This is a genomic window from Longimicrobium sp., from assembly GCA_036377595.1.
GTDB lineage: Bacteria > Gemmatimonadota > Gemmatimonadetes > Longimicrobiales > Longimicrobiaceae > Longimicrobium.
In genome coordinates this window covers 1-48,516 of sequence record DASUYB010000053.1, presented here as the reverse complement: position 1 = coordinate 48,516, position 48,516 = coordinate 1, and the positions used below count along the sequence as shown (strand labels likewise).

The 48,516-nt window shown below is 71.3% G+C and carries 50 protein-coding genes; 22 read left to right on the top strand and 28 right to left on the bottom strand.

What is annotated here, in order from left to right:
• From VF092_07535 to VF092_07505, 7 genes are all read left to right on the top strand, one after another.
• A partial coding sequence (locus tag VF092_07535; GenBank protein ID HEX6747136.1) for an ABC transporter permease occupies positions 1 to 403 on the top strand: 403 nt, incomplete at its 5' end.
• A gap of 6 nt (positions 404 to 409) precedes the next feature.
• Complete coding sequence (gene opp4C, locus VF092_07530; GenBank protein ID HEX6747135.1) at positions 410 to 1,624, top strand: oligopeptide ABC transporter permease; 1,215 nt, start codon at positions 410 to 412, stop codon at positions 1,622 to 1,624.
• Between the two features lie 2 nt (positions 1,625 to 1,626).
• The gene (locus VF092_07525; GenBank protein ID HEX6747134.1) at positions 1,627 to 2,241 is read left to right on the top strand and encodes a Uma2 family endonuclease; all 615 of its coding nucleotides are present in this window, start codon (positions 1,627 to 1,629) and stop codon (positions 2,239 to 2,241) included.
• A gap of 28 nt (positions 2,242 to 2,269) precedes the next feature.
• Positions 2,270 to 2,875 carry a Uma2 family endonuclease gene (locus VF092_07520; GenBank protein HEX6747133.1) on the top strand — a complete coding sequence of 202 codons (606 nt, stop codon included), beginning with the start codon at positions 2,270 to 2,272 and terminating at the stop codon, positions 2,873 to 2,875.
• Positions 2,872 to 4,023 carry an ABC transporter ATP-binding protein gene (locus tag VF092_07515; GenBank protein ID HEX6747132.1) on the top strand — a complete coding sequence of 384 codons (1,152 nt, stop codon included), beginning with the start codon at positions 2,872 to 2,874 and terminating at the stop codon, positions 4,021 to 4,023. The genes VF092_07520 and VF092_07515 overlap by 4 nt, the downstream gene beginning before the upstream one ends.
• Positions 4,020 to 5,312 (top strand): dipeptide ABC transporter ATP-binding protein, encoded by a 1,293-nt coding sequence (locus VF092_07510; protein HEX6747131.1) that lies wholly within the window; start codon positions 4,020 to 4,022, stop codon positions 5,310 to 5,312. Before VF092_07515 ends, VF092_07510 begins: the two co-directional genes overlap by 4 nt.
• A 173-nt stretch (positions 5,313 to 5,485) precedes the next feature.
• Positions 5,486 to 5,797, top strand: a complete 312-nt coding sequence (locus VF092_07505) for a hypothetical protein (protein HEX6747130.1) — start codon at positions 5,486 to 5,488, stop codon at positions 5,795 to 5,797.
• On the opposite strand, the gene VF092_07500 is transcribed toward VF092_07505, so the two are convergent.
• Positions 5,798 to 6,037, bottom strand: coding sequence for a hypothetical protein (locus VF092_07500; protein ID HEX6747129.1), 240 nt, complete (start codon positions 6,035 to 6,037; stop codon positions 5,798 to 5,800).
• Positions 6,038 to 6,289: 252 nt separating this feature from the next.
• On the opposite strand from VF092_07500, the gene VF092_07495 reads away from it, so the two are divergent.
• The 4 genes from VF092_07495 (at position 6,290) to VF092_07480 (ending at position 9,620) form a co-directional block, all read left to right on the top strand.
• Positions 6,290 to 6,970, top strand: coding sequence for a glycogen-binding domain-containing protein (locus tag VF092_07495; protein HEX6747128.1), 681 nt, complete (start codon positions 6,290 to 6,292; stop codon positions 6,968 to 6,970).
• Entirely contained in the window at positions 6,967 to 8,079 is a 1,113-nt protein-coding gene (locus VF092_07490) for a glycogen-binding domain-containing protein (GenBank protein ID HEX6747127.1), read from the top strand. Before VF092_07495 ends, VF092_07490 begins: the two co-directional genes overlap by 4 nt.
• An 86-nt stretch (positions 8,080 to 8,165) precedes the next feature.
• Positions 8,166 to 8,810: a hypothetical protein gene (locus VF092_07485; GenBank protein HEX6747126.1), complete on the top strand. Its 645-nt coding sequence runs from the start codon at positions 8,166 to 8,168 to the stop codon at positions 8,808 to 8,810.
• 204 nt (positions 8,811 to 9,014) lie between these two features.
• Entirely contained in the window at positions 9,015 to 9,620 is a 606-nt protein-coding gene (locus VF092_07480) for a NifU family protein (GenBank protein HEX6747125.1), read from the top strand.
• 80 nt (positions 9,621 to 9,700) lie between these two features.
• Here VF092_07480 and VF092_07475 read toward each other — a convergent pair whose 3' ends face one another.
• From VF092_07475 to pckA, 3 genes are all read right to left on the bottom strand, one after another.
• Positions 9,701 to 10,075 carry a DUF2335 domain-containing protein gene (locus VF092_07475; protein HEX6747124.1) on the bottom strand — a complete coding sequence of 125 codons (375 nt, stop codon included), beginning with the start codon at positions 10,073 to 10,075 and terminating at the stop codon, positions 9,701 to 9,703.
• 73 nt (positions 10,076 to 10,148) lie between these two features.
• Positions 10,149 to 10,346 (bottom strand): hypothetical protein, encoded by a 198-nt coding sequence (locus tag VF092_07470; protein HEX6747123.1) that lies wholly within the window; start codon positions 10,344 to 10,346, stop codon positions 10,149 to 10,151.
• Positions 10,347 to 10,580: 234 nt separating this feature from the next.
• The gene (gene pckA, locus VF092_07465) at positions 10,581 to 12,215 is read right to left on the bottom strand and encodes a phosphoenolpyruvate carboxykinase (ATP) (GenBank protein HEX6747122.1); all 1,635 of its coding nucleotides are present in this window, start codon (positions 12,213 to 12,215) and stop codon (positions 10,581 to 10,583) included.
• 384 nt (positions 12,216 to 12,599) lie between these two features.
• Between pckA and VF092_07460 the strand changes: the two genes are divergently transcribed.
• A complete protein-coding gene (locus VF092_07460; protein HEX6747121.1) occupies positions 12,600 to 14,042 on the top strand; it encodes an ATP-binding protein in 1,443 nt (480 codons plus the stop codon).
• Between the two features lie 66 nt (positions 14,043 to 14,108).
• Here the strand turns inward: VF092_07460 and VF092_07455 are convergent, their stop codons facing one another.
• From VF092_07455 to VF092_07440, 4 genes are all read right to left on the bottom strand, one after another.
• Positions 14,109 to 14,813, bottom strand: coding sequence for an HAD family acid phosphatase (locus tag VF092_07455; GenBank protein ID HEX6747120.1), 705 nt, complete (start codon positions 14,811 to 14,813; stop codon positions 14,109 to 14,111).
• 85 nt (positions 14,814 to 14,898) lie between these two features.
• Positions 14,899 to 15,456 (bottom strand): GNAT family N-acetyltransferase, encoded by a 558-nt coding sequence (locus VF092_07450; GenBank protein ID HEX6747119.1) that lies wholly within the window; start codon positions 15,454 to 15,456, stop codon positions 14,899 to 14,901.
• Positions 15,453 to 16,175 (bottom strand): SDR family oxidoreductase, encoded by a 723-nt coding sequence (locus tag VF092_07445; protein ID HEX6747118.1) that lies wholly within the window; start codon positions 16,173 to 16,175, stop codon positions 15,453 to 15,455. Before VF092_07445 ends, VF092_07450 begins: the two co-directional genes overlap by 4 nt.
• A 144-nt stretch (positions 16,176 to 16,319) precedes the next feature.
• Positions 16,320 to 16,484: a hypothetical protein gene (locus VF092_07440; protein ID HEX6747117.1), complete on the bottom strand. Its 165-nt coding sequence runs from the start codon at positions 16,482 to 16,484 to the stop codon at positions 16,320 to 16,322.
• Positions 16,485 to 16,611: 127 nt separating this feature from the next.
• On the opposite strand from VF092_07440, the gene VF092_07435 reads away from it, so the two are divergent.
• Together VF092_07435 and VF092_07430 are read left to right on the top strand one after the other, a co-directional pair.
• Positions 16,612 to 17,529, top strand: coding sequence for a serine hydrolase (locus VF092_07435; protein ID HEX6747116.1), 918 nt, complete (start codon positions 16,612 to 16,614; stop codon positions 17,527 to 17,529).
• 382 nt (positions 17,530 to 17,911) lie between these two features.
• Positions 17,912 to 18,688, top strand: coding sequence for a carboxypeptidase regulatory-like domain-containing protein (locus VF092_07430; GenBank protein ID HEX6747115.1), 777 nt, complete (start codon positions 17,912 to 17,914; stop codon positions 18,686 to 18,688).
• A 238-nt stretch (positions 18,689 to 18,926) separates the two neighbouring features.
• Here VF092_07430 and VF092_07425 read toward each other — a convergent pair whose 3' ends face one another.
• The 3 genes from VF092_07425 to VF092_07415 all read right to left on the bottom strand — a co-directional run bounded on the left by VF092_07425 (position 18,927) and on the right by VF092_07415 (position 21,297).
• Positions 18,927 to 20,090, bottom strand: coding sequence for a class I SAM-dependent RNA methyltransferase (locus tag VF092_07425; protein ID HEX6747114.1), 1,164 nt, complete (start codon positions 20,088 to 20,090; stop codon positions 18,927 to 18,929).
• Positions 20,091 to 20,434: 344 nt separating this feature from the next.
• Positions 20,435 to 20,764, bottom strand: coding sequence for a DUF5335 family protein (locus VF092_07420; GenBank protein ID HEX6747113.1), 330 nt, complete (start codon positions 20,762 to 20,764; stop codon positions 20,435 to 20,437).
• Between the two features lie 17 nt (positions 20,765 to 20,781).
• The gene (locus VF092_07415; GenBank protein ID HEX6747112.1) at positions 20,782 to 21,297 is read right to left on the bottom strand and encodes a hypothetical protein; all 516 of its coding nucleotides are present in this window, start codon (positions 21,295 to 21,297) and stop codon (positions 20,782 to 20,784) included.
• A gap of 380 nt (positions 21,298 to 21,677) precedes the next feature.
• On the opposite strand from VF092_07415, the gene VF092_07410 reads away from it, so the two are divergent.
• The 4 genes from VF092_07410 (at position 21,678) to VF092_07395 (ending at position 27,464) form a co-directional block, all read left to right on the top strand.
• Positions 21,678 to 22,430 carry an ABC transporter ATP-binding protein gene (locus VF092_07410; GenBank protein ID HEX6747111.1) on the top strand — a complete coding sequence of 251 codons (753 nt, stop codon included), beginning with the start codon at positions 21,678 to 21,680 and terminating at the stop codon, positions 22,428 to 22,430.
• Between the two features lie 231 nt (positions 22,431 to 22,661).
• Entirely contained in the window at positions 22,662 to 25,025 is a 2,364-nt protein-coding gene (locus VF092_07405; GenBank protein HEX6747110.1) for an FtsX-like permease family protein, read from the top strand.
• A 15-nt stretch (positions 25,026 to 25,040) separates the two neighbouring features.
• Complete coding sequence (locus tag VF092_07400; protein HEX6747109.1) at positions 25,041 to 26,321, top strand: efflux RND transporter periplasmic adaptor subunit; 1,281 nt, start codon at positions 25,041 to 25,043, stop codon at positions 26,319 to 26,321.
• A gap of 705 nt (positions 26,322 to 27,026) precedes the next feature.
• Positions 27,027 to 27,464, top strand: coding sequence for a glycosyltransferase (locus tag VF092_07395; protein HEX6747108.1), 438 nt, complete (start codon positions 27,027 to 27,029; stop codon positions 27,462 to 27,464).
• Positions 27,465 to 27,553: 89 nt separating this feature from the next.
• Here VF092_07395 and msrB read toward each other — a convergent pair whose 3' ends face one another.
• Complete coding sequence (msrB, locus tag VF092_07390; protein ID HEX6747107.1) at positions 27,554 to 28,093, bottom strand: peptide-methionine (R)-S-oxide reductase MsrB; 540 nt, start codon at positions 28,091 to 28,093, stop codon at positions 27,554 to 27,556.
• 13 nt (positions 28,094 to 28,106) lie between these two features.
• Positions 28,107 to 28,730, bottom strand: coding sequence for a peptide-methionine (S)-S-oxide reductase MsrA (gene msrA / locus VF092_07385; GenBank protein ID HEX6747106.1), 624 nt, complete (start codon positions 28,728 to 28,730; stop codon positions 28,107 to 28,109).
• Positions 28,731 to 29,391: 661 nt separating this feature from the next.
• On the opposite strand from msrA, the gene VF092_07380 reads away from it, so the two are divergent.
• Complete coding sequence (locus tag VF092_07380) at positions 29,392 to 29,997, top strand: TMEM175 family protein (protein HEX6747105.1); 606 nt, start codon at positions 29,392 to 29,394, stop codon at positions 29,995 to 29,997.
• Between the two features lie 6 nt (positions 29,998 to 30,003).
• On the opposite strand, the gene VF092_07375 is transcribed toward VF092_07380, so the two are convergent.
• From VF092_07375 to VF092_07315, 13 genes are all read right to left on the bottom strand, one after another.
• Positions 30,004 to 30,717, bottom strand: coding sequence for a hypothetical protein (locus tag VF092_07375; protein HEX6747104.1), 714 nt, complete (start codon positions 30,715 to 30,717; stop codon positions 30,004 to 30,006).
• Positions 30,718 to 30,837: 120 nt separating this feature from the next.
• On the bottom strand, positions 30,838 to 31,485 hold the full coding sequence (locus VF092_07370) for a hypothetical protein (protein ID HEX6747103.1): 648 nt from the start codon (positions 31,483 to 31,485) through the stop codon (positions 30,838 to 30,840).
• Between the two features lie 40 nt (positions 31,486 to 31,525).
• On the bottom strand, positions 31,526 to 32,329 hold the full coding sequence (locus VF092_07365) for a toll/interleukin-1 receptor domain-containing protein (GenBank protein HEX6747102.1): 804 nt from the start codon (positions 32,327 to 32,329) through the stop codon (positions 31,526 to 31,528).
• A gap of 122 nt (positions 32,330 to 32,451) precedes the next feature.
• A complete protein-coding gene (locus tag VF092_07360; protein ID HEX6747101.1) occupies positions 32,452 to 33,525 on the bottom strand; it encodes a glycosyltransferase in 1,074 nt (357 codons plus the stop codon).
• Positions 33,522 to 34,604: a glycosyltransferase gene (locus VF092_07355; protein HEX6747100.1), complete on the bottom strand. Its 1,083-nt coding sequence runs from the start codon at positions 34,602 to 34,604 to the stop codon at positions 33,522 to 33,524. The genes VF092_07360 and VF092_07355 overlap by 4 nt, the downstream gene beginning before the upstream one ends.
• 244 nt (positions 34,605 to 34,848) lie before the next feature.
• A complete protein-coding gene (locus VF092_07350) occupies positions 34,849 to 36,018 on the bottom strand; it encodes a glycosyltransferase (protein ID HEX6747099.1) in 1,170 nt (389 codons plus the stop codon).
• Positions 36,019 to 37,113, bottom strand: a complete 1,095-nt coding sequence (locus tag VF092_07345; protein ID HEX6747098.1) for a glycosyltransferase family 4 protein — start codon at positions 37,111 to 37,113, stop codon at positions 36,019 to 36,021. It lies immediately after the preceding gene.
• Positions 37,110 to 38,153 (bottom strand): Gfo/Idh/MocA family oxidoreductase, encoded by a 1,044-nt coding sequence (locus VF092_07340; protein ID HEX6747097.1) that lies wholly within the window; start codon positions 38,151 to 38,153, stop codon positions 37,110 to 37,112. Before VF092_07340 ends, VF092_07345 begins: the two co-directional genes overlap by 4 nt.
• 126 nt (positions 38,154 to 38,279) lie before the next feature.
• On the bottom strand, positions 38,280 to 39,254 hold the full coding sequence (locus tag VF092_07335; protein HEX6747096.1) for a zinc-binding dehydrogenase: 975 nt from the start codon (positions 39,252 to 39,254) through the stop codon (positions 38,280 to 38,282).
• Between the two features lie 44 nt (positions 39,255 to 39,298).
• A complete protein-coding gene (locus tag VF092_07330) occupies positions 39,299 to 40,390 on the bottom strand; it encodes an SDR family NAD(P)-dependent oxidoreductase (GenBank protein HEX6747095.1) in 1,092 nt (363 codons plus the stop codon).
• A gap of 14 nt (positions 40,391 to 40,404) precedes the next feature.
• Positions 40,405 to 41,529: an NAD-dependent epimerase/dehydratase family protein gene (locus tag VF092_07325; protein HEX6747094.1), complete on the bottom strand. Its 1,125-nt coding sequence runs from the start codon at positions 41,527 to 41,529 to the stop codon at positions 40,405 to 40,407.
• A 319-nt stretch (positions 41,530 to 41,848) separates the two neighbouring features.
• Positions 41,849 to 42,139 carry a hypothetical protein gene (locus VF092_07320; GenBank protein ID HEX6747093.1) on the bottom strand — a complete coding sequence of 97 codons (291 nt, stop codon included), beginning with the start codon at positions 42,137 to 42,139 and terminating at the stop codon, positions 41,849 to 41,851.
• Positions 42,140 to 42,553: 414 nt separating this feature from the next.
• Positions 42,554 to 43,597 (bottom strand): META domain-containing protein, encoded by a 1,044-nt coding sequence (locus tag VF092_07315; protein HEX6747092.1) that lies wholly within the window; start codon positions 43,595 to 43,597, stop codon positions 42,554 to 42,556.
• Between the two features lie 398 nt (positions 43,598 to 43,995).
• Here VF092_07315 and VF092_07310 point away from each other — a divergent pair, with 398 nt between their 5' ends.
• Positions 43,996 to 44,685, top strand: a complete 690-nt coding sequence (locus VF092_07310; GenBank protein HEX6747091.1) for a hypothetical protein — start codon at positions 43,996 to 43,998, stop codon at positions 44,683 to 44,685.
• Positions 44,676 to 44,972, top strand: coding sequence for a hypothetical protein (locus tag VF092_07305; protein ID HEX6747090.1), 297 nt, complete (start codon positions 44,676 to 44,678; stop codon positions 44,970 to 44,972). Before VF092_07310 ends, VF092_07305 begins: the two co-directional genes overlap by 10 nt.
• Positions 44,973 to 45,066: 94 nt before the next feature.
• Here VF092_07305 and VF092_07300 read toward each other — a convergent pair whose 3' ends face one another.
• On the bottom strand, positions 45,067 to 45,903 hold the full coding sequence (locus tag VF092_07300) for a menaquinone biosynthesis protein (protein ID HEX6747089.1): 837 nt from the start codon (positions 45,901 to 45,903) through the stop codon (positions 45,067 to 45,069).
• A gap of 107 nt (positions 45,904 to 46,010) precedes the next feature.
• Positions 46,011 to 46,988 carry a hypothetical protein gene (locus VF092_07295; GenBank protein ID HEX6747088.1) on the bottom strand — a complete coding sequence of 326 codons (978 nt, stop codon included), beginning with the start codon at positions 46,986 to 46,988 and terminating at the stop codon, positions 46,011 to 46,013.
• A 205-nt stretch (positions 46,989 to 47,193) separates the two neighbouring features.
• On the opposite strand from VF092_07295, the gene VF092_07290 reads away from it, so the two are divergent.
• On the top strand, positions 47,194 to 48,504 hold the full coding sequence (locus tag VF092_07290) for an ISNCY family transposase (GenBank protein ID HEX6747087.1): 1,311 nt from the start codon (positions 47,194 to 47,196) through the stop codon (positions 48,502 to 48,504).
• Positions 48,505 to 48,516: the final 12 nt, after the last annotated feature.

The window sequence follows — 48,516 nt, the reverse complement described above, 5'->3', positions numbered from 1 at the left end:
GTTCCTCCCCGCGGTGGCGCTGGGGATCGGGAACGCGGCCGGGGTCGCGCGCTACATGCGCGGGTCGATGCTGGAGGTGATCCACCAGGACTTCATCCGCACCGCGCGGGCGAAGGGGCTCTCGGAGCGGAAGGTGGTCTTCAAGCACGCGCTCCGGAACGCGCTGATCCCCATCATCACCCTGCTGGGGCTCTACCTCCCCTTCCTCTTCTCCGGCGCGGTGCTGGTGGAGACGATCTTCGGGTGGCCGGGGATGGGGCGCGCCATCGTCGACGCCATCCTCCAGCGCGACTACCCGATGGTGATGGCCACGAGCTTCGTGATCGCGGCGATGGTGGTGATCGGCAACCTGATCTCCGACGTCCTGTACGCGGTGGTCGACCCCCGCATCCGCGCGGAGTGACGAGCGATGCCCGCCACCGTCACCCCCGAGCAGATGCCGCCCGAGCCCATCGCGCAGACGGCCACCCCCGCCGCCGGGCTCCCCGGGCGCGCCCCCGCCACCCCCGCGCAGGTGGCGATGTCCGTCGTCCCCGGCCTGGGCCACTTCGCGCGCGGCGAGTGGATCCCCGGGATGGCGCTGTTCTTCGCGTGGGGATTCACGCTGAGCGTCGCGTTCCTGACCCGCGCGAAGATCGGCGCCGTGTTCACCGGCCGCCGCGTTCCCATCGACGGCGTCGTGGCCGTCATCACGCTGGTGGGGATGGCAGCGGCGATCTGGGGATGGGCGTTCTACGACCTGGCCGCGCGGTCGAAGCGGCCGCGGCGGCTGCACGGCGACAGCCAGTGGTCCATCGCGGTGCGCCACTTCAGGCGCAACAAGCTGGCGATGGCGGGCCTGGCGGTGATGATCCTGCTCTACGTGATCACCCTGGTCACCCCGCTGATCGCACCGTACGACCCGGCCGAGCAGGGGAACATCATCCTGTCGCGGTACCTGGCGCCGTCGCTCGAGCACCTGATGGGCACCGACAAGTTCGGGCGCGACATCTTTTCCCGCGTGCTGTACGGGGCGCGCATCTCGCTGTCGATCGGCTTCATCGCGGTGGCGATCTCCATCACCCTGGGCACGCTGATCGGCGCGTTCGCGGGGTACTTCGGGGGGATCGTGGACAGCATCCTCATGCGCTTCACCGACATGATGCTGTCGTTCCCGCGCCTGGTGCTGCTGATCGTGGTGATCGCGCTGTTCGAACCCAACATCTACCTGGTGGTGACGGTGCTGGGCCTGACCGGGTGGATGGGCACCGCGCGCCTGGTCCGCGGCGAGGTACTGAGTCTCCGCGAGCGAGAGTTCGTGCAGGCGGCGAGAGCGCTGGGGATGGGCGACTGGCGGATCATCTTCCGGCACGTGATCCCCAACACCATGGCGCCGGTGATCGTGTCGGCCACGCTGGGGATCGGGCAGACGATCCTGACCGAGGCGTCGCTGTCGTTCCTGGGCCTCGGCGTACAGCCGCCCACGCCCAGCTGGGGGAACATGGTCAGCGACGGGCGTGACGCGCTGATCAACGCCTGGTGGATCGCCACCTTCCCCGGCATCGCCATCGTTGTGACGGTGGTGGCCTTCAACCTCCTGGGCGACGGCCTCCGCGACGCGCTGGATCCCAGGCTGAGGACGTGAGCATGGCAACGCAGGCGATTCCCGAAGCTTTGCCGGACACGATCTCGTTCGAGGAATTCCTGACGAGCTTTGACGGGGTGCACGCGGAATGGGTGGATGGGAGGGTCTACGTCATGAGCCCGAACACGGACCGGCATTCACAGGTCGCCAGGTTCCTGATCACCCTGCTCCAGACGTACGCGGAGGAGAAGGGCTTGGGCGAGGTGTTCGTGCCGGCCTTCGCGATGCGTCTTTCGCCCAAGCCGTCCGGCCGCGAGCCCGACCTGTTCTTCGTCTCGCGCGAGCACCTGGACCGCAACCGGGGCTCGCACCTGGACGGGCCGGCGGATCTCGTGATCGAGGTGATCAGCGCTTCGACCCGCGTGGTCGACCGGGGAGAGAAGTTCTTCGAATACGAGCAGGCAGGGGTGCCGGAGTACTGGCTGATCGATCCCGAGCGGAAGAAGGTGGAAGCGTACCGACTGGGGGAGGACGGGACGTATGAGCCCGTCCAGACGGGCGATCCGCCGGTACTGCGCAGCCACTCGCTTCCCGGGATGTGGATTGCCGTGGAGTGGCTGTGGCAGCAGCCAATGCCTCGCGTTACGTCGGTTCAACGCGAGTGGGGACTGATTTGAGCTCGACACGCACGAACAGGAGGCGGCCATGAGCCTGCCTGCGCTGCAGTACCCGAACGGCATCTCGTACGAGGAGTTCCTCGCAACGGTCGATGAGGGCACCTATGCGGAGTGGGTGGATGGCGAGGTGGTGCCGGTGACACCCCCGTCTGACGAGCACGCGCAGATCACCCTTTTCTTCGCGGAGATCCTGGACGGCTTCGTTCGCCGGACGCGGATCGGCGGGCAGGTCCGCCACTCCCCGTTCCAGATGAAGCTGCCTTCGAGTGCGCGGCAGCCCGACGTGCTGTGGGCTGCGGCGGACAAGGCCGACCGGTTCAAGCGGCTCGGCCTGGAAGGTCCGGCGGACCTCGTGGTCGAGGTCGTAAGCCCTGAAAGCCGCACGCGGGATCGCCGCGAGAAGTTCCGCGAGTACGCACAGGTAGGAGTCGCGGAGTACTGGATCGTGGATCCCATGCAGCGCACCTGCGAGGTCTTCCGTCTGTCGGGAGCGGGCACGTATCTCCCGCTCGCGCCGGGAGACCCGGCGCGGGTGGCGAGCAGCGTGGTCACGGGGTTCTGGATCGATCCAGCGTGGTTGTGGGCGGAGAGCCGCGATATGTGGAGGGCGTTCGAAGCGTGGGGGCTGATTTGACGCAGATCGACGAGGCGCGCGCGGCGCGGCCGGTCGCCGCGGCGGGGACGGGACCGATCCTGCAGGTGGAGAACCTGCGGACCTGGTTCAGGACCGACGCCGGGCTGGCGCGGGCGGTGGACGGGGTGAGCTTCCACGTGAACCCCGGCGAGACGCTGGGGATCGTGGGCGAGAGCGGGAGCGGCAAATCCGTGACCTCGCTGTCGGTGATGCGCCTGATCCCCCAGCCGCCGGGCGAGATCCATCCCGGCTCGAAGATCCTCTTCCGCAACGAGGCGGGCGAGATGGAGGACCTGGTGCTGGCGCCGGAGAAGCGGATGCGGCAGATCCGCGGCAACGACATCGCCATGATCTTCCAGGAGCCCATGACCTCGCTCAACCCGGTGTTCAAGGTGGGCGAGCAGATCGTGGAGTCGCTGCGCCTGCACCAGAACCTGGGGAAGAAGGAGGCGCGCGAGCGGGCCATCGACATGCTGCAGCTGGTGGGGATCCCCATCCCGCACCAGCGCGTGGACGAGTACCCGCACCAGCTCTCCGGCGGGATGCGCCAGCGCGTGATGATCGCGATGGCGCTGGCGTGCAACCCCAAGCTGCTGATCGCCGACGAGCCGACGACCGCGCTCGACGTGACCATCCAGGCGCAGATCCTGGAGCTGCTCAACCGGCTGCAGGAAGAGCTGGGGATGAGCATCATCCTGATCACCCACGACCTGGGCGTCGTCGCGGAGACGTGCGACCGGGTGATCGTGATGTACGCCGGGCAGGTGTTCGAGGAGGGCCCGGTCGACGACGTCTTCCACGATCCCCAGAACCCCTATACCGAGGGGCTGCTGCGCTCCATGCCCAAGCTGGGCGAGGAGGTGGAGCGGCTGGCGGTGATCCCCGGCGTGGTTCCCTCGCCGACGAACTGGCCGGCGGGGTGCCGCTTCCGCGACCGCTGCCCGTACGGGTGGGAGAAGACGGAGCGCGAGGAGCCGCCGCTGTTCGAGATCGGCCCCGGCCGCCGCAACAAGTGCTGGCTGGTGAAGTATCCCGAGCGGCGCGAGGAGGTGCGGCGCGCGGGCGGCGGCTTCACCCCCGCCGGTGTGGCGACGGGAACCGGCGCGGACACGCCCGTCGCGGGCGAGCCGGGGGAGGTGGGCTCGTGAGCACGCCAGACGCACGCACCCCCGCGGGCGGCCGCGGCGCCGCGGACGGCCACCTGGGCCACGGCGGCGAGTCTCCCGTCGGCCGCCCCCCGGCCGAAGGGCTGGTGGGCGAGGGGGTGACGCATCCCCCGGTCGCCGAGCCGTTCACGCGCGAGGGGGGCGAGATCGACCGCATTCCCGAGCGCCCCGAGCGGCGCGAGCTGCCGCCGGCCAAGGGCGACAGCGAGCTCGGCGGCCAGACGCCCGAGGACATGGAGGTGCCGGATGACTCGCTCCTGGTCGTGCGCCGGCTGCGGAAGTGGTTCCCCATCCGCAAAGGGCTGTTCAACCGCCACGTGGGCGACGTGAAGGCGGTGGACGGCGTCTCCTTCTTCCTGCGAAAGGGCGAGACGCTGGGGATGGTGGGCGAGTCTGGCTGCGGGAAGAGCACCACCGGGCGCACCATCCTCAAGCTGATCGAGCCGACGGAGGGCGAGGCGCTGTTCGGCGGGCGCAACATCTACCGGATGGACAAGGGCGAGTTGCGGGCGATGCGGCGCAAGGCGCAGATCGTCTTCCAGGACCCGTACAGCTCGCTGAACCCGCGGATGACGGTGGGCGACATGATCCGCGAGGTGCTGGCCATCCACGGGCTGGCGAAGGGGCAGAAGGCGCAGGACCGGGTGGCCGAGCTGCTCTCGGTGGTCGGCCTGCGGCCGGAGCACGCGGTGCGCTATCCGCACGAGTTCTCGGGCGGGCAGCGGCAGCGGCTGGGGATCGCGCGGGCGCTGGCGGTGGAGCCGGAGCTGATCGTGTGTGACGAGCCGGTCTCGGCGCTGGACGTCTCCGTGCAGGCGCAGGTGATCAACCTGCTGCAGGACCTGCAGAACCAGTTCGGCCTCAGCTACCTGTTCATCGCCCACGACCTGAGCGTGGTGGAGCACATCTCCGACCGCGTGGCGGTGATGTACCTGGGGCGGATCGTGGAGCTGTCGGACAGCGACGAGCTGTACCGCAACCCGCTGATGCCGTACACGCAGGCGCTCCTCTCCGCCGTCCCGATCCCCGACCCGCGGGCGAAGCGCAGCCGGATCGTGCTGGAGGGCGACGTGCCCTCGCCGGCCAACCCGCCGAGCGGGTGCCCGTTCCACCCGCGCTGCCAGCATCCGCTCAAGGACCAGGACTGCGCCGAGATCGTCCCGCCGCTGGCGGACAAGGGCGGCGGCCACTTCGTCGCCTGCATCAAGGTGCCGCTCGGCGCTGGCCAGGCGGGCGGCGGCAACGGGAAGGCGCTGCCGGTGATGCAGTAACGTCGACGTCGGCGCGGAAACTCGACGGGCGCGCTTCCTTTTCGGGGATGCGCGCCTGTTTTTCTGATGCATTCGATGCGGACGCGAAATTCCTTGCGTCCCGCCGAGCCTCGATTTACGGTGATTCTCCCCGCTCCCGCGATGCGAACCCTCATCAATCCCCGAGGTGGAGCATGCGCCGAATCTCCCTCGCCGCCGCGTTGTTCCTGGCCGGCTGCGCGACCGTGGCCCGACACGAGCCCGGGAAGGTCAACCTGCTCGTGCACAATCCCTCGTTCAACGCGGTGAACGTGCAGGTGTGCGCCCCCGTGTCGTGCACGCCCTACGTGACGGTGGCAGGACGGGCCAGCTCGCGCTTCAGCTTCGTTGCCGCGGGTGGCACGCGCGCAGTCGTAACCGCGAAGAAGGGCGATCGCATCGTGGCGCGGCACCCGATCGACTACGAGGCGGGCGACTTCTACCGGATCGAGCTGGACGTGTGGTGATCAGCCGCTCGGGCGCGGCGGGCGGATGAGTGCCGGCAGCGACATCAGCGTCCACGCGCCCTCGATCAACACGAAGCCCCATCGGCCGTCCACCAGCGCCACCCAGCAGAGCAGGCCGGCACCGAGCGTGTTGAGCAGCGAATAGAGCCGCTGCTCCTTCCCGAGCCACCCGCGCTGGTAGCCGAAGTACGCGCCGAGCACCATCAGCGCGCCGAGAACGGAGATCACCTGCAGGAACATCGCGTCCGTCGGTCCTTGAGAGAGGAAGAAACCGGCTCGCCGGGAAGGTACGCGGGCGATGCGTCAGCGGCGACGCGCTGGTGGCGTCCGCGACACGATGTGGGTAGATTCGAAGCACCCCCCGCGCCAGCGCAGTCGTGTCCGCGATGCAACGCGAGACGGGAGAATGCCTTGTGACGCGGCGGGCCGGCGGATCGTCAGGTTTCGTGACGGAAACGACGCATCTCGCCGATCGAGCGGCTTCGCAGTGATATGAACGAACGCATCCACGCCTGCCTGGACGGCGACCTGCCGCTGGAGGCGCTCACCCCCGATGAGCGCGCGGAAGCCGCGCGGCTGTCATCCGCCATGGACGCGGCCACGCAGCACCTGCGCGCCGTTTCCGCCCCGGCGGACCTGACGGCGCGGATCATGGCGGCCATCCCCGCGGCCCCGCCGAAGCCCGCGGCCGCCGAGCCTCGCCGCGCGCGGTCGCCGCTGTCCGCACTGCTCGCCTGGCTCTGGTCGCCGCGCCCGGTGCGGGTGACGATGCGGCCCGCGTACGGCTTCGCGGCCGCCGGGGTGGCGATGCTGGCGCTGGCGCTGAACCCGCCGGGCCGCCCGCCCGCCGCGGTGGTGCGGACGCCGCTGCCGGCCGCGCTCGCCGCCGCGCCGAAGGCTGGTAAGGTGTACGTGCAGTTCCGCATCCACGTCCCCGACGCGCGCTCGGTGGCCGTCGCCGGCACCTTCACCAACTGGAAGCCCGAGGTGGTGCTGACGGAGACCGCGCCGGGCGAATGGAGCGCGCTGGTGCCGCTGCGCCCCGGCGTGCACGACTACGCCTTCGTGGTCGACGGCCAGCGCTGGATGCCCGATCCCAACGCGCCGCAGGTGGACGACAGCTTCGGCGGAACCAACAGCCGCATCTCGCTCCCGCCGCTCGGAGCTTCGTGAGCGTCCGTTCTTCCATCTCCACTACAATCCTGATCTTCCTCACGCTTCCCTGCGCGCTGGCCGCGCAGGGATGGCGCGTGGAAGCCGCCGCCGGGCGTGCAGTGAGCGACCCGGTGTCCGCGCGCGTGTCCAGCAGCGTGGGCTCCCTCGGCGTGGAGTACGGCGACAGCGCCACCGCGCGCTGGCTGTACCTGCAGGCGGGGACGGCGCTTGCGGGCGACGGCCCCGCGTGGGGGGCCGGCGGCGCGGGCACCTGGCTGGGCGTGGAGCGGGGGGATTTCACCCTGGGCGCCTCGCTGGGCGCGCACGTCTACGGCTACGGGGCCACGGACAGCGTCTCGTCCGGCGGCGGCGCCACGCTCGAGGGTCTCCCCACCGCCACGTACACGCGCGGTGCGTGGCGCGGCGAGCTGGGGAGCGGCGTGGTCTACAGCACGGACGTGGCGGTGGACAGCGGATCGGGCGGGCGCGCCGTGAGCGAGTCGTTCGCCCGGCTGATCACCGCGGCGGCGCCGGGGGTGCAGCTCTCCGCCGAGGGACGGTTCCTGCATGCATCGGACGGCGACTGGCCGTACGTGGGCGCGGCGGTGCAGGTGGACCGCGGGCGCTACGGCGGTTGGGCCTACGTGGGACAGTGGGGCGGGACGGACGTTCCCGCGCCGCGGCTGGCCTTCGGCGTCGGCGCCAGCCTGCGCTACCGCGGGGCGGAGCTCGAGGCCGGGGTGCGCCAGGAGCCGATGGACCCGGTGTATCTCAGCCTCCCGCGGCGCACCTGGACGGTGCAGCTCAGCCGCCGGATCGGCCGCGCGCCGTCGCCCCCCGCGCCTCCCGTGCCGGCGTTCCTCCCGGCGGTGGCCAATGGCGTGGCCGTCTTCCGCCTGTCGCGGGAAGACTACCCCCGCGCGCCGGTGCTGGTGGGCGACTTCAGCGGCTGGCGCCCGGTGGCGATGACGGCGGACGGGGACGACTGGATGGCCAGCGTGCGTCTCGGCCCCGGCGCGCACCACTACGGGTTCAGGACCGCGGAGGGGACCTTCGTCACTCCACCGGGCGTACCGGTGGTGGACGATGGGTTCGGGGGGAAGAACGCGGTGCTGGTGGTGCCGTGAACGAAGGTAACGTTGTGACGCGGCGACGGTTCCGTTCGTCCTACAGGGCAGCCGGGGGATGTTCCCGGCTTCCTGGAGAATGGAAGATGAGACGTCTGACCCTGACCGCCCTGCTCCTTCTGCTGCCGCTCTCGTGGGCGGGGGCGCAGACGCCCGCGCAGCGGATGCAGGCGGCGCGCCAGCGGGCGTCGCAAGTCGGGATCCCGGTGGCCCTGCTGGAGTCGAAGATCGCCGAGGGGCGCGCCAAGGGCGTGGCCGAGGACCGCATCGCCGCCGCGGTGGAGCGGCGCCTGGCCTCGCTGCAGCGCGCCCGCGGCGCCATGGCCGGGCAGCCGCCGGTGGCGCTGACCGGGGCGGACCTGAACGTGGGCGCCGACGCCATCGAGGCGGGGGTGGAGCCCGGCGTGCTGGGCCGCCTGGCCCGCGCCGCGGCGCCGGACCGCCGCGCCGTGGCCATCGCCGTGCTGACCGAGCTGGTGCAGCAGGGGCTGGCCTCCGAGGTGGCCCTGCAGCGGGTGACGACCGCGCTCGCCCGCGGGCCCGAGGCGCTCCGCCGCCTTCCCGGCGAGCAGGGCGCGGCGCACGGCCAGGCGCAGGCCCCGCACGGGCCGCCCGACGTGCGCGGGCGCGCCAACGCGACGGCCCACGGCGGGCAGGCCAACGGTGGCGGCCCGCCCGCGTCCGTTCCCGGCGCGGGGCGGGGACGCGGCCACGGCCGCGGCAAGCCCTGACGGAATCCAGTCATCCGGCATCAATCCACGCGCGCCGCTCCCGTCCGGGGGCGGCGCGCGCTATCTTGCGGCCACCGCCGAACCGCTCATCGCACTCGGTGTATGCCGCAGAACGCTTTGCGGCAGAGTCCTGTCCGAAATCACGCAGTCCGCTTCGAGCGGCCGGAGAGGTGGATCACCCGGCCGCGGGGAAGGCATGGAGATATGATCGAGCTCACCGACACCGCGCGCGCCAAGATCCAGTCTCTGGTGGACGCGGAGCTGGTGCGCGACCCCGCGCTCCGCATCGCGCTGGCGGCCGAGGAGGACGCGCCGCGCAGCCCGTGGGACCGCGAGTACGCGATCTCGCTGGTGGAGCGCGAGGACAAGCAGAAGACGGAGATCGCCATCAACCTCGACGGCATCCGCGTGCTGCTGAACCTGGACACCAGCAACCTGCTGAGCGGCGCCACCATCGACTGGAGCGACGACGCGGGCGGCTTCAGCGTGGACACGCCGCGTCCCAAGCGCCCCCCCTCCCCCGCGTACTCGAGCAACCCCGGCGTGAACGGCCCGCTCGCCGACCGCGTGCAGATGGTGCTGGACACGCTGGTGAACCCGCGCATCGCGATGCACGGTGGCGCGGTGGAGCTGGTGGACGCCAGCGACGACACCATCTGGGTGCGGATGAGCGGCGGCTGCCAGGGATGCAGCGCCAGCGCGCAGACGCTGCGCCTGGGGGTCGAGCGGATGGTGAAGGAGGAGGTGCCGGAGATCCGCGAGGTGATCGACGTCACCGAGCACGAGGCGGGCCTCAACCCGTACTACTGATCCCCAGTTCGTCGAAGGCGAAGATGCGCGGCGCGCGGGAGATACGGATCTCCTGCGCGCCGTGTCTTTTCGCGCTCGGATCACGCCTGCGGACTCGCCGCAGGCTGGGCAGACTGCGTGCGTCGCTGGGTGATGAAGACGCCCACGAGCGCCGCCAGCGCGGTGAGTGCCACGCCCGCCCCGGCGATGTCAGCGCCGTGCACCACCGCGTAGACGCCGCCCAGCACCCCCGACAACCCCAGCACCAGCCCCGACGCGATCCCCAGCAGGGAGTTCCGCGCCTGGATCCCGACCAGCTGACGCTCGATCAGGTGGCGGTGCTCGGCCTCCTGCTCGGCCATGCGGATGATGCGGTCGGCGGTGCCCTCGAGCGCGTGATCGTAGTCCAGCAGCACGTCCGGCGCGGGGAGCGGCCCGGCGAAGTACGCCTCCACCGCCACCGTCTGCCCGATCACGGGAACGTCATGGACAAATTCCCCCTCCCGGGGTATCCCGGGAGGGGGAGAGATAGCGATGGTGCGGCTGTTCTTACCGCGCGCCATCGCGGGCGGCGCCGCGCACGAGGGTGGCTTCGGCACGCACGCGCTGCATGGCCGTGCGCAGGTCAGCGCCCACCATGCGCCAATCCGCTGAAAGGGCGCGGGCGTCTCGCTGGGCCGGGCTGAGGCCGGAGCGATCGAGCGTGATGGCGGCGCCACCCCCGCTCAGGTCGAGCGCCTGCGCCATGCCGCCGAGGAAGCTCGGGATGGAGAAGCGGGAGCCGAGACTTGGCATATTCACCGTTCGGGCTGAGAGGAACGCGCGCGTCGAACGTGAGGATGAACACAGTAATGGAAGACGGAGTGTTCGTCAAGCGCGTGCGTTTGTCCGCTATTTCCACAGGTGCCATAATGGACATGGGCCGGAGCTTTCGCTCCGGCCCATTCATCTCCAGCCCTATTTATCAGATGGAGAAGAAGATCAGTCCGCGCTCGGTCCCGCGGCCTTCACGGCGTCGGAGACGCGGTCGGCGAAGCGCTTGAAGTTCTCGGCGAAGGCGGCGGCGAGCTTGCGGGCCTGCTCGTCGTACTGCGCCGGGTCGGGCCAGGTGTTGCGCGGCACCAGCAGTTCCGACGGCACGCCGGGCACCTGCGTGGGAACGCGCAGGTTGAAGAACGGCACCGTGGTGGTCTCCACCCCGTCGAGCCGGCCGGCCAGCGCGGCGCGCACCATCGCGCGGGTGTGGCCCAGGTTCATGCGGTGCCCCACTCCGTACGGGCCACCGGTCCACCCGGTGTTCACCAGCCACACGCGCGCGCCGTGCTCCTGCAGCTTCTTCCCCAGCATCTCGGCGTAGACGCCGGGGTGCAGCGGGAGGAAGACCGCGCCGAAGCAGGCCGAGAAGGTCGGCTGCGGCTCCTTCACCCCGCGCTCGGTGCCGGCGACCTTGGCCGTGTATCCCGAGAGGAAGTAGTACATCGCCTGCTCGGGGGTCAGGCTGCTGATGGGCGGCAGCACCCCGTACGCGTCGGCGGTGAGGAACACCACGTTCCTGGGGTGCCCGCCGCGCGCGGCGGCGACGTGGTTCGCGATGTAGTGCAGGGGATAGCTGACCCGCGTGTTCTCGGTGATCGACTGGTCGTCGAAGTCCACGCGGCGCTCGTCGTCGACCACGCAGTTCTCCAGCACGGTGCCGAACATCCGCGTGGTGGCGTAGATCTCCGGCTCGCCCTCCTTCGAGAGCTTGATGGCCTTGGCGTAGCAGCCGCCCTCGAAGTTGAAGATCCCCTCGCCGCTCCAGCCGTGCTCGTCGTCGCCGATCAGCGCGCGCTCGGGGTCGGCGGAGAGCGTGGTCTTCCCCGTCCCCGAGAGGCCGAAGAAGAGCGCGGTGTCGCCCTGCGGGCCCACGTTGGCCGAGCAGTGCATGCTCAGCACGCCGTGCTCGTGCGGGAGAAGGTAGTTCAGCAGCCCGAACACGCTCTTCTTGATCTCGCCCGCGTAGCGGGTGCCGCCGATGAGCACCTCGCGGCGGCCGAAGTGGATGAGGATGAACGTGCTGGTCCGGGTGCCGTGGCGCTCCGGATCGGCCTGGTACTCGGGGGCGTGCAGGATGGTGAAGCCCGGCTGGAACTCGGTGAGCTCCTCATCGGCCGGGCGGCGGAACATGTTGTAGGCGAACAGGTTGTGCCACGCGTTGGGGGTGACGACGCGCACTCCCAGGCGGTACTGCGGGTCGGCGCCGGCCCACATGTCGCGCACGTACAGGTCCTGCCCCTCCAGGTGCTCCATCACGTCCTCGCGCAGCCGGTCGTAGTTGTCCGGCTCGAAGGGGACGTTCACCTTCCCCCAGTCCACGTGCGCCTCGGAGCCGGGCTCGCGGACGACGAAGCGGTCGTTGGGCGAGCGCCCCGTGTGCGGGCTGGTGACGGCGTTGAACGGGCCCCCGTCGACCAGGATCCCCTCGCCGCGGCGGATGGCGTGCTCCACCAGCTCCACCGGGTTCAGGTTCCAGAACACGGTGCCGGGGTTGCGGATGCCGTGGCGGTCCAGACCGAACCGGCTTTCGCGCCCGAACGCGGGAGCGGCGGCCTGGTCGGGGTTCAACGTGGTAGCCATGCTTCTGGGTCTCGTTTTCAGGAACGCAGTCCGTCGCCCGATTTCTGCAGCGTGCCGGCGGCGGGGGTGGAAACCGGTAGGGTAGCACGCCCAACGCCGCGGTGCAAGCCGATCCCGCGCCCGCTGAGCCGCGCTCATTGACCGATCCGGTCCTGGATGGCGAGGGGGAAGGCGCCCCGGGCGTGTCGGAGGAGGCGGGGAACGGATCGCGCGGGTGAAACCCGGGCGGGGGTGGCGGCCTCGAATGTGGCTGGATGTGACCGTGCGTCCCGCGCGGGCGTCACTCTCCACGCCGGGGGAACATCCTTCTCCGGGCGGGGTCGCATACGGTGTCGCGAAACCCGCAAGTGGTTTCGCCCATTGGCAGTTACGCAGGAACGAGCAGTGTCGACGACCGCCGTGCACGTGGCCAGAATTCCCGCCCTGGAGTCGCTCGCCGACGCGTTCTGCACCGTCGGCGAGGACTGGCGCGTGTCGTACTGGAACGCCGCCGCCGAGCGCTGGTTCGGCGCCGCGCGCGAGACCACGCTGGGCGCGCCGCTGTGGGACGCGCTCCCCGGAGCGGCCGAGCCGTCGATGCGCGCGCGCCTGGCTGCGGTGCTGGCCACCGGCGCGCCGCTGCGCGTCGCCTTCGCCGTGCCGGGCGACGGCTCGGCGCTGACGCTGGACGCGTCGCCGCTGGACGGGGGCGGGCTGGCGCTGCACTTCCGCGACGCCACCGACCACGCGCGGGTGGCGGAGCGCTACTCGCGGCTGCTGGCCAGCCTGCGCGACGGGTTCCTGGCGGTGGACGCGGAGTGGCGGGTGGTCTACGTGAACCCCGCGGCCGAGGCGCTGCTGCACGTGCGGCTGCACAAGGCGGTCGGCGCGCGGCTGCTGGACCATCTTCCCGCCGAGCCGCGGGAGCTGGGCGAGTCGCTGCGGGCCACGATGGAGGACGGCCGGCCGCGCCGCCTCGTGGCCGTGCGGCCGGCGGCGGAGTGGCTGCGCGGGCGCTGGTTCGACCTCTCGGTGGATCCGCTGGTCGGCGGCGGGATCTCGCTGCTCTTCCAGGACGTGACGGAGCGGCAGCAGCGCGAGGCGGAGCTGGCGCGGCTGGCGGCCGAGGCGGAGGAGGCCAGCCGCGCCAAGAGCCGCTTCTTCGCCGCCGTGAGCCACGAGCTGCGGACGCCGCTGCACGCCATCGTGGGGTACACGCACCTGCTGTCCACCGACTCGTACGGCGACCTGCCGCAGCAGGCGTCGCGCGCGGCGGAGCGGGCCAGCGTGTGCGCCGAGCACCTGTCGCGGCTGATCGACGACGTACTGCTGCTGACCACGGCGGAGATCGACCGGCTGCCCACCTATCCCGCCGCGCTGAGGCTGTCCCAATACCTCCCCGAGGTGCTGGAGCCGCTCCGCCGCCAGGCCGAGGCGAAGAGCCTGCGCTTCTCGCTCGACGTGCCGGCGGGGCTCCCGGTGGTCCACGCCGACCCCGAGCGGCTGCGGCAGGTGCTGTACGCGCTGGTGGCCAACGCGATCAAGTTCACCGCGCGCGGCGACGTGCGCGTCTCCGTCCGCGCGGACGGCGGCGAGGTGGTGGTGCGGGTCGAGGACTCGGGACCGGGGATCGCGGCGGAGGACCGGTCGCGCGTGTTCGAGGCGTTCGAGCAGGTGTGCGCCGACGACGCGCGCACCGACTCGCTCCACCGCGGTGCCGGGCTGGGGCTGACCATCGCGCGGCGGCTGGCGGAGCGGCTGGGTGGCTCGCTCGCGCTGGACGACGCCGTCCCTGAGGGTGCCGCGTTCGTCCTCCGCGTTCCGGTCGGCACGGCGCCGGCCTCATGATCCCGTTCACGGATCACCGATCTTTTTTTCTCACGCAGAGTTAGCAGGGTCAGCAGAAACTGCGGTTCAACTGCTGACCCTGCTAACTCTGCGTGAGACCTTCTGTTTTCCGGATCGCGGCGGGGACGGCTTGCGCGATGCGGTGGAGGGGCGGCCCTTCGTCCCCGTGCGGCGGGCGCGGGCGGCCTGGGCGCTGGCCTTGGGGGTGGTGCGCGGGCGGGACGCGGCTGGACGGCGCTCCTCCTTCTCCTGCTTGCGCTCGACGAGCGACTCCTGGTCGGCGTCGAGCACCTCCAGCGCCTCCGCGGCGGCCTCGGCGCCGGCGCCGTAGAGGAACACGGGGACGCCCGCGTTGCGCAGCGCGTCGGCGACGTCGATGCGGTCCTCGAAGGCGCAGACCAGCTCGAACTGCCGCCGCAGCCGGGCGATCTCGTCCACCTTGAACGCGCCGGAGGTGCGGAAGTCGCGCGGCGGGCGCATCACCAGCCGGTCGTACTCGGTGAGGCCGTTGGCCTTGAGCCAGCGCTCGGTGGTGCGGCGGGTGTGCTCCGGGCGGCCAGTGAGGAAGACGATGCGGCATCCCGCGGCGTGCATCGCGCGCAGCACCTCCATCGACGCGGCGATGGGCGGGTCCTCGCCGATGGCGTCGAAGTACGACTTCCAGTCGCGCTTCCTCCCCTTCTCCACCTCCACGAAGTGGGCGCGCGCCCGGTCGTCGCTGAGCGTGCCGTCCAGGTCCCAGATCACGGCTTTCGGCAGGTGCTTCGGCATCTCCATCTCCCTGTCGTTTCGACACTTGGGGATGGAGATGCTGGAAGATGCTTGCCACTGGGATGGAACGGGATTGGATCTTGGCCTACCCGCTCGTAGATGGGTTCTCGAGGCGCCGGGCGAGCGCGTCGAGATCGTCCCAGCCGTAGGCGACGTCGGGGTAGCGCTCGCCGCCGATGACGACCTCCGCCGCGCCGACCAGGCGGCCGCCGAGCGCCTCGTAGAACGCGCGCGCGGGGTTCGTCTCCAGCACCCATACGATCATCGAGGCGTGCCCCTGCGCCCGCAGCGCGTCGACGAACGCGCGGACGAGGCGCTTGCCGATCCCCGCGCGCTGGTGCGTGGGGAGGAGGTAGATGGCGTTCAGCTCGCCGGTGAACGCGCCGAACGGCGGCTCGCCGGCGCGGTTGGGGCCGCCGTCCGCGAACCCGACCACCTCGCCGTCCACCTCCGCGACGACGGCGACGTGATAGGGCTGCGCCATGGCCTCGCTCCACGCGTCCGTCCGCCGCCCCTCGTCCAGCGCGTCGAGCGTGGCGTCCGCGATCAGCCCGCGGTAGGCCGATCGCCAGCTCGCCACCTGCACGTGGGCGATCTCGGCGGCGTCGTCCGGCGTGGCGGGGCGGACGCGGACCTCGCTCACCGCCTGGGCGGGCGCGAGGGGCGCATCTCGACGCGCGAAACGAGCGAGTTCGGCGGGAGCGCGAGGAGGTCCATCACCACCTGCCCGATGTCCTCGGGCTGGATCTTCCAGGCGCCTTCCTGGCCCGGCTCGTTGGCGTTGAAATAGGTGTCGACGCTGCCGGGCATGATGTAGCTGACGCGGATGTGCTGGCGCACGTCCATCATCAGCGCCTCGCTGAAGCCGACCAGCCCGAACTTGCTGGCGTTGTAGGCCGCGCCGCCGGGGAACGGGTTCTTCCCCGCCAGCGACGCGATGTTGATGATCCATCCGTCGCTGCTCTGCCTGAGGTGCGGGATGGCCTCGTGGCAGCAGTAGAACACGCCGGACAGGTTGGTGGCGATCAGCCGGTCCCACGTCTCCGGGTCGAGCTCGCCGACGGGCGCGAAGGCGCCGAAGCCGGCGTTGTTGACCAGGATGTCGAGCCCGCCCAGCCGCTCCACCGTTTCGCCGATCAGGCGCCGCACGTCTTCCAGTTTGCCGACGTCGCAGGGGATGCCGAGCACCTTTCCCGATCCCGCGCCCTCCAGCCGCCGCGCCGCTTCGGTGACCTCCGCGCCGTTGCGCGCGGAGACGACCACGTTGGCGTTCGCGCGCGCCAGCGCCTCGGCGATCGAGTAGCCGATCCCCTTGCTGCTTCCCGTGACCACCGCCGTGCGCCCCTGCAGGTCCACCGCCATCCCGCCCTCCCCCGGTTCACGTTGCAACCTCCACCTGGAAGGGGTGATTTGGGGCGATCGAGGGGATGGCGCAAGCGGAGGGAAGCGGGTCGGGACGGGATCGCGAGATGGCTGGCCCGGATCGATTTCAGGAGCGCGAGAGCTTCAGTCGCGGGCGGTCTTTACGCGCGCGAGGGTGACCAGCGACGCGGCGACGGCGGCGCGCGCGCGGATCACCGCCCTGCTGGCGCCACGCACGAGCGCGGCGGCCACCAGGCAGTTCACGCGGGCTTTCCGCACCGCTTGGGCGATGCGCTCGTGATCGGTCATCGGCCGCGGAGTGCACAAGATGTTCATCCCCCGGCGCTGCAACCCTCGCGCCGCGCCATCCGCGGCTTGGCGGCGAGGTGCGCGCGCGATACAATCTCCATCATCCATCCCCATCCCCAATCTCCCGATGATCCGAGCCATCCTTTCCGCCGTGATGGCGATCCTGATCGCCGCGTGCACGCCGCCACCCGCCGCCGGGCCGGCGCCGCGGCTCGCCTCGCTGGAGGCGGAGGTGCGGGCGATCATCCGGCGGCACGCGGGCGACACGGCGGAGGTGTCGGTGGCCTTCCGCGACCTGGCGACGGGGGATTCGCTGCTGGTGGACGCACATCGTTCACTGCACGCCGCCAGCACGATGAAGGTGCCGGTGATGCTGGAGCTCTTCCGCCGCGCCGACGCCGGCGAGATCTCGCTGGGCGATTCAGTGACGGTGCGCAACGAGTTCCGCAGCATCGCTGACGGCAGCACGTACGCGCTGGACAGGGCGGACGACAGCGACAGCTCGCTTTACGCGCGCGTCGGCCAGCGCGTGGCGATCCGCGAGCTGGTGGGGCTGATGATCGCGCGCTCCAGCAACCTGGCCACCAACGTGCTGATCGACCTGGCCGACCCGCGGCGCATCGCGCGGACGATGGAGGGGATCGGGGCGGGGGAGATGCACGTGCTGCGCGGCGTGGAAGACGGCCCCGCCTTCCGCGCCGGGATGAACAACACGACGAGCGCCTACGCGCTGATGCGGGTGATGGAGGCCGTTGCCGGCGGCCGCGCGGCGTCTCCGTCCGCGAGCCGGGAGATGGTGGAGATCCTGGGGCGGCAGGAGTTCACCGACATGATCCCTGCCGGGCTGCCGCCGGGGACGCGCACCGCCAACAAGACGGGGTGGATCACCGGGATCGCGCACGACGCGGCCATCGTCTTCCCCTCAAACCGCCCGCCATATGTGCTGGTGGTGATGACACACGGCTACCGCAGGACGAAGGACGCCGCCCCCGTCGCGCGCGAGATCTCCGCCGCGGTGTGGCGCCACGTTACCGGCGCGCGGTGAGATCGCGGCGGCGCGACCCGATGTCATCCTGAGGGCGCGGGCGCTGAACTCTCGTATCGACAAGTGCTTGCCGCGCCCGAAGGATCTTGCGTGCCCCGTCTCGAGATCCGCGTGAAGGGCAGACATCCCCGCGGGGTCGAGTAGATCCTTCGGTCGGCGCCGGATGTCGGCGCAGTCGTGAATTCGCGCGGCGCCTCCCTCAGGATGACATTTGGGTCGCGATGATGCTCGGGATGGCATCCACGCTACCGCTCATCGCGACGCGGTGCGATCTTCCATCTCCCTGCGGCATCGCCATCTGCGGGAACCCGCGGCGCGGCTCGGACGTACGAAGGCGCACCGGATCTCCATCTTTCGTTCTCTGCCCAACTCCTCGGGACGTATGAAGTCGAAATGGCTCACATGGGCGCTGACGCTGGCCGCGCTCTTCACGGCCGGCCCGCTGTCGGCGCAGATCATCGGCGGCCGGGTGATGGACCGCACCAGCAACGAGCCGATCAAGGACGTGATCGTCGAGGTGCTGAACGCCGACGGGCGCACCCTGAACCGCGGCCGCACCGACCGCGACGGCTTCTTCGTGTTCGAGCTGCGCTCGCCGGGCGCGTACCGCATCCGCACGCAGCGCATCGGCTACCGCACCAACACCTCGGAGCCGATGGACGTTCAGCTGCGGCAGACGGTGCAGGTGGAGGTCAAGCTCAGCACCGGCGACGTGGAGCTGGAGCCGATACGGGTGACGGCCAAGAGCGAGCCGCCGCACAGCCGCGCGCTGGAGCAGGAGGGGTTCTTCGACCGCGAGCGGATCGGCTTCGGCAAGTTCCTGACGCAGTACGAGATCCAGCAGCGGGCGCCGCTGGAGACGAGCGAGGTGTTCCGCGGGGTGCCGGGGGTGGGGCTGGTGCCGGCGGGGGGGACGCACTACAACATCACCATCACCCGCGGCGGCGACAACTGCAGCCCGCGCATCATCCTGGACAACATGGGCGTGGAGCAGCAGGACCTGGACAACCTGGTGAAGCCGGGCGACATCGCGGGGATCGAGGTGTACCGCGGGCCGAGCGAGATTCCCGGACGGTGGCTGGGCCAGCGCTCCACCTGCGGCCTGATCGTGATCTGGACCCGCCGCGGCGACCCCGCCGAGACCGCGCCGCGCCCGTAGGGTTTGGGGATCTCGGTAGATGATGAAGGGCCGGCGCTCGGGCGAGCGCCGGCCCTTCCAGTGTTGATTCGACCGGAGAAAGCCGGCAAGACGCCGACGCGCCAAGTCGATGATCGATGCGTTGCGCAGGCTGGCGTACAGACGCGGGTTATAGATCCTTCGGCCTGCAACCACTCGAGCAGACGCTGGTTACGGTCTGGCCGGCCTCAGGATGACGTCGGGGGGCGGGGTCATGGTGTCATCCAACCGTTGTCGTCACCAGCCGAACGGGGATGCCGCCGTTGCTGGTGCGGAAGACCTCGGCGAAGGGGAGGCCGACCTGCCCCTCCAGCTTCCGGTCCGCCGAGAGGAGGGCGAGCGTCCAGCCGGGGCACCGGGCGCGGGCGGTGCGGCCGAGCGCGGCGTACAGGCTGCGCAGCGCGTCGCTCTCGCCCACGCGCACGCCGTAGGGCGGGTTGGCGATCAGCAGCCCCGGTCCCGGCGGCGGCTCGATGGCGGAGACGGGGTGCACCGCGAAGCGCACGTCGTCCGCCACGCCCGCGCGCTCCGCGTTTGCCGTCGCCGCGTCGATGGCGCCGGCGTCGCGGTCGGAGCCGTGGATGGGGACGGGGGACGACGGCCGCTCCGCCGCGCGCGCCTCGGCGACGATGCGCTCCCACGCGCCGGCGTGGAACTCCGGCCAGGCGGTAAAGGCGAACGCGCGCGGCTCCCGGCCCGCGCGCGCCAGCCCCGGCGCCACGCCGCGCGCGATCAGCGCCGCCTCGATGGGGATCGTCCCCGAGCCGCACATAGGGTCGACGACGGGTGTGTCGCCGCGCCAGCCGGCGCCGAGCAGCATCGCGGCGGCCAGCGTCTCGCGGAGCGGCGCCTTGGCGAGCGCCCGCCGATAGCCGCGCAGGTGGAGCAGCGCGCCGGACGCGTCGGCGCTGATCGTCACCTCGTCGCGCAGCACGCGGACGACGAAGAGCTGCGCATCCACCGTCTCCGCGGCCTCGTCCTCCGGCCCCTTCTCCGCCGACGCGGTGCCGATCCCGCCCACGCGATCGTCGATGAAGCCCAGCAACCGCTCGGCGATAGCGCCCTCGTGGTACAGCTTCGACTTCTTCGACGTCACCCGCAGCCGCACCGGCCGTCCCTTCGCCACCCAGCGCTCCCACGGGACGCGCTTGGCGTGGCGCTCCAGCTCGATGAAGGTGCGCGCGCGGAAGGTGGCCGCGCGCACCACCACGCGGCTGGCGGTGCGCAGCCAGAGGTTTGCGCGGTAGACGTCGTCCGCCGCGCCCTCCCACGCCACGCCGCCCGGCTCCGCCGCCGCGTCGATTCCCAGCGCCCGCAGCTCCGCCGCGCAGATCGCCTCCAGCCCCGGCGCGGTGATGGCGAAGATGCTGAGCGGCGTTGGCATTCGGCGGCGAAGTGCGTGAGTGCGGAAGTGCGTGAGTGCACTGGAGATCCGGTGCGGCGGGAAGGTACGGATGCGGGCGGCGGGGGACAACGGCGGGGGATGGGGGCGCGCGGGGAGCGGAGGTCGGCGTGGATGCCGGCGCGGAGGCCCTCTCCCCCCGGCCCCCTCCCCCAAAACTGACTGGGGGAGGGGGAGACCTCAGCGCATAACGAGGCGGCGGCTCGTGCAGGATGTTTTTTTTGCAGGTCACCTCTCCCAGTCGGTTTTGGGAGAGGTCGAAAAAACGGGGCGAGGCGTGACAGCAGTACCGTCACGCCTCGTTCCGTTTTTTCGGGTGAGGGCCCTCAGTACACCAGCCGCAGCAGCGTCTGGCCGTCGTCGTGGGCGATGCGGAGGGCGGCGTCGCGGCCGAGCGCGTCCGTCACCAGGTCCACCGACTCGACGTTGGCGATGGAGCGCGTCAGGTGACCCTCGGGGGTGCCCAGGTCGCCCAGCATGATCTCCACGCTGCGACCGTGCGGGTCGTACGCGATCCCCCGTAGCGGCGTGCTGCTTTCCTCTACCTGCGCGCCGAGCTCCGGGCCGTCTTCCTCCAGCCGCGTCAGCCGCCCCGCGTTGCGCGCGGTGAAGTCGCGCAGGAGGGCGGTGCGCACCGCGTCTTCCACCGTCCACATCGTTTCCTCGCTTCCCTCTACGGCGTGCGGCGCTCCGCGTGCCAGGTGCCCGTCACCGGTTCGCCCGTGGTGGAGCCGCGCGTGGTGAAGGTGCCTTCGATCCGGTTCCCCCGCACCGTGCCCTCGAAGCGCGTGAACACCGGGCAGTTGCAGTCCGGGTCGGTGTACGGGTCCATCGTCCCCGAAACCCTGTCGCCCTCGAAGCGCACGAAGCGGATGGTGAGCTCCTGCGGCTGCGGCGCCTGCGGCTGCTGCTGCGGCTGGCCGTCCCACGCCGCGCGGCGCAGCGGCGCGTTGGTCCCGCGCGGCACCATCATCACGTCGCCGTGCGCGCTGTCGACCGTGGCGGTCAGGTGGAAGACCACGCTCCCGCTCCGCCCGGTCGCCGGGCTGGTGTACTCGCCCGTCCACTCGCCGCCCAGCCGCGACAGGTCGGCCGGGCTGATGCTCACCGGCACCCGCGGCTCTGGCGTCGATGCGCACGCCGCCAGCGTCGCCAGCGCCGCGCCCAGCGTCCAGCGAAGTCCCTTCATCGTGCCCTCCCCAGGTGGGTGGTGGGCGGACCTTCCGCCGTGCCCTCGAACAGTGCTCGCGGCGCGCCGGCCGCGCCAGCACTTCGTGCACCGGCCGGCGCGGCGGGGGGGGCGGGCCAGCCCCCCGCGCACTCACCGGGAACATGGCTGTGCGGCGGCGTCCGCCGTGTGGGGCCGGAGCGGGTGGGCGCGTCGTCGGTTGCGCGCGGCCGCGGGTGGGGCGATTCCCCACCGCGCATCTCCGCCGAAGCCATCTCCTTACCGCGGGTCGGGCGCTTTCCGACTGTGCTTGGGGACGGCGGAGAATACGATTGCGGGCGGGGAGATCCGGATCTCCCGATCTCCTGTGTTCCCGTGCGGAGGGTGCGGCGTTGCTGGAGATGCTCGAGCGACCGACAAAGACGGCGGACGCCACGCTCGACGGCGGGCGCGAGGCGGTGTTCCGCGCGCGCGGGGTCACCAAGGTCTACCCCATGGGCGACGTGGACGTGCACGCGCTGCGGCAGGTGGACCTGGACCTGTTCCGCGGCGAGCTGATGGTGCTGCTGGGCGCGTCGGGGAGCGGCAAGTCCACGCTGCTGAACATCCTGGGCGGGCTGGACGTGCCGACCGCGGGGACCGTGTGGTTCGAGGACCACGACCTGACCGCGGCGGACGACGCGGGGCTCACCCGCTTCCGGCGCGAGCACGTGGGGTTCGTCTTCCAGTTCTACAACCTGATCCCCTCGCTGACCGCGCGGGAGAACGTGGCGCTGGTCACCGACATCGCCGAGCGGCCGATGCGGCCCGAGGAGGCGCTGGAGATGGTGGGGCTGGGCGACCGGCTGGACCATTTCCCCGCGCAGATGTCGGGGGGCGAGCAGCAGCGGGTGGCCATCGCGCGGGCCATCGCCAAGCGCCCCGACGTGCTGCTGTGCGACGAGCCGACGGGCGCGCTGGACTTTTCCACCGGCCGGCTGGTGCTGGAGGTGATCGAGCGGGTGAACCGCGAGCTGGGCACGACCACGGTCGTCATCACCCACAACGCCGCCATCGCCGCAATGGCCGACCGCGTGATCCGCATGTCGAGCGGCACCATCAGCGGCGTGGCGCGCAACGCGACGAAGAAGCGGCCGGACGAGCTGGAGTGGTGATGAAGGAGTGAGTGGCGGGGAATGGCGTGGCCACCGGCTCCCCCCCACTCCCGGCCCCTCCCCCACGAGGGGGGAGGGATGGGGGAGGGGAGACCTCAGCGCGGCACGGGCTTCGGCTCTTCGCGCTGAGTTCTCCCCCGCCCCTGCGAAGCGGGGGAGGGGGCCGGGGGGAGGGGGCCGGCGGCGGCCGCGCGGACATCCGGTGTGAAGCGCGAACGGCGAGGTGGGCAGATGCGGGCGATGGAGCGGAGGCTGGTGCGCGAGCTGTGGCGGCTGCGGGGGCAGGTGGTGTCCATCGCCCTGGTGGTGGCGTGCGGGTCCATGTCCGTGGTGACCACCGGCAGCGCGCTGGACTCGCTCGAGGTGTCGCGCGACCGCTTCTACGCCGACTTCCGCTTCGCCGACGTGTGGACCTCGTGCAAGCGCGCGCCCGAGCCGCTGGCCGAGCGCATCCGCCGCATCCCCGGCGTGGCGGCCGTGCAGACGCGCGTGGCGCTCGACGTCACCCTCGACGTGCCGGGGCTCGCCGAAGTGGCCACGGGGCGCGTCCTCTCCATCCCCGAGCGCCGCGTCCCCATCCTCGATGACCTGTACCTGCGCTCGGGGCGATGGGTCGCTCCCGGGCGGCGCGACGAGGCCATCGTCAGCGAGGGGTTCGCCATCGCCAACCACCTGCGCCCCGGCGACCGCATCGGCGCGGTGATCAACGGGCGGTGGGAGCGGCTGCGCATCGCCGGCATCGCCGTCTCTCCCGAGTTCGTCTACGAGGTGCAGGAGGGGCAGGCCTTTCCCGACCGCAGGCGCTTCGGCGTGCTGTGGATGAGCCGCGAGGCGCTGGGGCCCGCGTACGACATGCAGGGCGCCTTCAACTCCGTCTCCCTCCGCCTGGCCCGCGGCGCGAGCCACAGCGAGGTGATCGCGTCCGTCGACCGGCTGCTGGCGCGCTACGGCGGCTTCGGCGCCTACGGCCGGCGCGACCAGGTGAGCGACCGGGTGATCCGCGACGAGATGTCGCAGAACCGCTACACGGGGACCATCATCCCTGCCATCTTCCTGGCCGTGGCCGCCTTCCTCCTGCACATCGTGCTGCTTCGGCTCGTCGGCACGCAGCGCGACGAGATCGCCGTGCTGAAGGCGTTCGGCTACACCAACCGCGACGTGGGGATGCACTATCTCCGCTTCGCCCTCGTCGCCGTCGCGCTCGGCGCGGCGCTGGGGACGGCGGTGGGGATCTGGCTGGGGCGGCAGTACCTGAAGCTGTACGAGGAGTTCTTCCGTTTCCCCGAGTTCGAGTACCGCTTCAGCTGGCCGCTGGTGGCGATCGGGATCGCCGTGGCGGGCGGCGCGGCGGTGGTGGGCGCGCTCTCGGCCGTGCGCCGCGCGGTCTCCCTGCCACCGGCGGAGGCGATGCGGCCGGACGCGCCGGCGCGCTTCCGCCCGGGGGTGATCGAGCGCATCGGCCTCTCCCGCCTGCTCACCCCCGCCGGGCGGATGATCGTCCGCTCCTTCGAGCGCTACCCCGCGCGCTCCGTCCTCTCCGCGCTGGGGGTGGCGATGTCGATCGCCGTCCTGGTGGTCGGCAGCTTCCTGTTCGATTCCGTGCGGGCGATGATGGACCTTCAGTTCCGCGCCGCCCAGCGCGAGGACCTGACCGTGGCCTTCGCCTCCGGCCGCCCCGCCTCCGTCCGCCACGACCTGGCGCACGTTCCCGGCGTGGTGCGGGTGGAGACGTTCCGCGTCGTCCCCGTCCGTCTCCGCCAGGCGAACGCGGCGCGGCAGACGGCGGTGACGGCGCTGCAGCCGGGCTCGGAGCTGCGTCGCGTCCTCGACATGCGCCACCACGCTGCCGTCGTTCCGCCCGGCGGCGTGGTGCTGACGGACGTGCTGGCCGAGGTGCTGGGGGTGCGGCCGGGAGACTCGGTGACGGTGGAGGTGCTGGAGGGGCGCCGCCCGGTGCTGCGCGTTCCCGTCGCCGGCGCGGTGGAGGAGCTGTTCGGGCTGAACGCGTACATGGACCCGCGCGCGCTCGACGCCGCGCTGGGCGACGCGCCCACCGCATCGGGCGCGTACCTGCGCGTGGACCCCGCGCGCTACGAGCAGGTGCACGCGGCGCTGAAGCGGATGCCGCGTGTGGGCGCCGTCCAGTCCCGCGTGGCGATGGTGCAGGGGTTCGAGGAGCACATCGCCCGCAACATGCGCGTGCAGACCACGCTGATGGTGACGTTCGCGGTGGTCATCGCCGTCGGCGTCATCTACAACGGCGCACGCATCGCCCTGTCGGAGCGCGGGCGCGAGCTGGCCAGCCTGCGTGTGCTGGGCTTCACGAAGGGCGAGGTGGCGGTGATGCTGCTGGGCGAGCAGGCCACGGTCACGCTCGCCGGCATCCCCGTGGGGTGCGTCCTGGGCTGGCTGCTGGGGATGATGACGGTGGCCGCGTTCCGGGTGGAGGTGTTCCGCATCCCCCTGGTGATCGACCCTCGCACCTACGTGTTCGCCGCGGCGGTGGTCGCGGGCGCGGCGGGGCTGGCGGGGATGCTGATGCGGCGGCGGATCGGGCGGCTGGACATGATCGCAGTGCTCAAGACGCGCGAGTGAGCGCGGGAGGCTGAGATGTCGACGACGATCGCACCGGAGCGCGCGCCGCTCCGCACCGCGCCGAAGCCGGCGGCGACGATTCCCGCGCCGCCGAGGCCGGGTGGACCCGGCGGGTTGCGCGCGAAGAAGCTGCGTTCGCGCGTTCTCCTGGCCTTCGGCGCGCTGCTGCTGGTGGCGATGGGGGTGATCTGGACGCGTCCCGAGCCGGTGGACGTGGAAGTCGGCACGATCTCCCGCGGCGACCTGCGCGTGACGGTGGACGAGGAGGGGATGACGCGCGTGCACGACCGCTTCGTGGTGGCCGCGCCGGTGGCCGGGCGGCTGCAGCGGATCGCGCTGGAGGAGGGGGACCGCGTCGCGGCGGGCGACGTGGTCGCGAGCATCGCCGCGGCGCCGCTGGACGCGCGGACGGCGCGGCAGGGCGACGCCCGCGTGGCGGCGGCGGAAGCCGCGGTGGCGCAGGCGCGCGCGCGGGCGTCGCAGGCGCAGGCCGCGCACGCGCAGGCCCTGCGCGAGGCCGCACGCGCGCGCACCCTGGCCGGCGCGGGGGCGATAAGCGAGAGCGCGCGCGAGCAGGCGGAGCTCGCCGAGGCCACCGCGCTGCGCGACTGGCAGGCCGCGCGGGCCGCCGTCCGCACCGCCGCGGCCGAGCTCTCCGGCGCCCGCGCCGCGCTGGCGGACGCGAGCCCCGCAACGGTCGGCGTGGCGACGGTGACGGAGGTGCGCTCCCCCGTGGCCGGGCGCGTGCTGCGGGTGCCGGAGCGGAGCGAGCGCGCCGTGGCCCCCGGCGCGCCGCTGGTGGAGCTGGGCGACGCGCGCGCGCTGGAGGTGACGGCGGACGTGCTCTCCACCGACGCCGTCCGCATCCGCCCGGGGATGCCGGTGCTGATCGAGGAGTGGGGCGGCGGACCGGCGCTGCGCGGCCGCGTGCGCACCGTCTCGCCCGCGGCGTTCACGAAGGTGTCCGCGCTGGGCGTGGAGGAGCAGCGCGTGCGCGTCTTCGCCGACCTGGACGCCGCGCCGGCGGCCCTGGGCGACGGCTACCGCGTGGAGGCGCGCATCGTGGTGTGGGAGGGACGGGATGTGGTGAAGGTGCCCGTGAGCGCACTCTTCCGCACCGGCGGCGAGTGGAGCGTGTTCGTGCTGGACGCCCGCCGCGCGCGCCTCCGCTCCGTCCGCATCGGCCAGCGCGGCGAGGCGGAGGCCGAGGTCGCCGGCGGCCTGCGCCCCGGCGAGCGCGTCGTCCTCTACCCGTCGGACAAGGTGAAGGATGGGGTGAAGGTGCGCGTACGGTGACGCGTTGCCGGTGGGTTGAGACCCACCGCTGAACGGCAGGAAGTCCGCCTTCGCGGACTGGATTGACGACGCTGAACAGATGACGTCATCCTGAGGCCGGTCAGGACGAATCTGCGACTGCGCCGTAGGTCGCAGGCCGAAGGATCTATCGCCGCGTCCGGCACATCGTTGGCCTGACGCGGCGATGTTCGTCCGCCGAAAATGCGAACGCGCCGGAGCGGCGATCCGCTCCGGCGCGATGCTGTATTCAGCATATATCACGAGGGGAGACTTGCGGCAAGAACCCGGGGCCCATCCATACTCGTGGCCCAATCATGCCGAATCTCCGGGTCAACTGTGCACTGGAGGAAGGAATCGGCATGTCATTCCGAAGGCGCCGCGCCGTCCTGTCCTCCATGCCGAGCCGTGGCGCCTGAGGAATCTGTGGACGGCTCCCGAGCCACAGGCCGCCTGTCGCTCGGACGCAGGCCACAGATTCCTCGGGCGCCGCCCGGCATCGGCGTGATTGAAGGTTCGGAGCAGCGGCGCCGCTGAATAGAAAATAGATCGCCTAAGTCGTTGTGGTGCAGGTGATTATGACTTTCATCCTCCGTGGTCGCGCGCAGCGCGGTGTACGACTCGGAATGACATCCGGTCGGAATGCACAATCAATCGCGGCAGCCGGTATCAGCCGGTGAACAGCGGCCTTTTCAGGGGAGGATTTCGATGCGCGTGCTGCTGTCGACGATCGGGTCGCGGGGCGACGTCCAGCCGCTGGTGGCGCTGGCGATGGAGCTGCGGGCGCTCGGCCAGGATGTCCGCCTGTGCGTGCCGCCCGACTTCCGCGCGTGGATCGAAGGGCTCAGCTTCCCCGTCACCCCCATCGGCCCCGAGCTGCGCGCGACGGGGAAGGCGAACCCGTCGGCGGCCCCGCCCACGCCCGAGCAGCGGCGGCAGATGATGGAAGGCACGGTCGCCGCGCAGTTCGAGACCATCACGGCGGCCGCCGCGGGGTGCGACCTCATCGTGGGCGCGACCGAGTCGCTGACAAGCGCGCTCGAGCACGCTCTCCACCCCAACGTGGCGGCCCGCGCCCGATCCATCGCCACCGCGATGCGCCGCGACGGTGCACGGGTCGCCGCCCAGCGCCTGGTCACCCAATGAATCTCACGCAGAGTCAACAGGGTCAGCAGCTGAAGTCCTCTGCTGACCCTGCTGACTCTGCGTGAGAATTTCTCTTGTTGTCCTGGATCTTACCGCCGGAAGAGGCGGAGATACTTCCCGTAGCCCGCCGCCTGGAGGCTGTCGACGGGGACGAAGCGCAGCGACGCGGAGTTGATGCAGTAGCGCAGCCCCGTCGGCCGGGGGCCGTCGTCGAACACGTGGCCCAGGTGCGAGTCGGCGTGCGCGGACCGCACCTCGGTGCGCTCGCCGTACGAGTGGTCGGCGCGCGTGCGGATGTTGGCCCGCTCCAGCGGCCGCGTGAAGCTGGGCCACCCGGTGCCCGAGTCGAACTTGTCCGTCGAGCTGAACAGCGGCTCGCCCGACACCACGTCGACGTAGATGCCGGCGCGGTGGTTGTCCCAGAACTCGTTGCGGAACGGCGTCTCGGTGGCCGCGTGCTGCGTGACCTGGTACTGCAGCGGCGTCAGCGTCCGCCGCAGCTGGGCGTCGCTCGGGCGCGTGTACGTGCGTTCGGATGCCGGACGCGGCGCCTGCGCGTGCGTGGGAACGGCGGCCGCGCCGAGCAGCATCACCGCCGCGGCGAGCGCGTGTCTGGTCGTGATCTTCATCTTCATCCCCCGATCAGTTCTGCCCGCCGGCGGCGTCGCCCCACAGCGCGAGGAGGCGCGCGTCGCGGCGGCAGCCAAGGCGATAGGCGTTGTAGTGGCCCGGGTTCTTCTCGGCGAAGTCCTGGTGGTAGTCCTCGGCCGCGTAGAACGGCGTGGCCGCGGCGATCTCCGTGGTCACCGGGCGCGTGAAGTGCGCCTGCACCGTGGTCTTCGACGCCTCGGCCGCGCGCCGCTGCGCCGCGTTGCGGTAGAACACGATGCTGCGGTATTCCGGGCCGTGGTCGCAGAACTGCCCGTTGGTGGAGATGGGGTCGATGTTGTGCCAGTACACGTCCAGCAGCTTCTCGTAGCTGGTGCGCGCGGGATCGAACACCACCTGCACCGACTCGGCGTGCCCCGTGCGCCCCGAGCCCACCTGCTCGTAGGTGGGATTGGCCACGCGCCCGCCCGCGTACCCCGACACGGCCGAGACCACGCCCGGCACGTGCTCGAACGCCTTCTCCATCGACCAGAAGCAGCCGCCGGCGAAGATGGCGGTGTCGCGCGCGAAGGCCGGCCGCATGGGCGCCGCCGTTCCGCTCCCCGCGAACGCCCCCGCCGCCGCCACGAACGCCGCGCCGGCGACGATGCCGGACATCGATCGAACCAGTCGTAGTCTCATCCCCGTCCTCGTCCCGAAGGTTCTAAATCGTATCAGGTGATACGGATACACCGCATCGCCCGGATGCATCCCTGCTCGTGCGGTGACGTGAGATTGGAGACGACAACGATACGCGGAGTTACAGCAGAATGGTAAGGATTTGATGAAGTCGAATCTCCAACGCTGTCATTGCCTACAGCCCAATCACGCGCGGACGCCGGCCACAGATTCCTCGGGCGCCGGAGTTCGGCGCATGCCGACGATCAGGCGCAGCGCCCTCGGAATGACACCAAATTGCGGATCAACTGTGCATTGAAGGAAGGAATAGGCATGTCATTCCGAAGGCGCTGCGTCACCCTTTCCTCCATGCCGAAACCGTGGCGCCTGAGGAATCTGTGGCCGGCTGCCGAGCCACAGGCGGCCGGTCGCTCGGACGCCGGCCACAGATTCCTCGGGCGCCAGAGTTTGGCGCACACCGACGATTAGGCGCAGCGCCCTCGGAATGACAGCATAGAGGCTCGGGAATGACAGCATGGAGGCTCGGGAATGACAGCGTGGAGCTTCGGATGAGAGGATCGTGGGTGATCCTTGCGCGCACCGATACATTGGACGGAGTCGATGCGGCGGCGCGAAGATCCTCAACCTGCGAGGCAGGGCGATGACGAAGGGACGGCTGGAGGCGTTCAGCGACGGCGTGATCGCCATCCTCATCACCATCATGGTGCTGGAGCTGAAGATCCCGCACGGGGCCGACGCCGCGGCGATGCGCACCATGCTGCCGGGATTCCTGGCCTACACGCTGAGCTTCATCTATCTCGGCATCTACTGGGTCAACCATCACCACATGCTGCAGACCACGGAGCACATCAACGGCAAGATCCTGTGGGCCAACCTGCACCTGCTGTTCTGGCTGTCGCTGATCCCGGCCGCCACCGCCTGGCTGGGCGAGAACCACCTCGACGTGCTGCCGACGGCCATCTACGGCGTGGTGATGCTGATGCCGGCCATCGCGTACTACGTGCTGCAGGGCACGATCATCGCGGCGCAGGGGCCGCACTCGCGCCTGCGCGCCGCCATCGGCCGCGACATCAAGGGGAAGATCTCGCCGTTGCTGTACGCCTCGGCCATCGGGCTGGCGTTCGTGCGGCCGTGGATGGCCGATGCGATCTACGTGCTGGTGGCGCTGATCTGGCTCGTCCCCGACCGCCGCATCGAGTCGCACCTCGTCCACCACCCCGAGCACGCGAAGATCGCCGGCGGGTGATCCGCGTCAGCGCTCCACGCGGTCCAGCGTGACCGGGCACTGCCGGATGGGCGACGCGTAGACCCTCTCCACCAGCAGCCGCCCGCGCTCGTCGACGCGCGCGAGGTACTCGTCGTTCGCGCGGGGGCCGCCCTGCCAGTCGTCGGGGGGACCGAGCGACAGGCGGTGGGTGGCCGCGTCGTAGGTGTACCGCCCCCACGCGCCGTAGTCCGACATCGACGGCTGCGTGGTGATGGCGTACCGCCCGTTCCGCCGCAGCAGCAGCGCCAGGATGTGCTCGTGCGGCGTGGATCCGTCGGCGCACTCCTCCTGCTCGCGCAGCACCCACCTCCCGGCGACCGGGTTCGGCGCCGGGTCCACGACGTATGCCGTCTCCGCAGCCGTCTGCCCCGCCGCCGACGCCACCACCTGGAACGTGTCTCCCGGCGCCGCGTCCGGCCGCACGCGGAGGATGCCGTCGCGGCCGATGGTCGCCGCGCCGCCGCGCACCGACCAGCGCACGCGGCAGCCGGCGGGGAGCGGCTTGTTGCCGAAAGGCCCGTCGAGGATCTGCGGCGGCTCCAGCCTGCGTGTTTCCCCCGGCGTCACCTCCAGGTCCTGGCCGGCAACGACGAGCAGTCGCACCTCTCTCGGGCATCCGCCAGCGTCCCGGCGCTCGGCGGGACGCCCCGCGCCCGCGACGAGCGCGGCGGCGACGATCGACACCAGGATTTCGCGCATGCGCGTTCGTGCTCCGGGCGGGAGAGTGCTGTTTCTTAGATGGGAGATCGGGAACAGCTGGCGGGGGGATGATGGTGCGGAGACGAGCCGGACGCCAGTCGTGGGACGGAGACGCCGCGGCTAGTGCCGGAGCGCGCGCAGCGCCTGCTCGGCGTGCGCGGCGGCGGTGGTGCCGGCGTGGCGGGCGCGCATGTGCTCCAGCTCCGCGGCGGCGAGGACGGGCTCGTCCAGCGCGCCCATGTACAGGTCGATCAGCCGGTTCGTGGCCAGGTAGTCGTTGGCCGACGAGGCGCCGGGTACCTCGCGCGCGTGCAGGTACAGCCGCTCCGCCTTCCTGGGATCCCGGGCATCGCGGGCGTACACGTCCGCTACGAACAGGCAGAGCGCCGGGTCGTCGGGACGGCTCGCGAGCCGCGCCTCCAGCGACGCGAGCGCCGCGTCCACCTGCCCGCGCGCGAGCAGCGCCTTCTCGTACGAATAGTCGTCCGCCGACGGTGTGCTGCTGCCTGACGGTGCGACGAACATCGTGGCTCCGCGCGCGGCGCTGTGCGCGAACCACAGCACGGCTGTCGGCACCAAGATCATCGTCGCCGCGATCGCCAGCACGGCGCCGAGGAGCGCCCAGAGCAGACCGACGGAGAGCAACGTCGAAAACGCGAGCGCGCCGAACAGCAGCGCCAGCATCAGCGACGTCGTAAACGCCCTCAGGTTGCGCGGATCCTCGAGGTCGAGCAGCTGCCTGAGGTGGATTTTGACGTTGATCTTCATGGGAGATGTGCGGAGCAGCTGCTAGCGAATGGGCGCTTCATCAGTCGCGTATGGGCCGCCAGATCAGGTTGTCAACGTACCATCTGCCGCTGTCGAGTTTGGCCGAACCGACGAATTCCCTCCCGTTCCAAACGAAATCGTGACTACCCACATCCTCGGGCGAACCTCCACGGGAATACTTGAATCGTCCAGTATATCGGTTCTGGTCCAGGATGCCGACACTTTCCCATGCTTCGGTTCGCTGGGTAGAGCGCACCGTCATCGTTGTTCCTTGAACTTGTACCGCGATCCGCTCATGCGGTGTCTCTCCGTTGTCATCTATTGAGAAAACTTGGAACCTGTGTGTCCCGTCACCAAGCGAAATCGTCTCAACGGTTTCTCCACGAAGGCTGCTGTAGTCAGCATCATCAAATGCTGTTGGAAGCGAGAACCCAAAGGTGGAGTTAATCACAGCCATCATCTTTTCGAGACCATCCGGCATGAGATTGAATCCCTGTAAGATGGCCAAGGGTGGGGGAGCTTTTCCGATATCCACACCGGCTATGCCAACAGGAACGGTCGGAATATCGCGCTGGTGAGCAATCCCTGCCTCGAAAAAAATCCATTGGGAACCCAGTGAGTTCGGGGACAAGAAGGCGAAAAACAGATCCGCCTGATCCAGCGAAGAAAGGATTTTGTTTATCCAGTTACGGCCGAACGGGATGCTTTCATTGTCGCTGGAGCAGAAGAATGCCACAGTCCCGCCTGTTCTATGTACCAGCAGGTCTTTTATCCGCCGAACGACGGCACCGTCCCGTGAACTGTGACTCAGGAAGACGAGGTGTTTCGTTTCGGGAGTTTGCATGGTCGGCTAGAGCGAAGTGAGGAGAGAATCTAGCATAGATTTGCTGCATCTGATTATCCAGATGGTGGAATCAGACGTTCAGCGACGCCGCAAATTATCGGCTCAATCGGACGGGTGCGAGTCTACGCCGCCACCACCTCCGTCACGTACGCCTCCAGCTCCTCGGCGCGGTGCTCGGCGGTGTGGGCGGCCAGGATGCGGGCGCGGGCGGCGGCGCCGATGGCGCGGCGGTCGTCGGGGTGCGTGCTGCGCAGGATATCGACGACGTCTTCCGTCGTTTCGGGGAGCAGGATCTCGGCGCCGGGGGTGAAGAAGTGGTCCAGGCCGTCCCACCGGTCGCTGATCATGGCCGCGCCGCACGCCGCCGCCTCGAACAGCCGCACGCTGGGCGACCACCCCGCCGCCACCATGTCGGCGCGCGTGGCGTTCAGCTGCCAGGCCGCGCTGCTGTAGAACGTCGGGTGCCGCTGGGGCGGCAGGTGGTGGATGTGCCGCACGTTCCCCGGCCACGCCATCTCCGCCGGGTACTGCGGGCCGGCTACGATGAAGCGCCTGCGCGGCAGCCTCTCCGCAACGCGCAGTAGAAATTTTTCTACCACGGGCTGGCGGTCGGCCGCGTAAGTGCCCATGTACGCGAGCTCGCACGCCAGCTCGCGGTCGGGGGTGGTGGGGTGATAGCGCTCTCCATCCACCGAGCAGTACAGCGGCACGGCCTCGCGCGCGCCGAGCTCGCCCTCCACCACCTGGCGCAGGAAGGGGCCGCCGGTGAACGACAGGTAGCGCGTGAACAGCGGCACCTGGTCGCGCCGCAGGTAATCCGTGCCGCCGTTGCGCAGCGCCGCCACCGTTACCGGCGTGTCGATGTCGTAGAAGAACAGCGGCTCCACGCCCGCCCCGGCCAGGTCGTCGATCACCCGCGGGCCGCCGTTCACGTAGCTGCCGACGATGGTCGCGTCCGCCTCGCGCGCCTCGGCGACGGCCTCCGCGCGGATCTCATCCCAATCATCCCACAGCTTCAGGGTGACGTAGCGGGGATTGGGATGATCGCGATTGTCGGCGTACCAGGGCGCGTTCCACTCGTAGAACACGACCTCGTGGCCGCGCGCGGCGAAGGCGCGGAGGAGCGCGCGGTAGGTGGTGGCGTGCCCGTTCCCCCAGCTGGAGGAGATGGAGAGGCCGAAGACGACCAGCTTCATGCGACGCTCCCCACCGCGGCGTGAAGCACGGCGTCCATGCGCTCGGCGCGCTGGGCGTAGGTGTGGTCCGCCAGCGCCCGGCGCCGCCCCGCCTCGCCGATGTGGCGCGCGTCCGCGTCGGTCGTGGCCGCCACGATCTCCGCCACGGCGGCGCCGTCCCCGGCGACGAGGATCTCCTCGCCGGGCGCGAAGAACTCCTCGATCCCCCGCATGTCGTCCGTCACCTGGCAGCTGCCGGCGCCCGCGGCCTCGAACATCCGCGTGGCCGGGCTCCACCCGTTCTCGATCATCGATTCGCGGTGGATGTTGAGGACGAGCCGCGCCGACGCGTTCACCTCGTTGTGGCGATGCGTCGGCACGTGGCCGAGATACGTCACGTTCGCCGGCATCGCCTTGTCGCCCCACCCCTCGCCGCCGAGCACGAATCGCCGGTCGGGAGACAGGGATGCGGCGCGGAAGAAGAACTCGTCCACGCGCGCCTCGCGGTCCGGCAGGCGGTTGCCCATGAAGAGGAGGTCGAACCCGGGGTGCGCGGCCATCTCCAGCGGCCGGTGCTCCTCGGGATCGAGGCCGTTGTAGATGCAGGTGCACCCCTGCGCGCCCCACGCCGTGTACGCCGCGACCACCGGCGGGCCGCCGCCGTAGGTGAACACGTGGTCGTAGCGGGGGATGCAGGCGCGGAACGCGTCCCCCTCGTCCGCGGCGATGCGGGCGAGCGTGGCCGGCGCGTCCACGTCGAGGAACGCGGTGCGCGCGCCGCCGCCGGAGCGCTCGGCCACGGCGGCCTCGAGCTCCGCGTCCCACACGCCCACGCCGCTGCACTTGATCACCCAGTCGCCGGTGGCGAACGCCTGCTCCACCAGCGCGTCGCGCTCCGCCTCGCTGCGGTAGACGATCACCCGCGCGTAGTCCGGATCTTCGACCAGGTCGCGGTTCTGCTGGCGGCTGTACGCGTCCGGCTCGCAGAAGGTGATGCGGTGCCCACGCGCGGCCAGGGCGCGGATCAGCCCGCGGTAGTACGTGGCCGCGCCGTTCCAGTAGCTGGAGACGAGGGACGATCCGAAGAAGGTCAGCTCCACGCGGCCTCCCGCCGTTTTGTGAGATTGATGATGATTCGTTCTCGCACACCCCAACGGGTGTCATCCTGAGGGAGCGCGGCGCGGAACCAGCGTCCACACCGCAACCTGCGCGCTCCCGAAGGATCTACTTTCCAACCGCAGGGGGTCTGCCCCTGTGCGCTAACGCTTGCCTCGCTCGCACGCGGCGAGATCCTTCGGCAGCCGCCCGGTATCGCTCACGCCGAAGGTCTCGTCGGCGGCTGCCTCAGGATGACACCTGGAGGGTGTCTCCAAGCCCCGAAATGCCGGCAGTCTCTCCCATCCCACCCGCGCTCCCCGCCGCGCCCAGCTCGCCGACGATGTAGAGCAGCTGCGCGGCGCGGTGCTCGCAGGTGTGGCGCGCGAGGATCGTCTCCAGGCCGCGCTCGGCCTGCGCGCGGGCGGCGTCCTCGTCGCGCGCCAGGCGCAGGAGCGCGTCGCGCATCTCCGCGGGGGTGGCGGCCACGGCGTAGTCGCCCGCGCGGAAGAGGCCCTCCGCGTCGTCCCACGGCGCGCAGACCAGCGGGATGCCGCATGCCAGCGCCTCGAACACGCGGATGGTGGGGATCCCCGCCAGCGCGTCGACGTACGCGCGCCGCGGCACGTGCAGCGTCACCCGGCTGCGCGCGAACACCTCCGGCACCTGCGCCGACGGCGCCCACCCGCGGAACTCCACCCCCGCGTCCGCCAGCTCCGCCAGCGCGTACTCCGGGTAGCGCACCCCGTGCGCGACGAACCTCAGCTCCGGCAGCGCGCGCGCCGAATCGAGCCAGAACCCGCGCAACTCCTGCGTCCGCTCCTCGTCGCCCCAGTTGCCGATCCACACCACGTCCTGCGCCTTCGGCCGGTCGAGCGGGCGGAAGCGGAGGTGGTCGGCGGCCTCGTGGAAGGTCCACGCGCGCTCCACCCCGAAGCGCGCGCGGTAGATCTCCGTCAGCACGTCGCCGAAGGCCAGCACCCCGTCGTACGCGCGCAGGTCGAAGCGGGCGATGGCGTCCGGCTGGCTCCAGGGCCGGTGGTGCGTGTCGTGGAAGATCGAGAGCGCCCCCGCCTCCCTCGCCACCGACGGGAGGAGATTGACGACGTGGGGATCGTTCCACTCGTGCACCATCACCACGTCCGCGCCCGCGCACGCCGCCGCGAGCTCCTCTGCCAGCGACGGCGACGCGGGATCGAAGGTGCGGACGTCGATCTCCGGATACGCGCGCGCGAACTCCACCACCGGCGCCACGCCGTGGTCGGCGAGGAGATTCTCCAACGACCACGCGCGGCGCGGCTCGTACGACGCCACCGCGTGCCCGCCGCGGACCAGCGCGCTCATCAGCCCGCGCAGGAAGTGCGCGTTGCCGTGGTTCCAGTCGCTGACCGCGCTGTGGATGAAGAAGACGAATCGCATCTACGCCACCGATCGCCGGAATTCGGGTGCGGCCATGACGTCGCGGTAGAGCGCGACGTATTCCCCGGCCATGTGCCGCGCGCCGTAGCGCCGCAGCGCCCGCTTGCGCGCGCCTTCGGCCAGCCGCCGGATGCGCATGGGGTCGCCGGCGAGCCGCGCCAGCACGTCGGCCAGCGCCGCCGCGTCGCCGCTGGGGAAGAAGTCCGCGCAGCCGTTCCACAGCTCGCCGAAGGTGCCGATGTCGCTCAGCACCAGCGCGCAGCCGTGCAGCGCGGCCTCCAGCGGCGCCAGCCCGAACGGCTCGTATCTCGACGGGGCGACGTAGAGGGTCGCGCGGCGCATCCACCCGTCCACCTCCGCGCGCTCCACGCGGCCGTGCGCGGTCACGTGGCGCGGCTCGAACACGCTGCCGTGCGGGGCGACGGTCTCGCCGAGCAGGTGGATGGGCGGCGCGCCCTCGCCCAGCATCCCCGCGGCTTCGTCGAGGAGGTCGACGCCCTTGCCTTCATCCCACGCGCGGCCGACGCAGAGCACCAGTGGCTCGCCCTTCGCCGGCGGCTCGTCATCTCCCATCTCCACGCCGTTGTAGATGACGCGGGTGGCGTGCAGGCCGTAGTGGCGCCAGAGCAGGGCGGACTGGTAGCGCGTGGGGGTGACGACGGCGTCGGAGGCGCGGATGCCGTCGCTCACCCAGCGGGCGTAGGTGGCCCACTCGGTCGGCGCGTCGCCGCCGTGGACGTGCGCCCACCACGACAGCACGTCGCTGTGCACGGCGGTGACGACGGGGCAGGGGAAGCCGAACGCCGCGTAGGCCAGCTGGTTGAGATGGACCACGTCGGCCGCCCACAGCTGCGCCAGCTCGCGGAGCCACCGCGCCGCCGCCCGCACGTGGTCCGCCGCGTCCCGCATCCACTCGAGGCGATAGGTGCGCGACGTCACCTGCACGCCGGCGGGGATGCGCGCCAGCCGCTCGTCGCGCGGCTCGCCGATGACGGCGATCAGGACCTCGCACCCCATCGCGTCGAGCCGCCGCGCCAGCGTGACGGTGTAGTCCCACACGCCGCCGACGGTGTCGGTGGTGAGCAGGATCTTCATCGCCCGTAGATGCGGTCCAGGACCTCGGCCACCTCCACCAGCCGCCAGCACGCCGGGTCGAAGCGCTCGCCCTGGGCCAGGCGCCGCGCCCAGTCGGCCGCCGCGCGCCCGCCCCACGCGTCGGGCGGACAGGCCAGCGTCTCGCGCGCGGTGCCGTGGTAGAGCTCGGCGGTGAAGTCGTAGAACGACCCGCCCACGTTCCTGAGCGCCGCGCCGCCGCCGGTGCCGTAGAACGCCGCGCCGATCACCGCGTCCTGCCCCGCGGAGACGCGCCACGAGCAGGCGAGCGAGACGGTGGCGCCGCCCTCCAGCCCGAGCATCGCCATCGCGTAGTCCTCGCAGACGCCGGGGGAGGGGCCGAGCGCCGCGCCGTCCTTGAACAGTCGGCTGGAGACGGACTCGACCGGCGGCCAGCCGAGCGTCCACAGCGCGAGGTCGACCAGGTGGACGCCCAGGTCCATCACGCACCCGCCGCCGGAGAGCGCGGGATCGTAGAACCAGTCCTTGTCGGGCCCGTACGCGTTGTGGAAGACGAGGTCGACGGCGAACACCTTCCCCAGCTCGCCGGCGCGCACCCGCTCGCGGATGGCGCGCATCCCCTCGGTGAAGCGGTAGGAGAAGTCGACGGAGAGGAGCCGGTTCGCGGCGCGCGCGGCGTCGACCACGCGGCGCGCCTCGGCGGCGGTGCGGCCGAGCGGCTTCTGGCAGAACACCGCCACGCCGGCCTCCAGCGCGCGCACCGACTGCTCCGCGTGCAGCGCGCTGGGCGTGGCGATGACGATCCCGTCCAGCCCCATCTCCAGCAGCGCGTCCAGCCCGGCGGCGACCTCGGCCGCGGGTGCCGTCTCCTGCGCGGCGGCGATCATCTCCGGCGCCGTGTCGGCGATGGCGGCCACCTCCGCCACCCCCGCGTTGGCGATGGCCTCCATGCGGTGGCGGCCGATCCATCCCACGCCCAGGAACCCCAGGCGCGGCGTGGACAGCTCCGTGGCGCCCGAATGCGCGAGCTCGTCCGCGGGTGCGATCAAAACGTCGGTCACGGTCGGTCAGGTTCGGTGCAGGTTCCGGCTATCTCGATGGCTCACGCAGAGGCCGCAGAGGACGCAGAGAACTCACCGCCGACTCCGTATCCCTCTGCGACCTCTGCGGCCTCTGCGTGAGACCCTTCAGTTCGTGATCAGCGCCTTCAGGAAGCCGTCGGGCCGGTCGCGGGTGGCGTCCAGCGCGTCGCCGAGCCGGTCGAGCGGGAAGGTGTGCGTGTACAGCGGCGTGGGATCGAGCCGGCCGCTCGCGACGGCGTCGACCGCCGCGCGGATGCCGTCCACGTACACCCGCGGGTCGCGCTCGTGGGCGTTGATCACGTCCAGCCCGCGCCAGTTCCACAGCTGCATGTTCACCTGCCGCGGCCCGTCCTGGTGGTATCCCGCCACGACCAGGCGCCCCCGCTCGCGCGTCAGCTCCGCGGCAAGGTCGAGCGGCCACTGCTTCCCCACGGCCTCGATCACCCGGTCGCAGAGCACGCCGCCGGTCAGCGCCTTCACCCGCTCGACGATCCGCCAGTGGTCGTCCATGGGAACCAACTCGTCCGCGCCCATCCCGCGCGCCACCTCCAGCGAGAAGGGGCGGCGGGAGATGGCGATCACGCGCGCGCCCGCCTCCTTCGCCAGCCGCACGAGGAGCGCGCCGAGGAAGCCGGCGCCCACGATGGCCACCGTCTGCCCGCTGGAGATGCCGCTGCGGCGGAAGATGTTCAGCGCGCACCCCAGCGGCTCGCCCGGGAACGGCTTTCCGTCGAGCGACGGCGGCAGCGGCACCACGTTCGCCGCGTCCGCCACGTCGTACTCCGCGTACGCGTTGTAGCTGAGCGCCGCCACACGGTCGCCGATGGACAGTCCGTCGACGCCGTCGCCGAGCGCGTCGATCACGCCCCATCCCTCGTGCCCCAAAGCGCCGGGGTCGGTGGGATACTTCATCCACTCCGCCCCGCCCCACAGCGTGAGGTTCGACGCGCAGACGCCGCATCCCTCCAGGCGGATGCGCACCTGCCCCGCCCCCGGCTCGGGGAGCGCCACGTCCTCCAGCACCACCTGTCCGGGCCCCGTCAGCCGGGCCGCCTTCATCGTGTCGGTCGCGGTCAGCATCCGTGCGTCGTCGGGTCGTCGAAGAGGTGTCGATTCAGTGTCGATCAGACCGCCGCCGCCGCCTTCGCCCGGACGGGGCGCTCGGGGACCACGGAGCGCGGCACGGCCGGCGTATCGAGGTTGGCCTCGTGCAGCCAGCCGGCCAGCTTCTCCAGCCCCTCCTGCCACCCCGTCTCCGCGCGCCACCCCAGCACCCGCTCCGCCCGCGAGGTGTCGGAGACGTAGATCTTCTGGTCACCCGGCCGCCAATCCGCACAGGTCACGGTCACCTCCGCGCCGGTGATGCCGCCCAGCCCCTCGATCACCCCGCGCACGGACACGGCGTTGCGGTGCCCGCCGCCGAGGTTGAACACCTCGCCCGCCACCGTGTCGATCTGCTCCGTGGCCAGGCGCATCGCCCGCACGAGGTCGTCGATCCACAGGATGTCGCGCACCTGGCAGCCGTCGCCGTACACGGTCAGCGGCTCGCCGCGCAGCATCGCGCGGCCGAAGTGGGCGACCCATCCCTGGTCCTCCGTGCCGAACTGCCGCGTCCCGTAGATGCAGCTCATGCGGAACACCACCGTCGGCACCCCGAAGATGCGTGCGTAGTCGTGCACGTACTGGTCGGCCGCGCCCTTGCTGCAGCCGTAGGGCGAATGGAAGTCCAGCCGCGCGTCCTCGCCGATCCCCCGCCGCCCGTCGGCGTACACGTAGCGGTCGCCGTCCAGCGCCACGGGAACGTCTTCCATCCCCCCGTAGACCTTGTTGGTGGAGGTGAAGAGGATCGAGGGGGGATCGAGCATGGTGCGCGCGGCCTCGAGCACGTTGAAGGTGCCCAGGACGTTGGTCTCCAGGTCCGCCGCGGGGTCTACCAGCGAGGTGGTGACGGCGACCTGCGCGGCCAGATGGAAGACCTGCCGGCTCTCGCGCACCAGCGCGCGGATGCGGGCGCCGTCGCGCACGTCCACCGTCTCGATGCGCACGCGCTCGCCGTGGCGGCGCTTGAGCCACGCGGCGTTCATGCGCACGCCCTCGCGGCTGAAGTTGTCGGCCACGATCACCCTGTGGCCGTCGCGCAGCAGCGCGTCGGCCAGGTTCGAGCCCACGAACCCGGCGCCGCCGGTCACCAGCACATGGTCGCGCTTCCCCTTCATCGTCTCGATCTCCCTCACAGCGTGAGTCCGCGCGCGGCGAGCTCGGCGGCGTGCGCCTCGACCGCGCTGTCGGGCCGCTCCTGCTCCCGAAGCCATCCCACCAGCTCTTCCATCCCTGGGCGGAACGCCACCCGCGGCTCGTAGCCCAGCACCTCGCGGGCGAGCGAGATGTCCGCGTAGCAGTTGCGGATGTCGCCCACCCGGTACTTTCCCGTCACCTCCGGCTCGATCTCCGTTCCCATCACCGACGCCAGCGTCTCCGCCACCTCGCGCACGGAGACGGCCCGGCCGGAGCCCACGTTGAAGGCCTTCCCCACCGCGGCCTCCTCTTCCGCCGCGAGAAGGAGCGCCTGCACGACGTCGTGCACGCTCACGAAGTCGCGCCGCTGCTCGCCGTCCTCGTAGACCAGCGGCGGCTGGCCGTTCAGCAGGCGCGACGAGAAGATGGCGGCCACGCCGGTGTACGGGTTCGAGAGCGCCTGGCGCGGGCCGTAGATGTTGAAGAAGCGCAGGGCCACGCTCGGGATGCCGTACGCGCCGCCGATCATCAGCACCATGCGCTCCTGGTCGGCCTTGGTCAGCGCGTAGATGGAGGTGGCGTCGAGCGGCTTGGACTCGTCGGTGGAAACGGGGCGGAGGGTGACGCCGTCGGGGTCGCGGAGCTCCCAGTCGTGCGTGCGCAGCTGGTCGAGCGATCGGGCGCCGGTCAGCGGCTCGCGCCCGTCGGGGCGGACGTAGCGCCCCTCGCCGTAGATCGACATCGACGAGGCCACCACCAGCCGTTCGACGACGCCTCGGTCGTCCACCAGCGCCTGGAGGAGGTGGGCCGTGCCCATGGTGTTGACCTCGGTGTAGTCGGCCACCTGGTACATCGACTGGCCCACGCCCACCGCGGCCGCCAGGTGGTAGACCACCTCCGCGCCGGAGAGCGCCCGACGGAGCGCGTCCCGGTCGCGCACGTCGGCCTCGATGAACTCCGCGTCTTCGGGAACCCAGGCCGGCCTGCGCCGCGCGGGTCCGTGCACCTGCGGGTCGAGGTTGTCGAAGATGCGGACCGTGTCGCCGCGGGCGAGCAGCTCGTCCACCAAGTGGCTTCCCACGAACCCCGCCCCGCCCGTCACCAGTACCTTGCGAGCCACTGAAGCTCCTCCCGCTGTTCGATTGTCGCGCGGCCCCTGCCGCGTATCCTCTACGCACCTTGGCAAACGCGAAGGCGGATTCGCCGCGTTCCCCGAAACACGTTTCTCGTCGTCCTCCTGGAGAAAAAGAGGACGAGGTAAACGCGAGATCCGGACCACTTTGGTAGCAATCCCGCCGGGTGGGGACTGCCTTTCACGCGAACCGCCGCCACGTCGACACACCCGGGCGACGGTGGGGTCGCGTGCGGCCGGATGCGTGAGTTTCCCGTCAACCGGCCCCGTCTGTGCCCAGGAGCGCGCGGCTCCCGGTCCCGCTCCTTCAGCCCGCGGCCACCGGCGCCGGCGGCGCCAGGCGGGCGTCGTACTCCGCGGCCCAGCGCTGCAGCCGCCCGTTCACCTCGTCGGCCCACACGCCCGCGACCAGCCGCTGCGCCAGCCGCACCCCCAGCCGCTGCTCCTGCACCCGGCCGGCCTCGGCCTCGCGCCCCAGCTCGAGCAGCGCCGCGGCCTCCATCTCCAGCGCGAAGGCCAGCCGGTCCAGGTCGGTGAAGATCCGTCCGCGGAGCTCCGCCGCCTCGGCGGCCTCCGCGGGAGGGGGCGTGCTGAGCATTCTCCAGAATCGCAAAATCGATTCGACGGCACTTCCGGACACTGTCCGGAATGAGGGCGTGCACCTTGCGCAACATGCATGCCGCCCAAGGAGCAGAGCCGCAGCGTGGATTGGGTGCACTCTGCCCATTTGTTCATCTAAGTACCCTTCTCGCAAAGGTTTGTACCTGTAATTGAAGTGGACGGAAACAGACGGGACAAAATTCGGAACTAGGACGGGAGCGGAACTCGGCGGGTGTCCAGAGTTGTATGATAGGAACGAAATGAACGCGCTGACCCGAAGGCGGGATAAGGAGCGGAAAGGAGGGGAACGTCAGGCGGAGCGGATACAGCAGTGTGCCGTCGGCGGCATCAAAGGAGCGAGAGCGGATTCTGGACCGGGATGGGATCCCCTGCTTCGGGGGATCCCGGCGGCTCACATCCGCACGAAGGTGGCGAGCAGGCGGCCGCCGGCGTACAGGGTGAGGGAGTCGTCGGCGCCCAGCTCGAAGCGGGTGGCGGCGCGCAGGGCCGCCAGGTAGCGCGCCTCCAGCGCGGCCGTGGCGTCGCACGCCATGCGCGTGGTGGTGAGCGCCTCGAAGCGCAGGTCGGTGCCGCGGCGCAGGTAGCGCCCGAAGAACTGGTTGCACCCCGCGAAGCCGTTGGCGGTGCGCTCGCCGGGCTGCAGGGCCAGCGTGGGCGCGGGCTCTCCGGCGGCGGGCGCCATCCCGCCCACGTCGGCCAGCGTCCACGTCCCCTCCTCCAGCCGCGCGCCCGCGTCCGCCGCCGGGCAGCGCGCGTCGGCCTGCAGCTCGGTGAAGCGCTCCACCGTCAGCACCCCGCCGGCGCCCTCCTCGCCGGCGGGGCGCGGGGTGACGCGGCCCTGGAGACGGACGGGGACGGCGGCGCCGGGCGCGTGCTGCGCCTGCTGGTACGCGCGCTCCAGCGAGGCGAAGTCGCCCGCGGCGGGCACGCCCAGCTGCACCCCGCTGGCGCAGTCGACGAAGGTCGCTGCGTCGGCCATGTACGCGAACGCGCCCAGCAACGGCAGCGCCGGCGACGAGGTGTCGGCCTCGGCCGCGCGCTCCAGGTCGTACTGCGTGCGGCTGGCGATCTCGTTCCCGTCCGCGTCGAGCATCCGGAGCGTCGCCGGCCCGCGCACGGCGAAGTGCATCGGCGCGCCGCCGCCGCGCAGCGTCAGCCGGCGCGCGTCGGGGGTCACGCTCCAGCGCCCCATCTCCGCCATCTCCGCCGTGTCGCCCGCGGCGCCACGGTACACGTCGCGGCTCAGGTAGCTGCCGTCGGGGCGCAGCGTGAGGGTGCGGTGGATGGCCGCGCACTCCGCGCAAGGCAGGTCGCCCGCGTAGGTGACGGGCGCGGCCAGCGCCCACGCGGTGTCGGCGGGCGGCCGCTGGGCGTTCACGCGCTGCGGAAGGAGCGGGGCCAGGGCGAGGATGGCGAGGAGCGCGCGGGAGCGCATTCGTCCGTTCTCCGGGAGAGCTCGGGGCGGGGGGGGCGGGGCGCCGGTGATGGATCGTCTGCGGTGATGGATTGTTTATGCGCGGCGCCGCGCATCGTCAAGTGTTTGGTGCGGCGCCCAAACGTTTTCTTGCGCCGTCGCGCGGCCTCCGCAGAATTGCAGCGGGGCGCGCATCCACGCCCCCGCCGCCTCCCGCGCCGCGACGCCCGCGCTCTTCCGCGCGCCCCGCCCTCCGGCGCCTCCCTCCCGCGTAGCCGCTCGGGCGCGTGACCGGGAGCGATCCACATCGCGAGCGAGCGAATCGACGCTCGCCCGGACACCTGTCGTGGCGGACCGGGGACGACGTCCCGGCCCGCGCCGTCGCCGTTCCGGCCGCCACGCGGAAAGGCAGGTGCACCATGCATCGCGTCTCCATCCCCCTCTGCTGTGCCCTCCTCACCCTGGCGGCGGATCCCATGCGCGCGCAGGAGGCGCGCGCCGTCACCGGCGCCGGGCTCCACACGGCCACCTTCGCGGTGCCGCAGGGGCGCGTGGTGGTGCGCCTCCCCGACGACATGGCGGCGGGGGACGTGATCTCCGGCACCGTCGTGGCCGAGCCGGAGGGCCGCGGCGACCGCGAGCGCCGGCGCGCCGAGGACGAGCTGAACGGCTACGTGGTGGAGATGGGAGAGTCGCGCACGGCCGTCTCCGCGCGCGTGCTGAGATGGACGATTCCCGCGGCGCTGGGCGGCGGCATGGCGGCCGCCGTGCTGCGCGACCGCTCGGGACGCGAGGTGGCGCGGGCGGAGGTGCCCGTCGCCGGCGCCGTGCCCCATCCCCCGAACGACGCGCCGCGCCCGGAGAGCTGGCAGCTTCCGCGCATCGGCCAGCAGGGGAAGCCGCTGGAGATCCCGGGCCCGTTCGACGGCAGCTTTGACAACACCAGGGTGGGCGTGGGCGGGCGCCCGGTTCGTCCGCTGGCGGAGTCGCCGCGCAAGCTGGTGGTGGAGAGCCCGCGCGAGATGACCGGCCCGGCCCCACGCAGATCGAGCTGCGCGAGGGAGAGGGGACGGCGAGCGGGCCGTACCGCAGCATCGGCGTGCGCCTGAGCGCGCCGCGCACCAGCCTGCTGCGCGGCGAGCGCACCACGCTCACGGTGCAGGTGACGGGACTCGAGGGGATCGACAGCACGGTGGCCGTGCGGCTGGAGAACCGCACGCCGTCGGTGGTGGGGATGGAGGGCGGCGACCGGCAGGATCTCTCCATCGCGCCGAGCGACGCCGCGGCGACGGGAAGCTATCAGACCACGCGCACGCTCACCGGCGCGCAGGCGGGGAGCTTCCAGGTGGCCGCCACGCTGGTCCCCCGGTCGCCGCTCGCGAACCAGCGGCCGTGAGCGCATCGCCGCGAAGCGCATCCCCATGACGAAGCGGGCACCCAGCGCGACCGGCCGGGTGCCCGCGTCTTCATCTCACGCGAGATGCGATCGCCTACCCGGCGTCCACCCAGCGCAGCTCGGGTGCGCGGTCGATCTCGCCGATCTCCGCGGCCAGGCGGTAGTAGGTGCGCAGCCCCTCGATCATCGCCCCGTCGAGGTCGAACGACAGGCCGGCCCAGTACGCGTCCAGGAACTCGGGGGTGAAGCCGAAGCGCGGCGCCCAGCGCGCGGCCAGCTCGGCGCGGTGCCCGCATCCGTACGCGCGCGACTCCAGCAGCACGCGGTGCAGCCGCCGCAGCTGCGCGTCCGATCCCCCCGCCGCCTGCCACACGGCGAAGGCGAACGGCAGCCCCGTCATCTCCCACCACACCTGGCCCAGGTCGTAGCGGAACGGCATCTCGGCGTGCAGCCTGTCGCGCAGCGCCACGTCGCCGATGAACAGCGCGGCGTCGGCGCCCTGCTCGAACGCGTCGTCGCGCGCCTGGTCGAACCAGAAGGTGCGCGGCCGCACGCCCCACTTCTTCGCCAGCAGGATCTTCAGCAGCACCACCGACGTGGCCGACGCGGTCGGCATGGCGACGGCCGAATCGCCCAGCTCCGCCGGGTCGCGGCGGGAGAGGAAGAGGATGCTGCGCACCGGCCCGCGCGAGCCGATCACCAGGTCGGGAAGGATGCGGTAGCGGTCGGCGTGGCGCGCGTACTCGATGCTGGACGACGGCGCCACGTCGATCTCGCCGCGCTCCAGCATCCCGTTCAGCACGCCGGGGGTGCCCTCGGTCAGGGTGATCCCCTCCGGTGCGCCGCAGTCCATCAGCCGCGCGTGGACGGGAAAGCAGTTGCTGTAGATGATGTGGCCCAGCCGGAGCGGGCGAGATTCGTCTTGCGTCACGTCGATCGTCTGCGGCAAACAAGCGCGCCGGCACACGCTCGTGCACCGGCGCCGCCAAGCTCGGCCCCTCGCCCTCCGCCGTCAATACCGTCCCGGTCGAATACGCGTCACGGTGACCGGAAGCGCGCGAGCCCGTCCGCCGGTGCGGCGCTCCACCCGGCGTGCTCGCGCGGAGGATGCTCGCGCCACCAGCGCCGCACCGCCTCGGGCGCCTGCATCCACGCGGCCAGCTTCGCGGGCGGAGATTGCGCGGGGACGAGCGTGGAGGTGTTGTAGGCGCTCGACTCGCCATCGGTGCACGCGTAGCAGGCGCCGGCGGAGAAGCGATAGCCCACTTCCAGCGCGCCCGCCGGCGTCCACCGCGCCTCGACGGCGGACAGGCGGAACTCCTGCAGCGGCGTCCACGCGTCGCCGGCCTGCTCCAGCGCGCGGCGTGCGGCCGCGCCCTCGCGCGCCAGCACCGCCGCCGTGTCGCCGCCCAGCAGGTCCGTCTCCCTCGCCTCCGCGGAGAGGTCGAACACGGGCTTCTCCACGCCCTCGGACCCGTGCGCGCCACACGCGTTGGCGTAGCTGCGGACCACGGCGAAGAGGAACGGGCCGGCGCTGGACAGCGGCTCGGCACGCTGCTCCACCGGCGCCATTCCTTCCACGCTGTCCGGCACGGCCAGGAGCGACGCCCGGCGCCCGCTCACCAGGTCCACGACGTCGGCGACCTCCACCTGCGCCTGGGCCGGGCAGTGCGCGCCGGGATCGAAGTCGTGCTTCTGCATGCACTGGCATTCGATCCCTTTCGCCATGCCCGTGCCCTTCCGCCACGTCCACATCGCCCCGCCCGCGGCGATCACCACCTCGGGGCGCTGGGCCACGGCGCGGCCGCCCGCGTCCAGCCACACCGTCTCCGCCGCCGCCGAATCCGCCGACCACACCAGGAACGCGTCCGCCTGCGTCGACACGGCCGGAGACGACGGCGCACCGCGCGGTTCGAGGAACGCGCTGGCGGCGGGCGCGATCTGAGCGCCGCGGCCGGCATCGACGCAGGCGGCGGCGCACGCCAGGGCGAGCGCGGGGAGGGCGCGGCGGATCATCTTCGGAGACGTGGATCAGGGGTGGAGCGGGGGGAGATGCGCAGAAAGGTAGCGGGAGATGGGGATTACGTGTAGGCCCCGCATCTCCGTCGATGTAGCGTTGAAGTAGAAATGTCCGGGTTGGTTGAAATAGAAATGTCCTCCTTCGGGGCAGGTTCGCCCACACTGGCGGCGACACCTGCCACGGAGCGAGGAGATGCTAAAGTTGAGCACACGAGATCGAGATCGTCTGATCGTGCTGCACCAGGTATCCGACGGAGTGCTCAGCGCGTCCGCAGGCGCGCGGCGGATCCGGGTCTGCCCACGGCACTTCCATCGCATGCTGCGTCGCTTCGAGGAGGAGGGGGACGCATCGGTGATCCACCGTGGTCGTGACCGGCCCTCGAACCGGCGTCTGCCCGAAGCTGTGCGTGCAGCGGCGCTGGAGCGGGCCCGCGAGCCTGCCTACCACGACTTCGGCCCCACACTGCTGGCCGAGCACCTCTCGCGCGATCCGGCGATCGGGCCGCTGTGCCCGCACACGCTGCGCGCGTGGATGATCGCGGCGGGATTATGGAAGCCCCGTGAGCGCAAGCTTCGCCACCGCCGCCGACGTCCACGCCGCGCGGCCGCGGGCGAGCTGGTGCAGATGGACACCTCGATCCACCGGTGGCTGGAGGACCGCTCGTCGGAGGAGATCGTGCTGATCGCGATGATCGACGACGCCACCAGCCGGCTCTACGCACGGTTCTTCCCGCGCGACACCGGGGCGGCCAACCGGCAGCTGATCGTCGACTACCTGCGCCGCTTCGGACGCATGGGAGCGCTCTACACCGACCAGGCCGGGCACTTCCGCAACTCCCTCGGAGGCCGGGCGCGCAGCCATGCGGACGACCGGGAGAGCGAGCAGACGAACTCGATCATCCGCCGCGCCCTCGACGCACTCGACATCGAGCTGATCCTGGCGCTCTCACCCCAGGCCAAGGGCCGGGTGGAGCGCCTCTTCCAGACGCTTCAGGACCGGCTGATCAAGGAGCTGCGCCTCGCCGGCGTCTGCTCGCTCGACGGCGCGAACCGCTTCCTCGAGGACGTCTTCCTGCCGTGGTGGGAAGAGCGCTTCACCATGGCTGCGGCCGTGCCGGTCGACGCCCACCGCGCGCTCCCTCCCGACGCAGACCTGGAGCGCCTCTTCGCCCACACCGAGCAGCGCGTGATCGCCCGCGACTTCACCATCCGCTACAAGCGCCGCTGCCTTCAGATCGGGCCGGCCGAGGCCCTTCCCTCCATGCCCGGAAGCACCCTCACCATCGAGCAACGCCTGGACGGCTCGCTTTGCTTCCGCTGGCGCGAGCGCTACCTCCAGCTCACCGAGTTCGTCCCTGACCCTTCCGCGGCTTCGCCGCGGGCCACTCCTCCTCGGGAGAAGAGGGATCAAACAACTTCCAAACCCAACAAACCCGCGCCCGATCATCCCTGGCGCAAGCAAGGAACCTTTCGCCGGACATTTCTAAATCAACCAAACCCCGGACTTTTCTAAATCAACGAGACA

Coding starts and splice junctions, on each gene's coding strand:
- msrB (HEX6747107.1), bottom strand. CDS start 28,093: ATGAAGATCACGACCAGACACGCGCTCGCCGCGGCGGTGATGCTGCTC.
- VF092_07380 (HEX6747105.1), top strand. CDS start 29,392: ATGACGAAGGGACGGCTGGAGGCGTTCAGCGACGGCGTGATCGCCATC.
- VF092_07400 (HEX6747109.1), top strand. CDS start 25,041: ATGTCGACGACGATCGCACCGGAGCGCGCGCCGCTCCGCACCGCGCCG.
- VF092_07525 (HEX6747134.1), top strand. CDS start 1,627: ATGGCAACGCAGGCGATTCCCGAAGCTTTGCCGGACACGATCTCGTTC.
- VF092_07445 (HEX6747118.1), bottom strand. CDS start 16,175: ATGGCGGTGGACCTGCAGGGGCGCACGGCGGTGGTCACGGGAAGCAGC.
- VF092_07500 (HEX6747129.1), bottom strand. CDS start 6,037: ATGTTCCTGCAGGTGATCTCCGTTCTCGGCGCGCTGATGGTGCTCGGC.
- VF092_07395 (HEX6747108.1), top strand. CDS start 27,027: ATGCGCGTGCTGCTGTCGACGATCGGGTCGCGGGGCGACGTCCAGCCG.
- VF092_07425 (HEX6747114.1), bottom strand. CDS start 20,090: ATGCCAACGCCGCTCAGCATCTTCGCCATCACCGCGCCGGGGCTGGAG.
- VF092_07430 (HEX6747115.1), top strand. CDS start 17,912: ATGAAGTCGAAATGGCTCACATGGGCGCTGACGCTGGCCGCGCTCTTC.
- VF092_07455 (HEX6747120.1), bottom strand. CDS start 14,813: ATGCCGAAGCACCTGCCGAAAGCCGTGATCTGGGACCTGGACGGCACG.
- VF092_07495 (HEX6747128.1), top strand. CDS start 6,290: ATGAACGAACGCATCCACGCCTGCCTGGACGGCGACCTGCCGCTGGAG.
- VF092_07505 (HEX6747130.1), top strand. CDS start 5,486: ATGCGCCGAATCTCCCTCGCCGCCGCGTTGTTCCTGGCCGGCTGCGCG.
- opp4C (HEX6747135.1), top strand. CDS start 410: ATGCCCGCCACCGTCACCCCCGAGCAGATGCCGCCCGAGCCCATCGCG.
- VF092_07360 (HEX6747101.1), bottom strand. CDS start 33,525: ATGAAGCTGGTCGTCTTCGGCCTCTCCATCTCCTCCAGCTGGGGGAAC.
- VF092_07320 (HEX6747093.1), bottom strand. CDS start 42,139: ATGCTCAGCACGCCCCCTCCCGCGGAGGCCGCCGAGGCGGCGGAGCTC.
- VF092_07370 (HEX6747103.1), bottom strand. CDS start 31,485: ATGAAGATCAACGTCAAAATCCACCTCAGGCAGCTGCTCGACCTCGAG.
- VF092_07315 (HEX6747092.1), bottom strand. CDS start 43,597: ATGCGCTCCCGCGCGCTCCTCGCCATCCTCGCCCTGGCCCCGCTCCTT.
- msrA (HEX6747106.1), bottom strand. CDS start 28,730: ATGTCCGGCATCGTCGCCGGCGCGGCGTTCGTGGCGGCGGCGGGGGCG.
- VF092_07310 (HEX6747091.1), top strand. CDS start 43,996: ATGCATCGCGTCTCCATCCCCCTCTGCTGTGCCCTCCTCACCCTGGCG.
- VF092_07375 (HEX6747104.1), bottom strand. CDS start 30,717: ATGCGCGAAATCCTGGTGTCGATCGTCGCCGCCGCGCTCGTCGCGGGC.
- VF092_07520 (HEX6747133.1), top strand. CDS start 2,270: ATGAGCCTGCCTGCGCTGCAGTACCCGAACGGCATCTCGTACGAGGAG.
- VF092_07345 (HEX6747098.1), bottom strand. CDS start 37,113: ATGAAGATCCTGCTCACCACCGACACCGTCGGCGGCGTGTGGGACTAC.
- VF092_07365 (HEX6747102.1), bottom strand. CDS start 32,329: ATGCAAACTCCCGAAACGAAACACCTCGTCTTCCTGAGTCACAGTTCA.
- VF092_07435 (HEX6747116.1), top strand. CDS start 16,612: ATGATCCGAGCCATCCTTTCCGCCGTGATGGCGATCCTGATCGCCGCG.
- VF092_07485 (HEX6747126.1), top strand. CDS start 8,166: ATGAGACGTCTGACCCTGACCGCCCTGCTCCTTCTGCTGCCGCTCTCG.
- VF092_07420 (HEX6747113.1), bottom strand. CDS start 20,764: ATGTGGACGGTGGAAGACGCGGTGCGCACCGCCCTCCTGCGCGACTTC.
- VF092_07415 (HEX6747112.1), bottom strand. CDS start 21,297: ATGAAGGGACTTCGCTGGACGCTGGGCGCGGCGCTGGCGACGCTGGCG.
- pckA (HEX6747122.1), bottom strand. CDS start 12,215: ATGGCTACCACGTTGAACCCCGACCAGGCCGCCGCTCCCGCGTTCGGG.
- VF092_07410 (HEX6747111.1), top strand. CDS start 21,678: ATGCTCGAGCGACCGACAAAGACGGCGGACGCCACGCTCGACGGCGGG.
- VF092_07405 (HEX6747110.1), top strand. CDS start 22,662: ATGCGGGCGATGGAGCGGAGGCTGGTGCGCGAGCTGTGGCGGCTGCGG.
- VF092_07330 (HEX6747095.1), bottom strand. CDS start 40,390: ATGAAGGGGAAGCGCGACCATGTGCTGGTGACCGGCGGCGCCGGGTTC.
- VF092_07295 (HEX6747088.1), bottom strand. CDS start 46,988: ATGATCCGCCGCGCCCTCCCCGCGCTCGCCCTGGCGTGCGCCGCCGCC.
- VF092_07335 (HEX6747096.1), bottom strand. CDS start 39,254: ATGCTGACCGCGACCGACACGATGAAGGCGGCCCGGCTGACGGGGCCC.
- VF092_07480 (HEX6747125.1), top strand. CDS start 9,015: ATGATCGAGCTCACCGACACCGCGCGCGCCAAGATCCAGTCTCTGGTG.
- VF092_07440 (HEX6747117.1), bottom strand. CDS start 16,484: ATGACCGATCACGAGCGCATCGCCCAAGCGGTGCGGAAAGCCCGCGTG.
- VF092_07470 (HEX6747123.1), bottom strand. CDS start 10,346: ATGGCGCAGGCGCTCGACCTGAGCGGGGGTGGCGCCGCCATCACGCTC.
- VF092_07350 (HEX6747099.1), bottom strand. CDS start 36,018: ATGCGATTCGTCTTCTTCATCCACAGCGCGGTCAGCGACTGGAACCAC.